Below are 56,143 nucleotides of genomic sequence, written 5' to 3' on the forward strand. Positions count from 1 at the left end.
CCGGACCAGATCCGGGCCGTACAGTACAGGAGAGCGGACGACGGGATTCGAACCCGCGACATCCACCTTGGCAAGGTGGTGCTCTAGCCAGCTGAGCTACGTCCGCAAATGAGAGTTCCATACTCTGCAATTTCACAAACTACGTGAATTCACAAAGCCAAAACTTCGTGCGCGATACTGGGATCGAACCAGTGACCTCTTCCGTGTCAGGGAAGCGCGCTACCGCTGCGCCAATCGCGCCCATAAAATGGGTTGTGCATGTAACCGTGGAGGTGGGGACGGGATTCGAACCCGCGTATACGGCTTTGCAGGCCGCTGCCTCGCCTCTCGGCCACCCCACCGTGACCGGCTTTTGAAGACCAGCTTACAGTGACTTGCGAGCGGACGACGGGATTCGAACCCGCGACATCCACCTTGGCAAGGTGGTGCTCTAGCCAGCTGAGCTACGTCCGCATGTTGGTGTTTCCGCGGCGAACTCCCGCTTTCCAACGAAGAAAAACTCTATAGGACGTTTCGAGGTTCGTCCAATCGGGACCATTTCACGATGGGGACCTAATCCGGTTTTGATCAGGCCCGATTGTGGGCTAGCATCTTTAGACGTTGCAGCAGTTCGAAAGCAACTCCCGCAAGGGCGATTGGCGCAGTGGTAGCGCGCTTCGTTCACACCGAAGAGGTCACTGGTTCGAACCCAGTATCGCCCACAGAATGGCCCCTTGATCCACTAGGCATGGATCAAGGGGCCATTTTTTGTTTAACCGCGAAATCGATGAACCGACGCTAGCGTTTGCCCCGCCCGGATGGGCAGTGATAGGCCGGGATTGAACAGATATGGACCAAGGTCGAGGAGGTTTCGGCATGCGCCGAGTAACTCAGGCAGCAGTAATCGCAGCAGTCATCGCACTGACAGGGTGTACGAATACCGGCCAGCAGCAACAGGACGAGCAGTCGCCCCAGCCAGCGGAGACGTCCTCATCCAGCAGTTCGCCGGATGCCAGCAGCTCAGCAGCGCCGGCCCCGGGAAGCAGCGCTATCTCCCTTGATGAGGCGGGCAGGGTCGTCACCGACCAATACGGCGGCGAGGTCATCGGCGTCGAGGACGACGACTACCGCGGCACACCGGCATGGGAAGTCGAGGTCAAAAACAGTAATGAAGGCCGGATCGAGGTCAAGGTGGACAAAACGAGCGGGGAGATCCTGGACGTAGAGCGTGACTAGGCCGAAGGGTGTGCCTGCACCCCTGGGCACCCGCGCGCCGTTCTGTGGCGCGCATGGTCAGAGGCAGATGACAGACTGGGTTTATGACTGATCCAGCCCTGGCACACGCAACAGAGTTCGGGCGCATGTACTCGCGCTCCCTGACTGAACCCCCGGCGGTCCCTTCGATTACGACGGTTATTGCCCAGGGAAGCACCTCGCTGGCCGGCTGGCACGGCTATATGGCGGCCAGCGCCGTCGTTAAGCATCCGGCCCTTCCGGGTGCCGTGGGTAACGCCGGGCAGCTGCGCTCCATCGTGAAGGAGGCCTCCAGGGCCTCGGAGGTCTACCGGGACCAGGCCGCCGAGCGCGGAACGCGCGTGCACCACTACTGCGAGCAGGTGGCGCTGCGTGCCCTGGACCAGCCGCATCAGCTCACCGAGGCCCGTGCAGCCCTGGCAGAACACGGCGAACACCAGTTCGCCGACCGGTTCGACGAGTGGTGGCAGCAGTACCAGGTGCAGCCGGTCGCTGCGGAGATTACCGTCTGGAACCATGAGCTGGGCTACGCCGGAACCCTGGACCTGGTCGCCAGGATTGGCGGACGGCTCTGCCTGATCGACTACAAAACCAAGAACACCGACCGTGACGGCCAGGTAAAGCAGCTCGATGACAAGGTGGTTATGCAGCTGGTTGCCGGTATGAAGGCGGAGGAATCGCTGGTCGACGCCGGCCGCGGAGAGTGGGAGCCGTGGCAGTACGGGCAGGATCCGCTGCTGCTTGGCGTTGCTGTCGGGCAGACCGAGGTGCGCCCCATGCGCGCCAACCCTGAGGTCCTCCCGCAGCACTGGTACAAATTCTGTGCCCTGCGCCGGGTCTGGCAGACCAGCCACGACGCCCTTGCCGCAGGGCAGGCGCTGCTGCCGATCGCCCCTCCGCCGGTACAGCCTGCCGGGGCCCATGCGGCCGCAGCAGGGCAGCCCGCGTCCAACTAGACTGGTATGCGGGCAGTCCGCCCCGTTTGCACAGCGCATTACACCGCGCACGACGCAGTACATCGCAACAGTAAGGAACACATTCCAGATGGCAATCCTGACGATTCGGATCATCGGCGACCCCGTCCTGCGGACCCGTGCCGAGGAAGTGACGGAGTTCGGTCCGGAACTCGCCAAGCTTGTTGCGGACATGGAAGAGACCATGGAGGACGTCGAGGGTGCCGGTCTGGCAGCACCCCAGGTCGGAGTGAGCCTGCGCGTCTTCACCTACCGGATCGACGGCCAGGCGGGACACATCGTGAACCCGGTCCTGGAACTGAGCGAAGACCTCCAGGAGGACGAGGTGGAAGGCTGCCTCTCCATTCCCGGCATCGGCTACCCGGTTCCGCGCTACCGCTGGACCCGCGTCACCGGCCAGGACAAAAACGGCAACCCCGTCAGCATTGAAGGCGAAGGGATGCTCGCGCGCTGCTTCCAACACGAGACCGACCACCTGGACGGCGTTCTCTACATTGACCGGCTCGAAGGTGAGAACCGCAAGGCCGCTCTCCGCGCCATCCGCATGGCCGACTACGACTCGGTCGCCGAGCGCACCGCCGCCCAGCGCGCCCAGACCGTCGGCTCCAGTTTCGGAACCTTCGGTACCCCCAGCGCAGGAGTCTGACCGCCGTGGCAATGCGCGTACTCTTCGCGGGGACACCGGCAGTGGCTGTCCCGTCCCTGAACGCCCTGCTGGACGCCGGGTTCGACGTCGTCGGCGTCCTGACCCGGCCCGACGCACCGCTGGGGCGCAAGCGCGTCCTCACGCCGTCGCCGGTTGCGGCCCGCGCGGCGGAACTCGGCCTTCCGGTCATCAAGGCAGGCAAAATTGACGACGACGCCGTGGCGGCGATCGCGGGCCTGGAACCGGATGCCGCGGCCATTGTGGCGTACGGTGCGCTGATCCCCGAACGTGCGCTCACGGTCCCCACACACGGGTGGATCAACCTGCACTTTTCGCTGCTGCCGGCTTGGCGCGGGGCGGCACCGGTGCAGCACTCCGTGATCGCCGGTGATGAAATCACCGGGGCCAGCACGTTCCTGCTGGAAAAGGGCCTGGACACCGGTCCTGTCTTCGGGCAGCTCACCGAAACCGTGGATCCTTCACTGACCAGCGGTGAACTGCTGGAACGCCTCTCGCACAGCGGCGCCGTCCTGCTGGCGCAGACGCTGGCTGCGATCGACGCTGGCCGGGCCGTGCCCGTGCCGCAGTCCGGCGAGGTGACTCTGGCACCCAAACTGACCATCGAAGACGGACGGCTGGACTGGAACCAGCCTGCGCTGGCGATCCGGCGGCGCATCAACGGCGTCACTCCGGAACCCGGGGCGTGGACCACCTTGGACGGTGCCCGCTTCAAGATCGGCGCTGCCGTTCCGCGGCCCGAGGTCACGGACCTGGCGCCCGGACAGGTGCGCCTCGGCTCGGGCGCCGGAGCATCGGCACTGGTTGGCACTGGAAGCACGGCACTGGAACTGCAACTGGTCCAGCCTGCCGGTAAGAAGATGATGCCCGGCCCCGACTGGGCCCGGGGACTAGGCCAGCGTGAGGACGTGGTTTTTGAATGAGCACCCCCAACAGCGGTTCCCCGGGGGAGCGCCGCCGCAGTTCCGGAAGTAACACCAACCGCAGCGCCAAGGGCCGTGAACGCAGCCGCCCGGCTACCCGCAGCCGCACCGAGGCCGCGCCGTCGCAGCGGACCCGGGCCGCCGACCCGGCCCGGCTGGTGGCCTTCGAGGTCCTCCGTGCCGTTTCCGGTGAGGACGCGTACGCCAACCTGGTGCTGCCCAAGAGCATCCGCAAGCACCGGCTGGACAAGCGCGACGCCGGTTTTGCCACCGAACTGGCCTACGGTGCGCTGCGCGGCCAGGGCATCTATGACGCGATCCTGGCCCGCTGCGTTGACCGGCCCCTGGACAAGCTGGATCCGGCCGTCCTGGACGCGCTGCGGATCGGCGTGCATCAACTGGTGGCTATGCGGGTTCCCGCCCACGCTGCCCTGGACCAGACGGTTGGCCTGGCCCGCGCCGTGATCGGCGCCGGCCCGTCCGCCCTGATCAACGCGGTGCTGCGTAAGGTCGCGGCCCGGGACCTGACCGAATGGACAGCGCTGCTGACCGAAGGTGAACCGGACGCGGTGAAGCGTTCGGCCATCGAATTCAGTCATCCCGAATGGATCGTCCGGGCACTGCGCCAGTCCCTGGTGGCCCACGGGCGGAGCGTCGAGGAAATCACCGACCTGCTCCGCGCCGACAACGATGCGCCCATCGTCAACCTCGTCGCCCTGCCTGGCCTCGGTGACCTTGATGAAGCGCGGGCAGCCGGTGCCATCGACGGTGAACTCGTGCAGGATTCTGCGCTGTTCTCCGCCGGCGACGTTGGCCGCCTGGATTCCGTGCGCGCCGGCACAACCCGCGTGCAGGACGCCGGTTCGCAGCTGGTGGCCCGTGCACTGGCCGAACTGACACTGGATGACACTGCCGTTGATGACGACGGCGTGGAGAAGTGGCTGGACATGTGCGCCGGCCCCGGCGGCAAGGCTGCGCTCCTGGCTGCCCTGGCCCACCAAAAGGGCGCCGTGCTCCTGGCGAACGAACCCGCGCCGCACCGCGCGCAGCTGGTCCGTCAGGCACTGGAAGCGGTGCCGGGGGAGACCTGGAACGTGCGCACGGGCGACGGCCGCACCGTGGCCGAGGACTACCCGGAAACCTTTGACCGCATCCTCGTGGACGCACCCTGCACCGGACTTGGTGCGCTGCGCCGCCGCCCGGAATCGCGCTGGCGCCGTAAACCCACTGACGTCGGCGAACTCGGGATCCTGCAGCGCGAGCTGCTCACCACCGCCGTCGACGCCGTGAAGCCCGGCGGCGTGGTCGCCTACGTGACCTGCTCACCGCATCCGGCGGAGACCACCGCAGTGGTGGCGGACGTGCTGCGCAAGCGCAATGACCTGGAACTGCTCGACGCCGGTGCCGCCCTGGATGCGGTGAGCCTGACCGGCTCACTGAGTGCCGGCCATGAGTCCACCGCGCAGCTGTGGCCGCACATCCATCAGACCGACGCCATGTTCCTTGCCCTCATTCGCCGCAAGATCTAGGAGCTTCCCCTTGACCCAGTGCTGCATCAACCCGAGCATCCTGTCCGCTGACTTTGTGAACCTCGAAGCCGAACTCGAGCGGATCAGCGGTGCCGACGCCGTGCATGTGGACGTGATGGACAACCACTTCGTGCCGAACCTGACGATCGGGCTGCCGGTGGTGCAGCGGATCCAGGCAGTCAGCAAACTGCCGCTGGATGCGCACCTGATGATCTCCGACGCCGACCGCTGGGCTCCCGCGTACGCCGAGGCAGGGCTCGCATCGGTCACGTTCCATGTGGAAGCGGCTGCCGCGCCGATCCGGCTGGCACGCGAGCTGCGGGACCGCGGCGCGAAGGCCGGGATGGCGCTGAAACCGGCGACCCCGGTGGAACCGTACCTGGACATGCTCTCCGAGCTGGACATGCTGCTGATCATGACGGTGGAGCCCGGCTTCGGCGGGCAGAAGTTCCTGGACGTCACGCTGCCCAAGATCCGCCGGGCCGCTGAGGCCGTGCGGGGTTCAGGCCTTCAGCTCGCTATCCAGGTGGACGGCGGAATCGCTCCGGACACCATTGAACGTGCCGCGGAGGCAGGGGCCAACGTATTCGTGGCCGGGTCCGCCGTGTACGGCACGCCCGATCCGAACGAGGCGATCTCCAAGCTGCGGGCCCAAGCCAGTGCCGTGGCGGGCCCGGCCAGCTGACCGGTCACTCCACCGGCCGGACTGTCATTTCACCCGCTGGACTGTTTGACTCGCTGAACCATCACCTTGCCGGTCTTCTCCCAGGCGGGGTCCATGACTTCGGGCCACTGCGCGGTGAGCATAAAGAGCAGTCCGCCGTCCTCGCCGCCGGCCACGCAGGAGAAGCAGGCGTCATTGAGCTGAACGGTGTCCAGCACGGCGCCGCCGCGCTGGATATGGACACACCGCTCGCCCGGAACTTCGGCGAACCAGATACCGCCGGTGCCGTCCCAGCTGATCCCGTCCGGGGCGCTGCCCTCCAGGGTGGCCCAGTTTCCGGCAGGGTCCAGGCTGCCGTCGTCCCGGATTGTAAAGGAGGCCAGGCGTCCGGCATTGGACTCTGCGACCACCAGGGTGCCGCCGTCCGCGGAAACCAGCATTCCGTTGGGGAAGGCCAGACCCCCGGCCACCTCCTCCAGGGAACCGTCCGGCCGGAGCAGGGCGATGAGTCCGTTCGCCTCGGGTTCCGCCGCATAGTCCTGGCCGATGCCGTTGATGTAAATGTTGCCCGACGGATGGACGGCAATCTCATTCCAGGGATAGGGCGAGAGCCCGCGGAGGTCAGCCAGCGGCACCAGTCCCGCGTGCGGCACCTCGACCAGCACGCTGCCGTCAGTGCCGGAGACCACCGCCATCCGACCGTCCGGCAGCCAGTCGAAGGTGATGGGGAAGGAGGGGACACCGGCCACCCTGCGGATCGAACCTGCCTCATCCAGGGCGGAAATAGTTCCGGCGGTCCAATCGGCGTAGAAGAACTCACCGTCGTGCCATCGGGCGGATTCTCCCATCCCGAGTCCTGACACCAAGGTTGTGGCTTCCACCATCGGGGCCCCTTTGCGAGCGTACGGATTGTCTTGTCCGGCCTGGCAGGCCGTGGCAACAGTATGCGGCGGCGGAGCTGGCGGGAACAGGGTCCGTCCTGTGGACCGATAAGATGAGTGGCTTGCTGATCTCCCGAGAGGACCCCGAATGAGCCTGATCAGGCTGCAGGACGTCAATGTTGGTTTCGAGAAGACGCAGATCCTGCGTGAGGCGTTTTTCCGCCTGGAACCGAAGGACCGGGTGGGGCTGATCGGGAAGAACGGTTCGGGGAAGTCCACGCTGCTGAAGCTCATCCTGGAGCAGGTGGAACCGGACTCCGGCACGGTCACCGTGGAGCAGGGCGTGAACATCGGCTACTTTTCCCAGTTCTCTGAACTCAACGGTGAAGCGACCATTACAGAGGTCCTTGACGCGCTGTTCGTCGAAATCAAGGCCGTCGAAGCGGAACTCGCCTCCATCGACGAGACGCTGGGCGCTGACCCGGAACCCAAGGTCATGGACCGGCTGATCCGCCGCCAGGCCGAACTTTTCGAGGCGATGGACCGGCTGGACGGCTGGGATTACCCCCGCCGCATCGACGCCGCGCTCACCACGCTGGGTTTCAGCGAGGCGCACCGCACCTGCCCCATCGATGCCCTCTCCGGCGGGTGGCGGAACCGGGCGGCCCTGGCCAAGATCCTGCTCCAGGCCCCGGATGTGCTGCTGCTTGATGAGCCCACGAACTACCTCGACGTCGCCGGTGTGGAGTGGCTGGAAGGCTGGTTCCGCGACTTCCGCGGCGCCGCCGTCGTGGTTTCCCACGACCGGAAGTTCCTGGATGCCGTGGTGACCCGCATCATCGAGGTGGAGAACTACCACCTGCATGAATACGCCGGGAACTTCGCCGAGTACGTGGTCCAGAAGCAGTTCCGGCTCAAGGCGCTGCAGTCCCAGTTCGTCCACGAGTCCGAGCTGCTCGCCTTTGAAGCCGAAGGCATCGCCGACCGGCGCGAGGCCGCCAAGGCTGGAGGCGGTGCCTTGGGCAGCCGGCTGGCCAAGATCAAGAAGGCCCGCGCACCGCGTCCGGTGGACCAGATTATTACGGAGATTTACGCCGGGCTGCATGTTAAGGACAACCTCTGCCGGGCGGAGTCGCTCGAGAAGTCCTACGGTGCCAGGATGCTGTTCAGCGGGCTGGGATTTGAAATCCGGCGCGGGGACCGGCTGGTGGTGCTCGGGGCCAACGGCAGCGGTAAAACCACGCTGCTGCGGGTCCTGACCGGTGAGGAGAAGCCCGACGCCGGCAAGGTTACCTGGGCGAACGGCGCGAAGATGGTCTCCTACAACCAGGTGCTGGCAGAGCTCGACGACGAGGACACCGTCACCCACGCGGTCAATGCCATGCCGGACAGCCTGGCACTGACCGCAACCAAGAAGTCCGTGAACCGTTTCCTGACCATGTTCCAGTTCTCCGAGGCAGACCTGAAGCAGAAAATCGGCAACCTCTCCGGCGGGCAGAAGGCCCGGGTTGCGATGGCACAGTGCCTGCTGTCCGGTGCATCGGTGCTGCTGCTCGATGAGCCCACCAACCACCTGGACCTCTCCAGCACCCAGGTGATGGAACGCGCGCTTCTGCACTTCCCGGGGGCCGTGGTGGTGGTCAGCCACGACCGGTTCTTCACGGAGAAGATCGCCAACCGGCATCTGGTTTTCGGAGCCGGCGGATCCGCGCCCGGCGAGGTTGACCTCCGCGTGGCGTAACACAGGCGGGGTGCAACCCACCCGCTTGTGCAAGAATGTTCTTAACAAACGTGCTCCGGGGTCGGTGTAATTCCGAACCGGCGGTTATAGTCCGCGACCCGCACGTCCAGCCGGAACCCCCGGCAGGACGGACGGTTGAACTGGTGAAATTCCAGTACCGACAGTTAAAGTCTGGATGGGAGAAGCACGTACAGTTTGTTGGACCGACGCTCGGCGTACCCCTGTGGGTGCCCCGTTCCGTTGATGCACCGTACTGTCGTACCCCCGGAGCCGCCGCTACGGGATAAGGAACGACATGGATTTTTTGCGGTGGCTCTTTGACGCGCAGATCCCCGTAGGGAACTCTTCCCTGCTGGTGCGCGAACTGCTTGGCAACATCTTCGGGCTGCTCAGCGCCCTCGGCGGTATGCGCCGCAAAGTCTGGGCCTGGCCGGTGGGGATCATCGGCAACGCACTCCTGCTGACAGTTTTCCTTGGTTCGATTTTCGGCGACGCGGACACCGCCAACCTCCTGGGCCAGGCTGGAAGGCAGATCATGTTCATTGCCGTGTCCATCTACGGCTGGCGCCGCTGGCAGACCAGCAAAAACTCCGGTGCAGATGCCGTCACCCCGCAGTGGGCCTCCGGCCGCACCCGGATCATTCTGGTGGCGTCCCTGATCCTCGGAACCGCCGCGCTGACACCGGTTTTCGGCATGCTGGGCTCCTACGAACCGGTCTGGGCCGATGCCTGGACCTTCGTTGGCTCGCTGCTGGCCACCTACGGCATGGCCAAGGGCTGGGTCGAATTCTGGCTGATCTGGGTGGCCGTGGACATTGTGGGTGTTCCGCTACTGTTCAGTGCCGGTTACTACGCGACGGCGTTTATGTACCTCTTCTACGGTGGCTTCACACTGGTGGGCTTCTTCGTCTGGTGGCGGGCCAAAGCCCATGAAAAACCGCAGGTCCAGGTGGACATGCCGGACCCTACGGTGCGGTAGCCATGACGCTTAGAGCGGACCTGGCCTTCACCGCAGCGGAGAACGCTGCCATGGCCCAGGCACTCGACCTGGCCCGCCGGGGTGTGCGCGGCGCGAACCCGCTGGTGGGGGCAGTAATCCTGAACAGCGGCGGCGTGGCGCTGGCGACCGGCTGGCACCGCGGTGCGGGAACTCCGCATGCCGAAGCGGACGCGCTGGCCAACGCCGCTGCGGCGGGACTCGACGTGCGGGGAGCCACTATGGTGGTCACGTTGGAACCGTGCAATCACACCGGACGGACCGGTCCCTGCTCGCAGGCCATCAATGGCGCCGGGATCGGGCGGGTGGTCTACGCCGCCGCGGACACAACTGATGACGCCGCCGGGGGAGCAGCTGCCCTGGCCGCCGCGGGTGTGGACACGGCCGGCGGACTGATGGCCGAAGCCTCCCGGGAACTGAACCACCGCTGGTCTGCCGCGATTCGGGAAAATCGTCCCTTCGTCACGGTCAAAACCGCCCAAAGCCTGGATGGGCACACCGCGGCCGCCGACGGCACCAGCCAATGGATCACCTCACCGGAGGCACGGGAAGATGCTCAGGAACTGCGCCGCCGGTGCGATGCCATCGTTGCCGGAACCGGCACGGTTCAGGCCGACAACCCGCGCCTGACCGCCCGGGGCACCACGCCCGGTGATGAGGGCGCCGGCGCGCTTCCCCAACCGCTGCCGCAGCCGCTGCGGGTGGTGATGGGGTTCACGGAGGTTCCAGCCGACGCCGCCGTCCGGGGAACCGACGGGCGGTTCCTGCAGAGCCGCACCCATGATCCCGCCGTCGTGCTGTCCGAGCTGCATGCCCGTGGCGTGCGGCACGTGTTGGTGGAAGGCGGCGCCACCGTGGCCAGCGCGTTCCTCCGCGCCGGGCTTGCAGATGAGCTGGTGGTCTACACCGCGCCGAAGCTGCTGGGGGCGGGCACACCGTCCTTCTTCGGACTGGGCGTAAGCACCCTGGCGGAGGCCCAGAGCTGGCGGTTCGATGCTGCCGGCGGCGCTTTCCGCCTCACCGGCCCTGACCTGCGGCTCCAGCTGGAACCGACCCCTTCGAACAACGAACCGACGATAGGACACTGACGTGTTTACCGGCATTGTCGCTGAACAGGGCAGCGTAATTTCCCTGACACCCGATGCGTCCGGCGGGGGCAAGATACTGGTCATCGAAGCCCCGGGCACCTCTGCCGGGCTGGAGCTGGGCGGGTCGATCGCGGTCAACGGTGTCTGCCTCACCGCTACAGCTGTCGACGGCGGGCGGATCTCGCTGGACGTCATCGGCGAAACTCTGGACCGGACCACCACGGGTTCCCTGACCCCCGGCCGGAGGGTCAATCTGGAACGCTGTGTCCCGGCCGGCGGACGGCTGGACGGGCATGTGGTGCAGGGGCACGTTGACGGCGTGGGGGTCCTGCTGGAGGGGGAGCACCTGGGCAACTGGGACCGGCTCCGGTTTGGGGTGCCGCAGCCGCTGGCGCGGTACATCGCGGAGAAGGGGTCCATCGCCGTTGACGGTGTCTCACTGACCGTGACAGCGGTCAGCGAACCGCAGGAGCCGGCGCCCTGGTTCGAGGTCGGGCTGATCCCGACGACGCTGGCCGAAACCGGTCTCGGCGCACTGAACCCCGGCGGCCGGGTGAACCTGGAAGTGGATGTGCTCGCGAAATACGCCGAACGGCTGCTGGCCTTCGCTGCTGTTCCCGCGTCAACCATTCCGGGCGGGGAGGCAGCATGAGCATCCGCCTGGATTCGATCGCCGCCGCGGCGGACGCCATCGCCGCGGGCCGCGCCGTCGTCGTCGTGGATGACGAGGACCGCGAAAACGAAGGTGACATTGTGTTTGCGGCGCAGCACGCCACCGCGGAGCTGATGGGATTCACCGTCCGGTATACGTCCGGCGTGGTGTGCGTGCCGCTGCCGGGCAGCTATGCCGACCGGCTGAACCTGCCGCCGATGACCGCGGTCAACGAGGACGCCAAAGGGACCGCATACACCGTGTCCTGCGACGCAGCGGCGGGAACCAGCACCGGGATCAGTGCCGCTGACCGGGCGCTGACCTCGCGCGTGCTGGCCGATCCGGCCTCCGAGCCTGCTGACTTGAACAGGCCCGGGCACATCTTCCCGCTCCGGGCGGACGACGGCGGCGTCCGCGCCCGCCGCGGCCATACGGAAGCCGCCGTCGAACTGGCACGTCTGGCCGGCTGCACCCCGGTGGGGGTCATCGCGGAACTGGTGCATGACGACGGGACCATGATGCGGCTGCCCGCGCTCCGGGAGTTCGCCGACGAACATGGCCTGGTCCTGGTGTCCATCGAGGACCTGGTGGCGTTTGTGGAAGCCGCGGCACCGGCGGCCGGAGGCGTGCGGTGACTGCCCCGGAGTCTGGTGCCGTTGTTCCGGGGCCGGAGGTCCGCTTGCCGACGGCGTTCGGGGACTTTGCGGCCCGGGTATGGGCCGATGCCCGCACCGGTGCCGAGCACCTGAGCATTTCGGCGCTGGGCGCCGGTGCGGCTGCTGATCCCGATGCCGTGCCGCTGGTCCGGCTGCACTCCGAGTGCCTGACCGGCGACGTCTTTGCGTCCTACCGCTGCGACTGCGGGGAGCAGCTGGAGCAGGCCCTTGGGCTGATCAGCCTGCACGGCGGGACCGTGCTCTATCTGCGGGGGCACGAAGGACGGGGGATCGGACTGGCGAACAAGCTGCGGGCCTACGCGCTGCAGGACGAGGGCGCTGACACGGTGGAGGCGAACGAACAGCTCGGCCTGCCGGTCGACGCCCGTGACTACCAGGCGGCTGCGGAGATCCTGCTGGAGATGGGCCTGGCCCGGATCCGGCTGCTCACCAACAACCCCGCGAAACGGGACCGGCTGGAGGCGTTTGGAGTCACCGTTGACGCGATGGTGCCCTCCGAAGTCCCGGTCCGGGCCGAGAACGAGCGGTACCTGCAGACCAAGCGGGACCGGATGAACCACCACCTCAACCTGCTGCGGGCAAATCCCGTCCAGCAGGGCTAACTTCTTCCACCGATTCAAAGGACAACAACCATGAGCGGACACGGCGCACCCGATAATGACGTCAGCAGCATCAAGGCACAGGGCCTGGATTTCAAGGTGGCCATCGTCGCCGCCAGCTGGCACACCGAAGTAATGGACGGATTGCTCGACGGCGCGCTGCGGGCAGCAGCGGATGCCGGCCTTGGACCCCGGGTGGTCCGGGTGCCGGGAACATTCGAGCTTTCGGTGGCTGCCGCGCGGCTGGCACCGCACGTTGACGCCGTCGTCGCCCTCGGCGTCGTCATCCGCGGCGGAACTCCGCACTTCGACTACGTGTGTTCCTCGGCGACCCAGGGGCTGACTTCCGTGTCCGTGCAGACCGGTACGCCGGTTGGGTTCGGGGTGCTGACCTGCGACACGGAGCAGCAGGCGCTGGACCGCGCGGGGCTCGAGGGGTCGTCGGAGGATAAGGGTTACGAGGCGTTCGCGGCCGCCGTGAACACCGTGGCTGCGCTGCGCGGGGCCGGGGTTTGAGCGTTCCCTTGAACAAGAAATCACTCCAGGCGGACGGATTTACCGGTTTCCGCCCCATCGCGGACCTGGAGACCAATCGGATTCCGCAGCGGCAGGGGATTTTCGCGGTGCTGCGGCCAGCTGGGTTCGAGCCGGTGTTCCTCGCCGAAAGCACCGCCGGGACGTTCAAGCGGAAGAATCCCTCCGTGTCCCGGGCAGTACTTGCGGAAGAGTGGGTTCAGGGTGCGGACGTCCTGTTCATTGGGAAGGCTGGCCCCGGGAGCAAAGGCAACCGGGGGCTCCGCCGCCAGATTCAGGAGTATCTGGACTTCGGCCAGGGCAAGCCGCCGGGACACTGGGACGGCCGGCTGATCTGGCAGCTCGCTGGTGCCGGGACGCTTTTGATGGCCTGGAAGGAGCTCCCTCCGGAGGAGCTCAACGCTGCCCAGGCGGCCTATCACGAGCAGTTCCGCCAGCTCCACGGCAGGCTGCCGTTCGCCAACCTGGTTCAGGCGCGCGCCTAGATTCTCGCCGCGCTAGGCTCGGGGCATGGAGAAGTCAGCTGCCGACGTCGGCGCCTACCTCGAGGCAGTGGTCCCGGCCGTGCGCCGGCGGGATGCGGCCACCCTGCTTGAGTTGATGACGCGGGTTACCGGGGAGTCGCCGGCGATGTGGGGGCCATCCATCATCGGATTCGGTGCGTACCACTACAAATACGCCAGCGGCCGGGAGGGCGACGCTCCCGCCGCCGGGTTTTCGCCGCGCAAGGCCGCGACGACGGTCTACCTCGCCGACGGAACCGAGGCCTATGCGGAGCAGCTTGAACAGCTCGGCGCGCACACCACGGGCGTTGTCTGCCTGTATCTCAAGGACCTGTCAAAGGTGGATCTGGGCGTGCTGGAGGAAATTGTCCGGGAATCCTATGAGCGTGCCAGCCGTGACGGATTTGGCATTCAGTGAGCGGGCTTACTCCGCCGGTTTGGGCGTCCGGATCCCGATCAGGGCGATAATTCCGGCGAGGAAAAACAGGACGGCCGTTGCCAGCGCCGTCTGCTGGAAGCCGGGGTAGTCCAGGGCGCCGCCGGAAATCGTGCCGATCAGCGCGACGGCGACTAGTCCGGCCACGCGGGAGACGGCGTTGTTGACGGCCGAGCCGATGCCGGCCTCTTCTTCGCGCAGTGCGCCCAGAACCGCAGCCGTCAGCGGCGCGACCATCACCGCCAGACCAAAGCTGAAGAGCAGCAGGCCCGGCAGCAGCTGGGTAAAGAAATTCAGCGGGGGGCTGACCGTAAGCATCAGCAGGAACCCGGCGCCCATGATGGCCGGGCCCGCCGTCATGAAGATGCGCGGACCGTACTTGCCGGCCAGGTTTCCAAAATACGTGGAGAGCAGGAGCATGGCGATGGGCAGGGGCAGTGCCGCGAAACCGGCCTGCGTCGCGGAGAAACCGCCCGCCTCCTGCACAAACACGGTGACGGCGAAGGTCCCCAGGGAAAGCGCGGCATAGGCGGCAGCGGTGACCAGGTTGCCGTAACGGAAGTTTCGCGCCCGGAACAGGGACAGCGGCATCATCGGGTACTCGGTGCGGGCTTCACGGATCACGAAAAGCACGAGCGCAGCCAGACCGAGGAGCAGGGGAATAAGGACGGCGGGATGCGTCCAGCCGAGCCGCTCCTGCTCGATCAGGGCGTACACCGAACCGGTGAGCCCGGCCACCGCGAGGAGCGCTCCGGGAATGTCCAGGGCGGCCCTGCGCCGGGGGCTGTCCTGCAGGCCGATCATCAGCAGCAGCGTCACGGCTACCGGCAGCACATTGACTCCGAAGATCAGCCGCCAGCTGGCCCAGTCAACGAGGACACCGCCCAGCAGCGGCCCGATGATAGCGGCAGTACCGGTCCAGGCCGTCCACTGTCCGATGGCCCGTGCACGCTCCCGGCCCTGGTACGTCGTCGTAATCAGGGCCAGGCTGCTCGGGACCAGCAGGGCAGCGGCCATGCCCTGGATGGCCCGGGCCAGGATGAGGAACTCCGGATTCCAGGCCAGGGCGCAGGCCAGGGACGCGACGCCGAATCCGATGATTCCCAGCCTCAGGATCAGCAGCCGGCCGTACGAATCTGAGAGTGAGCCCGCCAGGAGGATCAGTGCCCCGAGCGTGAGCAGGTACGCGTTGACCGTCCACTGCTGGGTGGGCAGTCCGCCGCCGAGCTCTGCGCTGATGGCAGGCAGCGCCACCGTGACGATGGTGCCGTCGAGGAAGGACACAAAGGACGCCAGAATGGCGACGACGAGCAGGCGCCCGCGGTGTGGCGGAATGTTGGGGGCTTCTGCCATCGTGCGGGGTCCTTCCGACGCCGGGGGATGCCTACATGCTGGCATCCGAAACAGTGATTGGACAGGTGCCTGCCTGGGAGTGGACCGGCGGGCGGAGGCGGTTAGACCAGTTCCAACCCGTCCGCCACCACCTGGCCGCGGTGAAGAACGGTGCGGCCCGGCAGCCTGTCCATGACGGCAGCGGTCACGGTTTCGCCCTCGACCAGTACCAGCTCGGCAGGATCACCCACGCTAAGGCCCGGGCGGTCGGTGACGGAGGACAGCCGTTGTGCCTGCGGGTTGATGACGCTGGCTCCGCCGATGGTGGCCACGGCGACGCAGTGTTCTATGAGCTCGTCGGCCCGGAACCTGCTGGTGAAGGCCAGCTGCCAGGTCCGGTCCAGCATGTCCGCGTTCCCGTAGGGGGACCAGTAGTCACGCTGGCCGTCCTGGCCCAACCCAACCCGTACCCCGGCCGCTGCGAGCTGCTGCAGCGGAAGCGGCTGGCCGGCCGGAGCGATGGTGGCCAGGGAGATGTCCAATGCGGCGAACTCTTCGATGAGTTCCTGCAGCTGACCGGCGGGCAGGTCCGCCAGCCCGTAGCCGTGGGAAATGGTCACCAGTCCCTGCATGCCCAGTGCCTTGGTGCGTTCCAGGATCAGCTGGGCACTGAACAGGCCCAGCTGATCGGGCTCGTGCAGGTGAATGTCCACGGGCACGCTGTACTTCTCGGCGAGCCCGAAAACGATGTCCAGATGCCGCACAGGATCCCGGTCAAGGGAGCACGGATCGATGCCGCCAACGACGTCGGCGCCCAGTTTGAGGGCTTGCTCCAGCACCTCGGCGCTGCCTGCTTCACGGAGCAGCCCCGCCTGCGGAAACGCGATGACCTCGACGTCGGCCCGGTTCCGGTGCGTTTCGCGGGCGGCGAGGACACCTTCGAACCGCTCCAGGCCGGCGTCGACGTCCACCTGGGCGTAGGTCCGGACCCGGGTGGTGCCGCGTTCAATCATTGCCCCAAGGCAGGCCGTGGCCCGGTCGGCAACGGAAGCCTCGGCGTCGCGCCAGTTCTGCCGGTCGTTCAGCATCATGCCCCACACCCCAGGGGCCCCGGTGTGCGGGCGGAACGGCAGGCCGATCCGGTTGGAGTCCAGGTGTACGTGCACGTCGGAGAAGGAGGGCAGCAGGATCCGGCCGTTGCCTTCGACGACGCCGGCGCCCGGAGGGGCTTGATCCGCGACTGCGGTGTCCGCACTGACGGGCCTGACTGAGGCGATCACACCGTCCTCGAGTGTCACATCGGAGGCTGCTTCGCCCCAGGGTCGTACGTTGCGAAGAAAAACGGTCACTGGTTCAGTCCTGTCGACGAAAAGTCAGAGCGTGCGCTGCATTCTCCCATCAAAGGGCTGCTTGCTGCGAAAGGACCGCCCCCCCGTAACCTCGACTCCTACGACGATGCCTCCCGGGTAGTCCGTGCGGCGGAATTCAGGCGCGCTGCTTGGCGGATCAGCCAGCCCAGCTGATCCAGCGGCGGACGAGCACAGCGATCACCTGCGGGGTGAGCGTGCGGACCTGGCTTTCCTCCACTGGCGGTTTACTCCGAGATGGTGATGGGGGAACCCATAAAGGGGCGCAGCTCGATCCATTCGCGCAGCGGCTTGCCGCCGGCGGCCGGGGCGGCCGAGAGGTCACCGGCCAGTTCGACGGCACGGTCATAACTGTCGACGTCGATCACCATCCAGCCGGCAATCAGGTCCTTGGTTTCCGCGAACGGGCCGTCGGTCACCGGGGGCCGCCCCTCGCCGTCGTACCGAACAAAGGTCCCTTCAGGGGACACCGCCTGTCCGTCGATGTACTCACCGCTGGCCTGCAGCCTGTCTGCGAAATCCTGCATGAACTGCATGTGGGCGGACACTTCCTCCGGTGTCCACTGATCCATCGGCACATCGTTCAGGGGTGCCGGGGCGCCGCGGTAGTGCTTGAGCAACAGATACTTAGCCATAATGCTCTCCTTGTGTGGTTCAACACTGGGTCTCCTGCAACACAGCCATTGTGGCCGCATTCACTTCTAAGACGCAGCCGTGGGCCGAATCTCGACATCGGGGATCCGCCGGGCAGTCTTGCTACGCTAAGGCACCGACTGAGGGGAGCTGGGGGCATTGAAGCGGATGCGTTGGCGAGGAGGGGCGGTGGGGGGCAGCACCTCAGCTGCGGCGGTTCTGCTGCTGATGTGCGTTTTGGCCGGGTGTGGGCAGCAGCTCGGAAACCCTGCAGGGCCCCGGCCCGTGGCCGAGCTTGCCGATGCGGTCGACTGCACCAGCATGGAGCACATCTTCGATTCAGAGGCCCAGCCGACGACGCCGGCGGCAGCACCGCCGCCGGCCGCCGGATCGGTGCCCGAGGGCTTTGTGCCGGTCGAAGTCATCCGCTGTGGTGCCGCGCTGGAAACCATCGAGGATCAGGACGGGCTGTGGCGTGCGGTCACGCAGGAGCGTCTCGCCGGAGACCTGGACGCACTGGTTGCGGCCCTGACAGAACCCAGCGACGGACCCGGATGGAATCAGGTCTGCACCGCCGACATGGAACTGGTCCCCGATCTCTGGCTGCTGGCGGCAGATGGAAAGGCCATGCGCGCTGCCTGGCCCACGGACTCCTGCGGCAAGACCAAACCCGGCGTGCACGGCGTCCTGGCAGAGATGGACGTGGTCGAGGTGAGCCAGCACAAGACGGCGTTGATCCAGTCCAGGGCCGCCCTGGACGCCGGCTGCCCCGAGGAGTGGAGTTTGAGCACATGGCCAGGGGCAACGGCCCTCGCACCGATCATGACGGACGTCGAGGATGCAGCTAAGAGTGGCGGCGAGACCGTGCCTGCCTCACCGGGGGTCCTGCCCAGCGCTGAGGACATCGATACCTTGCGGATCTGCCACTACCGGACGGCACCCGCGCCGAGCACGCAGCCAAGACCGGGCACCTCGGCTGGGCTTCCCGGCAGTCCGCAGCCGGAACAGCCCTTTGACCTTATTGAGAGCGTTTCGGGAACCTTCTCCGGAGGAGGAAACCTCACGGGCCCGTCCAAGGACGCTCTTTTGCAGACGGCGGCCGCTGAGCCGTCGGGTGCTGAATGCGGCGAGCCGGCGACCGGGTTTGCGGCGCTTTGGCCGGTGGCCCAGGGCCGCGGCGCCGGCGCACCGCTGACGCTCGAGCTCGACGGCTGCCGCCGGCTTGTGGGCTTCGACGGTTCCGCCCGGACTGTTCCGGCGGAGCTGATCACCGCCGTCGTCACGGCACTAGGGGTAGCTGAGACACCACGTTAGTTACACGTGAATTGGGCGAAGGCCTCTTTGATTTGGTGGTTTCTTCACACACCTGACCCCAAAGAGGTCTTCATGCCCACCGAAGTGCCCGTCTGGAGCTGGCCGGAAGAACGATCCTGACCCAAGGCGATATCTCCGGTCCGCCGGTAGCCCACATGGACGTAGTCGAAAACCACCATGACGTGCCCGTGTGCGGTCGGCGACGGAGGACAGCAGTGCTCTCGGCCCGGAACCTGCTGGTGAAAGCCAGCTGCCAGGTCCGGTCCAGCATGTCCGCGTTCCCGTAGGGGGACCAGTAGTCACGCTGGCCGTCCTGGCCCAACCCAACCCGTACCCCGGCCGCTGCGAGCTGCTGCAGCGGAAGCGGCTGGCCGGCCGGAGCGATGGTGGCCAGGGAGATGTCCAATGCGGCGAACTCTTCGATGAGTTCCTGCAGCTGACCGGCGGGCAGGTCCGCCAGCCCGTAGCCGTGGGAAATGGTCACCAGTCCCTGCATGCCCAGTGCCTTGGTGCGTTCCAGGATCAGCTGGGCACTGAACAGGCCCAGCTGATCGGGCTCATGCAGGTGGATGTCCACGGGAACGCTGTACTTCTCGGCGAGGCCAAAAACGATGTCCAGGTGCCGCACAGGATCCCGGTCAAGGGAGCACGGGTCGATGCCGCCAACGACGTCGGCGCCCAGCTTCAGGGCCTCCTCCAGCACCTCGGCGCTGCCGGCTTCACGGAGCAGCCCCGCCTGCGGAAACGCGATGACCTCGACGTCGGCCCGGTTCCGGTGCGCTTCGCGGGCGGCGAGGACACCCTCGAACCGCTCCAGGCCGGCGTCGACGTCCACCTGCGCGTAGGTCCGGACCCGGGTGGTGCCGCGTTCAATCATGGCCCCGAGGCAGGCCGTGGCCCGGTCGGCAACGGAAGCCTCGGCGTTGCGCCAGTTCTGCCTGTCATTCAGCATCATGCCCCACACCCCAGGGGCCCCCGTGTGCGGGCGGAACGGCAGGCCGATCCGGTTGGAGTCCAGGTGCACGTGCACGTCGGAGAAAGAGGGCAGCAGGATCCGGCCGTTGCCTTCGACGACGCCGGCGCCTGCTGGTGTGGCTTCACCAGGGATTACGGCGTCCGATGTGGCGGGCGTCAGGGCAGCGATCACCCCATCCTCAAGCGTCACATTTGATGCTGCTTCGCCCCAGGGGCGGACGTTGGGGAGAATAACGGTCACTGGTTCAGTACCGTCGCGGAAAAGTTGTGGGCCTATCGGCAGCGAGACCTCGCACTAGCCAACTGCCGCTACGGTCGAGGTCTGCTCGGCGGCAAGATAGCGTTCCACCTGTTGGCGAGTCGGAGAGTCCCAATAAATCCATCACGTGGGGAAACAAAAAAATTGGGCCCGGACATTATTTACGGCAAAACGGGGCCCTACGATAGACGGCTATAGGTGAAAGCAAAACCATCCTGTGTCATTTCAAGCCCGGGTACACTGGGTGGCTCACCAGTCGTGAACAGAACCAACTCCCGTAAGGAAGGCCCCGCGAAGAGTGTTTCTATAGTCGGGATTATCGAGATTTCCCCTCTTCGTGGGACCGGAGACACCCACCTAAAGGTGTGAAGTGAGGACAACGATTCGATCCATTCAATCAGCGGACCCCCTAGTTCTTCTTGAACGTCAAGTGTTTCAATCGCCGCACCGCCAGAGATCATCTTCAAACCGGAACAAGCTTCTGCGTCGAGCCTGAGATGTTCGAGCGAGGCCGGGAGGGCAAGTCTTTCTACATCATCACTATGTGCATACAATCCAAGATATCTCAGCTCGCTAGACGCTTTTATGCCCGAAAGATCGTACAAGGCCGGTGCAAAGTTTACTAGCAAAATCTCCGTTTGAACCGGGAATCGAATACGTGTCAATCCTCCGAATCCCACTAGGTTGACCCTTTTGAGAGATTCTCTCCTGTCCAAACTGTCCAAACTGGACAATGGGCTTCCGATGATGTCTAACACCTTCAAGTTTGTCAGTGAGTTCGTTGCAGATATATCCTTAAGATGCTCAGCTTGAGTTATCGCCAAAGCCAGAAGTTGCTTGTAGCGCTCTACACCTTCTAAGTTCGACATGGTTCCTCTATGCAAGCGGAGACGACGAAGGTTGGGAATATCGGGGATTTGTCTGACGGAGCCTAGAGAGGGCTGCGATAATTCAAGTGTGTGTATCCCGGGGTGGCCAGATGGAATATCTAATAAGTTTGGCATTCCATTCGCCAGTTGAATCGAAACACTAGAAGCGTGCTTTAGTGTAGGCAATTGTGCTATTTGGTCGGGATCGTTAATTACTATTTCGCCGTTGACTAGCGGGGATTCACGCAGCACTTGTTCGGCGTACTTGTCCGCTTCGAATGCTGACCATCCCCGAATCAGTTGACGTGTGACCGTTATTCTCGAGTCCTTGCCATAGGTGGCCAGCATGGCAAGTGCCTCATCACCTCCTATGTGGGTAAGAGCACGTACGCATGCTGCCGCTGTGGTGGCATGCTGCTTGGTGGATCTCAACATGTTTACGGCTAGAGTCCCTGCCGATGCTACGGCGGCAGCCTCAGTCATGTTCGTCGGGGGAAGTACGGCGGCCAAAGCAGTCTGCAAACGGTCTACTAGGTCTGCCGGCAGATCGGGTGAGGTCTCCATGCAGGCAACCGCAAGCATATAGAGGCGTGGTCTCAGCTCCTGTTCGCTGTCTCCTCTACTTAGGAGGCCGTTTAGAAGTTCAATTCTTTGTTGCGAATTTGCGTGACCAGCGGCCATTATGATGACTTCACGCCAGTGGTCTTCATCTGCCGCTAGCACCAATCGGTCAACTGAATCGTCGTCAATGATGGCCGCAGCGGCTAGATACTCTAGAAATGTTCTGTGGACAAAGTCTACTCGCCCAGGAACCGGCTCACGGAGTACACCGCTCCTCTCAAGCAGGTAGCGGCCAACTTCGTTACTCTCGGCTTTGACCCGGTATAGGGCTCGTAGCTGCTTTTCAATTTTACGGTAATAATCTTCAGTAGTTGTGTCAGATGCACCGTTCTCGTGCATCCAAAGAGCGAATGAGCGTAACAAGATTTCGCGCTCTCGATAACCTAATTCAGCGTCATTTATGTGATCTACTTTGCGATCCGTATCTCGACGTATCACCAACATTTCTAGGGCTGTTTTATAAACATCCATTCGGTTGTTGGGAAGATTGGATCCGCTCTCAAGGTGGAGCGCGCAGACTAGAGCGCACAAAAGCGGTGAGGTGCAGAGCGACTGAATCGCTGGACGATCTCTAACGATAGACAGTAAGGACTTTCGAGCAGCTTCAATATCTCCGGAGGTGGCTGCGAAGGAGGCCGATGACGCAGCGTCGTGCCAGTGGTGAATGAATGACCGAATATCGGGCAGTTCCATCGGTGCAAGGTTCGCCTTGCGGAACCGGTGTGCCTCGCTCCAACCCCGAGTGATAGCCGTGGTGCGGGAAGTTACCAGAACCTTGGAAGCGGGGAAAGTGTCAATCAGGCTGAGAACCCACTCGCGAACTTCGTCCCGGCGCTCGACCGGAAGCTCATCCAGTCCGTCTATCAACAGCATTCCCCGCCCGGATGCCAAAACTCGGTGTACCCAGGACTGAGGCATAGCTCCTGTCAAAAGGGGTGCAATTGTGCCGACGAAATCCTGTGGGTTAGGGAGAGGGTCAGCAACGTAGCGCCTTAGTGGAATAATGAAGGGGATGCGGCCTCGCCAGTCGGGTTTGTCGGGATTCGGACTTGAGTTGCCTTCAATAGCTGACGATGCAAGCCACTGCACAAGCGTTGTCTTGCCACTCCCAGCATTGCCGGTCAATAGCAGATAATCAGTCCCCTGCAAAAGAGCATCAATTCTGAGACTGCCACCAGCATTATCAGAAATGCTAGCGTCGACCCCCCACTCCTCGTCGTCATTCTTCACTGTCGTCTGCGGCGACTCGGAACTAGGACTGACATCGACAGACAAGGAAATATAGGCCACGGATAGGGGGTAGCGTGACTTGGCAGTCATTGAGGTGACGCCATAAAGTTGCAGGTGTGTACTGAATTCGGCAACAGCTTTTCGGTATTTGTTGCTAAAGCGCTGATCCTCAGAGCCTGGTCCCCATTCGGCCGGTACGGCGGATGAGGGGAGTCTGTCAAGGATTTGGTTAGTGATGTCGATGAGGGCCGAAGTTCGGTTAAGTATCGCCTTGGCTTCAGCCGTTTTGTAACCTGGTAGTTGTTGTCGGATCGAGACGATATAGCTAGTGCACTCGGTAATTAGGGTGTCATATAGTTGCGCGCCAGCCTCGCCTAGCCCCGCACGTTCGACGGCTTTAGGGTCAGCCAGCCGGACGTGTTTGGAGAGCAGGGCAGCATCTAGATTGCTGCCGATTAGCACGTCTCCATTCATCGCTTGGGCCTGTTCCAAGCTTCGCTGAGCGGCGATTGTGGCAGCTTCACGCTCGCCTGAGTCTATGCCTCGGATTTCAGCGGACACAAAGGGTTCAAGTCGTCCAGCGATGTTGTCGCTCATGGCTTCCAGCTGGCGCCGCAGGGCACGTTGCTGTAGTGCCGGTGCTATGTGTCCCCCAAGTATATTGAGAGCATCGTCTGCGACACCTTCAGCGACCGTATCGCCAGTCCAGAGTCGTGCGATCCAACGCACCGCTACACTGCCTAGGCCGATAGTAAGTGGTTCCATTCTTCCCCCCATACAAAATGTCCGGCAAGTCTAAGTCGCGGGACTTGGGGGCACCGCATTGCTCATGGCATGTTACGTGGTCGAAGATTTTCACAGCATGAGTACAGCAAATCAGGCTGAGGGATGGGGCGCCGTTGCAAACTAGGCCGAGTGCCATTTTGCTTGTCACACCCACACCCAATTCCGCGCCGACCCGCGCCAGAGCGTACCCTTGATCTGTGAAAACCTTCGAAGAGCTATTTGCCGAACTCAGTGAGAAGGCGGCGACCCGGCCTGCCGGGTCTCGCACCGTCGCCGAACTGGAGTCCGGCGTGCACGGCATCGGCAAGAAGGTTGTCGAAGAAGCCGCCGAAGTCTGGATGGCCGCCGAGTACGAGTCGGATGAAGCCGCCGCTGAGGAAATCTCGCAGCTGCTCTACCACCTGCAGGTGCTGATGCTGGCCAAAGGCCTCACCCTGCAGGACATTTACAAGCATCTCTAGCCACGTGCTGCCCTGAGTTCCGCTCAGGCAGCGTGTGGCCCGCCGGCAGGCCCAGCTCCCATCTGACTTCCAGCGAAAGAAACAATTAAATGCTCCGTGTAGCCGTGCCCAACAAGGGTGCCCTGTCCGAATCCGCTTCCGCCATGCTCTCCGAAGCCGGATACCGCCAGCGCCGCGACAGCCGCGAACTGGTGATGGTTGATCCCGACAATGACATCGAGTTCTTCTTCCTCCGCCCCCGCGACATTGCGGTTTATGTCGGCTCCGGAACGCTCGACGTCGGACTCACCGGCCGCGACCTGTTCCTGGACGCCCAGGTGGACGCCGAAGAGCTGATGAGCCTCGGCTTCGGCGCCTCAACCTTCCGCTTCGCCGGGCCGGTTGGGGACTTCTCCTCGATGGCCGAACTGAATGGCAAGCGCGTCGCCACCAGCTACGACGGCCTGCTGCGCGACTACCTCGCCGGACACGGCGTGGATGCGTCCGTGGTCCGCCTCGACGGTGCCGTCGAATCCTCCGTGCGCCTTGGCGTCGCTGACGCGATTGCCGACGTCGTCGAAACCGGAACCACTCTCCGCGCCGCCGGCATGGAGATCTTCGGGGAACCGATCCTGAAGTCCGAGGCTGTGATGATCGGCCGCAAAGGCGCCAACCCGGCCGGGCTCGACGTGCTCAAGCGCCGGCTCAAGGGTGTCCTGGTGGCCCGCCAGTACGTGATGATGGACTACGACGTCCGCAAGGAACTGGTCGAAGCAGCCGCCGGGCTGACTCCTGGCCTGGAATCCCCGACCGTCTCCCCGCTGCGGGACTCGGACTGGGTGGCTGTGCGCTCCATGATCAAGAAGTCCGACACCAACCGCATCATGGATGAGCTGTACGATCTCGGCGCCCGCGCCATCCTGGTCAGCACCATCCACGCCTGCCGGATCTAGGGAAGAGCTGACATGAGTGTTGCCATTCGCGTCATCCCCTGCTTGGACGTTGACGCCGGCCGCGTGGTCAAAGGCATCAACTTCGAAGGCCTGCGGGACGCCGGTGATCCAGTCGAACTGGCCCACCGCTACGACCGGGCTGGAGCCGATGAACTCACGTTCCTCGATGTCACCGCGTCCTCCGGTGCCCGCGAAACCGTGTTCGACGTCGTCTCCCGTACCGCGGAGGAAGTCTTCATCCCGCTGACCGTGGGCGGCGGTGTCCGCACCATTGAGGACGTCGACCGGCTGCTGCGCTCCGGCGCGGACAAAGCCTCGATCAACTCCGCCGCCGTCGCCCGCCCGGACGTCATTGATGAAATCACCCGGCATTTCGGATCCCAGGTGCTGGTGCTCTCCGTGGATGCCCGGCGCATCCACGACGGATCCACGCCGTCGGGCTTCGAAATCACCACCCACGGCGGCCGCAAGGGCACCGGGATCGACGCCGTTGAATGGGCAAAAGAAGCCGCTGACCGGGGTGTGGGGGAGATCCTGCTGAACTCGATCGACGCCGACGGCACCCGTGACGGGTTCGACCTGGAAATGATCCGCGCCGTCCGCGCCGCGGTGCACGTGCCGCTGATCGCCTCCGGGGGAGCCGGCGTGCCGGAGCACTTCCCGCCGGCCATCGCTGCCGGTGCGGACGCCGTCCTGGCCGCGTCGATCTTCCACTTCGGGCCGGACAACGCCATCGCTGACGTCAAGAAGGCCATCGCAGACGCGGGCTACCCGGTCCGTTAGGGGCGCCGTGGAGGGACAGGAGCTGCAGGACGCTGCACGCGAGGCGGCCGAGGAATTCCCGGCACCCACGACGCCGACAACCAAGGCAAGAGCGGCGGCGAGCCTGTGGACAGCGAGACCCTGGATGGGGACATGGTCCGGGAGCTGGTCATGGAGTCGTACCGGCTGGTTGTGGCGGGACTGCCGCGCGCGGAGCGGCCCGTCGACCCTGACAGCTTCGGTAAACCACGGACGGAGACTGCGTGAGGCTGGACGGTGAACAGCTGCAGCGGACCGCCCGGAGAGCGGCAGACTCTCTGCCCCTGGTGTCGAACGGGCGCCCCTTCACAAAGGCCCTGGACGTGTACAAGGTCGGCAGCAAAGTGTTCCTGATCGTCACCGACGATCCGGACGAGCTAATCATCACCGTTAAGGCCGAACCCGACCGCGGGCACTCCCTGCGGCGCGAGTACGCGTCGATCACCCGTGGCCGTTATCTGGACAAGGAGCACTGGGTGAGCGTCGGCGCCGGCGAGGGGATCACCCAGGACCTGGTCAAGGATCTGGTGGAAGGTTCCTATCAGTTGGTCCGGGAAACGCTCCCCAAAAACGAGCAACGCGACGCTCAGTGAAGTGAAGCCCAGGGAAGTGAAGCCCAGGGACGTGAAGCCCAGGGAAGTGAAGCCCAGGGAAGTGAAGCCCGTGAAGTGCTGCCGGGTTAGCCCTGGGGTACAGCCGCCGGCACTGATGCAGACAGGCGCTGCAGTGCCTCAGCGGAAGGGCTGCCCGGTTCGGCGGTGTAGATAAACATCGCCAGGGCCGGGTTGCCCTGCACGGACAGGGTCTCATAAATCAGGTCCATGTCCCCGACGTCGTGATGGTGGACCTTTTTCACCCCGGACTGATGCTCGTGCAGGTTGTGCTTGGCCCACCGCACCCGGAAGTCCTCGGACTGGGTGGCGAGCTCGCCGATCAGGTTGGACAGTTCCCGGTCGTACGGATTGCGTCCGGCCGAGACGTGCAGCATGGCCGCACTGTAGTCAGCTATCTCGTTCCAGTCGCGGTAGAACTGCTGGGATCCCGGATCCAGATGAATGTATCGGGCATGGTTCCAGGGCCCGCCGGTGCCGTTGATCAGCCCGGCGTACAGCGCCCGCGCAGGATCATTCAGGGCGAGGATGTCGGTGCGGTCATTCTGGATGACCGCCGGCAGCGTGGTCATCTGGTCCAGGACCAGCTGGAGCGTGCTCCGGACGGCGGGGGAGGACTGCCGCCGCCGCGCAGGCTTCGGCGCACCGCCGTTCGAACCTCGGCTCAGGTCGTAGAGATGCCGGCGCTCGACGTCGTCGAGCTTGAGGGTGCGGGCGATCGCGTTCAGGACCGCGTCGGAGGCGCCGACGGCGTCCCCGCGCTCGAGACGGATGTACCAGCTCACGCTGACACCTGCCAGGGCAGCAAGTTCCTCACGGCGCAGACCGGGAACGCGGCGGTTGGTGCCTACCGGCAGGCCAACATCCCCCGGCCGGATTTTCGCCCGGCGGGACGCAAGGAACTCGCGCATCTCGGTTCGGTTGTTCATGCATCCGACTGTACGCGGCGCTGATGGGGTCATTACTAATGACCCCATCAAGCGGGCACTCCCGGGAGCACTGACATTGCCTCGGCGAAGGGGACCGGACCCAGTAGCGTCTACTACGGAAGTTGTTACACAGACCCCACAGTTTCGGAGAATTCATGACCACCGCACGCGCCTACGCTGCCACCTCCGCCACGGACCCCCTGGTCCCCACCACCATTGAACGCCGCGCCGTCGGCCCGCACGACGTGCTCATCGACATCGCCTACGCCGGTGTCTGCCACTCTGACATCCACACCGTCCGCGGTGAGTGGGGCCCGATTGCCTACCCGCAGGTGGTTGGCCACGAAATCGTGGGCACCGTGGCTGAAGTCGGCCCTGAAGTCACCGCCCATAAGGTGGGGGACCGGGTGGGTGTTGGCTGCATGGTGAACTCCTGCCGCGAGTGTGTGAACTGCCTCGCCGGCATGGAGAATTACTGCCTCAAGGGCAACACCGGCACCTACGCCGCCAAGGATCTGGACGGCACGATCACGCAGGGCGGCTACTCCACCTCCGTGGTGGTGAACGATGACTTTGTCCTCCGGGTTCCGGAGAGCATCCCCTACGAAGCCGCCGCTCCGCTGCTGTGCGCCGGCATCACCACCTACTCGCCCCTGGCCCACTGGAAGGCGGGCCCCGGCAAGCAGGTCGCCGTCGTGGGTATGGGCGGACTCGGCCACATGGCCGTCAAGATCGCCGCGGCCATGGGTGCTGAAGTGACCGTCCTGTCCCAGACGCTGAACAAGGAGGAGGACGGCCTGCGTTTCGGTGCCGAGCACTACTACGCCACCAGCGACGCTGCCACCTTCGAGAAGCTGGCCAACAGCTTCGACCTGATCATCAACACCGTCAGCGCTCCGGTGGACCTGCAGTCCTACCTGAACCTGCTCCGTCTCGACGGCACCATGGTCAACGTGGGTGCACCGCCCGAGGCGCTGCCTGTTTCTGTCTTCGGCCTGATGCGCAACCGCCGCTCCTTCGCGGCGTCGGGCATCGGCAGCATTGGCGAGACCCAGGAAATGCTGGACTTCTGCGCCGAGCACAATATTGCACCGGAGATCGAACTGATCGACGCTAAGGAAATCAACACAGCCTACGAGCGTGTCCTGAAGTCTGACGTGCGCTACCGCTTCGTGATCGATACGGCGACTATCTAGCCGCCGTGCAGTACTGAAGGCCTACAGCCCGATGTCGGCGCTCTCCAGCAGGGCGACGGCGTCGGGCTGGCCTTCGAACATCACCAGCGCCTGCTGCGTGCGGCCGTGGGCGTGCAGGAGGAGTTCGCCAGGCTCACCAACGATTGCCACGGACACCGCAGCACGCTTGGCCACGTGCCGGGGACCGTCGGGACGGACCAGGATGATGCCGACGTCGACGCCGCGGTACAGGATGGCTGCGCGCTTCAGCAGGTCCGACCACAGGGCGTCGGAGTACTCGGAATCCAGCGCGCGGGGCGCCCACCGGTCACCGGCGCGGCGGATGTCCTCGGTATGGACGAAATATTCGGTAAGGTTCGCGCTGTTATCCACGGATTTGAGGTGCATGGGGGAGAGCGCCGGAGGGCCCGCCCGGAAGGCCTTCACGAGCTTGGCGTAGCCTTCGGTGGTTGATGCCCTCTCCACCATGGCGTCCATGGCCTTGGCGGTCTTGCCGGCGAACGGCTTCATGAAAAAACCCAGCGCGGCGGCGGGCCGGTGCTCGCGGAGGTATAGGTGCGCGGCCAGATGCCGGGTGTCCCACCCCTCGCAGAGCGTAGGCGCGTGGGGACCGGCCGCAAGCAGTGTTTCGGCCAGGACTTCACGGGAAGGTTCAACGAATTGCATCACTGCTGAAACTAGCATGGAACCCCCGGCTTTGCCCGTGGGACGCGGCCATTCGGCCCCGCCGGAGGTAAACCCACTAGAATCGGTAGTGATGGCAACAGATACCACCCCCCAGACACCCCGCCCGGCATCCGCATTGGACCCCGGTATTGCAGCGACCCTGAAGCGGGATGAGGCCGGCCTTGTTGCCGCGGTCATCCAGCAGCACGACACGGGCGAGGTGCTGATGCTCGGCTGGATGGACGATGAAGCCCTCCACCGTACGCTCACCACCGGCCGCGTGACCTTCTGGTCCCGGTCGCGGCAGGAATACTGGCGCAAAGGCGACACCTCCGGCCACGTGCAGCACGTTAAGTCAGTGGCGCTGGACTGCGACGGCGATGCCCTCCTGGTCCGCGTCGACCAGGTCGGAGCAGCCTGCCACACCGGCACCCGGACCTGCTTCGAGGGCCGCAGCCTGGCCGTGTCTGCCTAAGTCTTCAGACCCCTTCTAACCCGAAAGCCCCAACACCATGCAGGATCTAGGCGTTATCAGTCCCACCCTGGAGGAGTTCCGGGCCCTGGCCGCGGACCGCCGCGTTGTTCCCGTCCGGCTGAAGGTCCTGGCCGACGCGCATACGCCCATCGGTATTTACCGCAAACTCGCCGCAGGCGAGCCCGGTACGTTCCTGATGGAATCAGCGGCCTCCGGCGGCGTCTGGTCCCGCTATTCCTTTATCGGGGCGCGTTCCCGAGCCACGCTGACCACCCGGGACGGCCAGGCCTTCTGGCTGGGCGAACCGCCGAAGGGTGTTCCGCTGAACGGGAACCCCGTCGACGCGATGGCCGCCACCCTGCAGCTGCTGGCGACCGACCGGTTCGACGGGCTGCCGCCCTTCACCTCCGGGCTGGTCGGATTCGTCGGCTGGGAATCGGTGCGGCACTGGGAGAAACTGCCGTCCCCGCCGGTTGATGACCTGGACCTGCCCGAAATTGCCATGAACCTGGTCTCAGACATGGCCATCCATGACAACTCCGACGGCACTGTGATGCTGGTGGCGAACGCCATTAACTTTGACGGTTCCGATGAGCGGGTCGATGACGCCTGGCAGGATGCCGTAGCCCGGCTGCACGCCATGCTGGACCGGCTCGCCGCGCATACCCCGCAGCAGGCCGTCACAGTGCTCGACGGCGGAACGGTGGACGTCGCCGCGCTCACCGCAGGTGTCAAGGAAAGCTGGCCGAAACCCGACTACCTGTTGGCCGTGGAGCGCGGCAAGGAAGCCATTGTTGACGGTGAAGTCTTCCAGGTGGTGATTTCCCGCCGCTTCGAGATGGAGTGCCGGGCGGACGCCCTGGACGTGTACCGCGTGCTGCGCAACACCAACCCCAGCCCGTACATGTACCTCTTCAACTTCGAAGACGCCCGCGGCAACCCCTTCGCCGTCGTCGGATCTTCTCCCGAAGCCCTGGTGAAGGTGACCGGCAGCGAAGTGATCACCCACCCGATCGCAGGTTCCCGGCCGCGCGGCAGGACCCAGGAACTGGACCGCACCTTGGCCGAGGAACTACTGGTGGATGAGAAGGAACGCGCCGAGCACCTGATGCTGGTGGATCTGGCCCGTAACGACCTGTCCAAGGTCTGCCGTCCCGGCAGCGTCGACGTCACTCAGTTCATGGAGGTGGAGCGTTTCAGCCACATCATGCACTTGGTCTCCACCGTGGTGGGCGAGCTTTCGCCGCAGAGTTCAGCGTACGACGTCCTCTCCGCCACGTTCCCGGCCGGCACACTGTCCGGCGCCCCGAAGCCGCGGGCCCTGAGCCTGCTGGATGAACTGGAGCCGCACCGCCGCGGGATTTACGGCGGTGTGGTTGGCTACCTCGATTTCGCCGGGGACATGGACATGGCCATTGCCATCCGTTCGGCCCTGCTGCGCGACGGCAAAGCCTACGTGCAGGCCGGCGGCGGAATCGTGGCCGACTCGGACCTGGAAGCAGAAGCCCAGGAAACCGTCAACAAGGCGGCGGCCCCCCTGCGGGCAGCACTGATCGCCGACGGCCTGACACCGGTCACCCCCACGGTGACAGAACAGATTTTCAACAGGCAGGAAACCTCCAAGTGAGCACTAAACCCGTTCCGTCCGCGCCGCGCTGGCGCCGCAAGTCGACGGTCGTGTTCGGCACCGTGCTGCTCGGCGCCGCGGCTTTCGGCACCACGACCAGGACCTGGCTCGACGTCGTCCTGCCGCAGGCAGCCGTTAACACTCCGGACATTGCCGTTGCCGGCAGCGAAGCGGCCACCGCGGTGACCGCTTTCGCCGTCGTCGCCGTGGCCGCCGCCCTGGCCGGTTCAATTGCCGGAAAGGTAGCGCGGTGGATCATTGCCGTTGTCCTTGCGGTTGCCGGAATCGGTGTTGCCTACGCCAGCTGGGCTGTGGTGCAGGATCCCGCGCAGGGCGCCGCCGGTGCCGTCGGCAAGGCGATCGGAGTGAGCGGAGCAGCAGGCGCAGAGGTCAGCCTGACCCCCATGCCGTTCCTCGCTGCCGCCGCCGGTGTGCTGATTGTGCTGGCCGCCGCCTGGTTCGCCGCAGCATCGCGCAGCTGGCCGGTTTCACGGCGCTACGCCGCTCAGCCGGCTACCGGTGCCGCCGCAAAGGAAGAATCCACCCAGCCGCCCATCGACGAAATTGACAGCTGGGACCGCCTGACCAAGGGCGAAGATCCCACCAACTACCGCTGACCAGCGCCGGGCCCGGCAACGTGCCGCGCAACATGTAAGAGAGTTTCCGCCTGCTAATGGCAGAATGGTAACCAGATTCGTTCACGAGGAGATTCACCATGAGCACAAACGCCATCGACCAGCACGAGACCAAGCCCGAAAACGAGGCCGAGGCCCACGCCAGCATCCACGACGAGACGATTGGCCACGGGAACACCCCCGCCGCCTGGACGTGCGTGCTGATCATGATCGTTGGAGGCCTGGTTTCCAGCATCGGCTTCGTCATGGCCAGCTGGGTCGTTTTCGGCAGCGGACTCGGCCTCATGGTCGTGGGCCTGATCGTCGGCTGGGCCATGCGCAAGGCCGGCTACGGCGTTGGCGGTTCCAAGCTCTCAGGCAACGGGCACTAATGAGCGTTCTTGACGACATCATTGCCGGCGTCCGCGAGGACCTGGCCCAGCGGCAGCAGGACATGCCGCTGGAAAAGGTGCAGGAGCGCGCCGCAGCGGCCGCTCCTGCCCTTGATGCCTTCGCCGCCCTTGGCGGCAACGACTCACCCCGCGCCACCCTCCGGGTGATCTCAGAGGTCAAGCGCAGCAGCCCCTCCAAGGGCGAACTGGCCGACATCACCGACCCGGCTGCCCTGGCGGTGCGCTACGAAAACGGCGGCGCGGCCGTCATCAGCGTCCTCACGGAGCAGCGGCGCTTCAAGGGATCACTGGCAGATTTCGACGCCGTCCGGGCGGCAGTGCGGATTCCGCTGCTGCGCAAGGACTTCACCGTCGAGCCGTACCAGATCTGGGAAGCGCGCGCCCACGGCGCGGACCTGGTGCTCCTGATCGTCGCGGCGCTGGACGACGCACAGCTGCGCTCCTTCCTGGACCTGACCCACGAACTGGGCATGAATGCCCTCGTGGAAGCGCACACCGCGGAGGAAATCCGGCGGGCAGTGGCCGTCGGCGCCCGGATCATCGGAGTCAACGTCCGCAACCTCAAGACCCTCGAAGTCGACCGCTCGGTCTTCGCCGCACTCTCGGCTTCGATCCCTGCCGAAGCAGTTGTGGTTGCCGAATCGGGTGTCCGGGACTCCGCCGACGTCGCACATTACGCCGAACACGGCGCGAACGCCGTGCTGGTGGGCGAGGCACTGGTCAAACACAATGACCCGTCCGCCACGATCGCCGAATTCATGCAGGCTGGGGCGGGCGCAATCGCAGCCCGGCTGCACGCAAGCAGCCAGGGATAACTAACGACATACCTATTTCCGGACTTGCCGCAGCGAATCCGGACCAGAGCAGGACAGGACAGGCTCCATGACCGGGACCCCGGAAAACAGCACCTCCGCCAGTACGCCCAGCACAGGGGGGAACAGCGTGTCGGAGCAGGTGACGGAATCCTTCCTGGCCGGCGAAGCCTCGCTGCGCCACGCGGCCGGACCCTACTTCGGGGAATACGGCGGCCGGTGGATGCCCGAATCGCTGATTGCCGCCATGGATGAACTGACCGATACCTTCGAAAAGGCCAAGGCCGACCCGGAGTTCCGCGCCCAAATTGCGGACCTGAACAAGAACTACTCCGGCCGTCCGTCGCTGCTCACGGAAGCCAGGCGCTTTGCCGAGCACGCCGGGGGAGTGCGGATCTTCCTCAAGCGCGAGGATCTGAACCACACCGGCTCGCACAAAATCAACAACGTCCTGGGGCAGGCGTTACTGGCCAAGCGCATGGGCAAGACCCGCATCATCGCTGAAACCGGTGCCGGCCAGCACGGGGTGGCCAGCGCCACCGCAGCCGCCCTGATGGGCCTGGAATGCGTGGTCTACATGGGTGCGGAGGACTGCCGCCGGCAGGCCCTGAACGTGGCCCGGATGGAATTGCTCGGCGCCACAGTCATTCCGGTCAGCCACGGCTCGGCGACACTTAAGGACGCCATCAATGAGGCCCTGCGGGACTGGGTGGCCAACGTGGGCAACACGCACTACCTGCTCGGCACCGCGGCCGGCGGGCATCCCTTCCCCGCGATGGTCCGCTACTTCCACGAAGTCATCGGCGAGGAGGCCCGCGCGCAGATCCTGGAGCAGACCGGCCGCCTGCCCGACGCCGTGTGCGCCTGCATTGGTGGCGGCTCCAACGCCATCGGCATCTTCCACGGCTTCCTGGACGACCCTGAGGTGAAGATTTACGGCTTCGAGGCCGGCGGGGACGGCGTGGACACTCCCCGCCACGCCGCCACCATCACCCTGGGCCGGCCCGGCGTGCTGCATGGCGCCCGGTCCTACCTGATGCAGGACGAAGACGGACAGACCATCGAGTCGCACTCCATCTCCGCCGGCCTGGACTACCCCGGCGTCGGCCCGGAGCACGCGCACCTGGCTGACATTGGCCGCGTCACCTACGAACCGATCACCGACGCCGAAGCCATGGACGCCTTCCAGCTGCTCTGCCGCACCGAAGGCATCATCCCGGCCATCGAGTCCTCCCATGCCCTGGCCGGAGCCATCAAGGTTGGCCAGCGGCTCGCTGCTGCCGGTGGTGATGCCTCGGAGAAGATCGTGATGGTCAACCTCTCCGGGCGCGGCGACAAGGACGTGGCGACCGCCGCCGAATGGTTCAACCTGCTGGACGAGAAGTCAGCTGAAGCCGAGATCGGCAAAGAAGGAGAGCAGCTGTGAGCGTCTCAACCCTGAGTAAGTCCGCCGCAGCAATCGACAGGGCACGGGCTGACGGCCGCGCTGCCCTGATAGGTTACCTGCCCGCCGGCTTCCCCTCCGTGAAGGAGACCATCGACGCCGGCATCGCGCTGGCCCGCAACGGTGCGGACCTGATCGAAATCGGCATTCCGTACTCTGATCCGGTCATGGACGGTTCCGTGATCCAGGCTGCAACCGGCCAGGCACTGGAAAACGGTTTCCATGTTCACGAAGTCTTCGACGTCGTCGCCGGCATTACCGCCGCCACCGACGCCGCCGTCCTGGTGATGACCTACTGGAACCCCGTGATGCGGATGGGCGTGGACGAATTCTCCCGCCGCCTGGCCGAAGCCGGGGGAGCAGGACTGATCACACCCGACCTCATCCCGGACGAAGCCGCCGAATGGATGGCTGCCTCGGACAAGTACGGACTGGACCGCGTTTTCCTCGTGGCACCGTCCTCCACCCCCGAGCGCATGAAGGCCACCGTCGAGGCCAGCCGCGGCTTCGTCTACGCCGTGTCCATCATGGGCGTCACCGGAACCCGGAACCAGGTCTCCGATGCCGCTGAGGGCGTGGTCACGGCAGCGCGTTCCGCCGGAGCCGAACGGGTGTGCGTGGGTCTGGGCGTTTCAACCGCCGGCCATGTACGCGAAATCGGCGCCTACGCCGACGGTGTGATCGTGGGGACCGCCCTGGTGGCCGCCCTGCGCGACGGCGGCCCTGACGCCGTCGGCACCCTGACCAGTGAACTCAGCACCGGAACCCGAAAGAGCTGACCATGCCGATGTCCCTGGCGGTTCCGGCCGCAATCCCCAGCCCGCCAGCCGACTTCAGCAGCATCTCGCTGGGGCCGCTGACCATCCACGCGTACGCGCTGTGCATCCTCGCCGGGATTGTCCTGGCCCTATGGATGACATCTGTGCGCTGGAAGCGCCGCGGGCTGCCCGCCGACGCCGTCTGGGACATCGCCATCTGGGCCATCCCGTTCGGCATCATCGGCGGACGCCTGTACCACGTGGTGTCTTCCCCTGCTGCGTACTTCGGACCGGACGGGGACCTGGCGCTTATTCCGCAGATCTGGCGAGGCGGGCTGGGAATCTGGGGCGCGATCGCGCTCGGCGCGGTGGGTGCCTGGATCGGCTGCCGCCGCGCGAACATCAAACTTTCCACCTTCGCAGATGTCGCTGCACCCGGGGTGCTGCTGGCCCAGGCGGTAGGCCGCTGGGGCAACTGGTTCAATCAGGAGCTCTTCGGCGGCCCCACCGATCTTCCCTGGGGCCTGGAAATCGACCCCAATAACAACAACTTCCCCGACGGCACCGCGCCCGGCACGCTCTTCCATCCCACGTTCCTGTACGAATCACTCTGGAACCTGGCCGGCGTGGCCCTGCTGCTCGCACTGGATAAACGCTTCCGGCTGCGCGGCGGGCGGCTTTTCTGGCTGTACGCGGCGATCTACACGCTGGGACGCACCTGGATCGAAATGCTCCGGATCGATGACGCCGAAATGATCACGTTCTTCGGCGTCACCCAGCGCCTGAACGTGTGGACCAGCCTGGTGATGCTGCTGGTCTCCATCGGTATGTTCATCTACCTTTCCGTCCGGGCCCGGAGGACGCCCGGGTCGTCGCTTTACCTCGACGGACGGAAGGGCGGGGAGAGCGAACCCGCAGACCGCAGTAACAATTCACCGGTTGATAACAAGAACGAAACAGATTCCGGCAGCGTGAAATCTGCGTCACAAATCCGTGAACAGCGTGCTAGTCTCGCAGAGACAAAAAATGAGGCATCCAAGCCTCAGCGGCCCGACGAGTCGGGCCCAGCCACTTAGGACCTGTTCCGGGTTACCTCCCGGAACCAGTCCCGAGGCCACATCGAGGTGGCGGCAACGGTGACCGTACCCGGGGACAACCCCGGCAGGCAACCGCACGGATCACGTTTTCCAGAGCCAGCCCCCATCCCGCATGCAGGGTCCTCCCGGGTTCGCGACCGTAAAATCATTCTCTGACCCACCGGCAGCACATGCCGCCGGTGTGGGGCCAATGTCGTCCCCTCCCAACGCACAACAGGGGGAAGGACTTACCCTATGACTGATTCATTGTCCCCTCAGTCCGCACAGGTGGTGTCGCCGTTCAAACGGTTCGCGGCCTATCCGGAGGATTCAGGGCTGTACCGCGCCGAGAACGAGAAGGACGCCTGCGGCCTGGCGGTTATCGCCACGCTCCGCGGAGTTCCCGGCCATGACATCGTCGACGCAGCGCTGACCGCCCTGCGCAACCTTGAACACCGCGGTGCCGTTGGCGCCGACGAAGGCACCGGCGACGGCGCTGGCATCCTCACCCAGGTTCCGGACGAGTTCTTCCGGGCCGTCACCGGCTTTCCGCTGCCCGCTCCCGGGAGCTACGCCGTCGGCACCGCTTTCCTGCCCACCGAGGAACGGGAACAGGAGACGGCGAAGGCCGGGGTGGAAGCGATCGCCGAGTCCGAGGGACTGACTGTCCTGGGCTGGCGCGAAGTTCCGGTCGCTGCCGATATTGTCGGCGCCATGTCCCGGGCCTGCATGCCGCACTTCGTGCAGGTGTTCCTGGCCCCCGCCGATTCCGGCTGCACGGACCTGGACGCCCGTGCCTTCCGGGTGCGGAAGCGCACCCAAAACAAATTCGGCGTGTACTTCCCCTCGCTGTCCTCCAAGACCATGGTCTACAAGGGCATGGTGACCACCGCCCAGCTGGAACCGTTCTTCCCGGATCTTTCCGACCCCCGGTTCAAGACCAAGCTCGGCATTGTCCACTCCCGCTTCTCCACGAACACGTTCCCGTCCTGGCCGCTGGCCCAGCCGTTCCGCACCATTGCCCACAACGGGGAAATCAACACCGTCAAAGGCAACCGCAACTGGATGCGCGCCCGGCAGTCCCAGCTCAAGAGCCCGCTGCTGGGGGAGACCCCGGAGGAACTGTTCCCCATCTGCACCCCGGGCGCCTCGGACTCGGCCTCCTTCGACGAGGTTGCCGAGCTGCTGATGCTCTCCGGCCGGCCGATCACCCACGCAGTGATGATGATGATCCCGGAAGCCTGGGAAAACCACGCGACCATGGACCCGGCCCGGCGCGCCTTCTACCAGTACCACTCCATGCTGATGGAGCCGTGGGACGGCCCGGCAGCTGTGTCCTTTACCGACGGGGACCAGGTGGGTGCGGTCCTGGACCGTAATGGCCTGCGTCCGGCACGCTACTGGATTACCGAAGACGGCCTGGTGGTCCTGGCTTCCGAGGTTGGCGTGGTGGACCTGGACCCGGCGAAGATCGTCCGTAAGGGACGGGTATCCCCGGGCAAAATGTTCCTGGTGGACACCGCCGAGGGCCGGCTCATCGAGGACTCGGAAATTAAGGACGAGATCGCGGCCGCCAACCCGTGGGCGGAATGGGTCCGCGAGAACCAGGTTTCGCTCGAGGAACTGCCCGAGCGTGAGCATGTGCTGCACACCAAGGCCTCGATCAACCGCCGCCAGCGCACCTTCGGCTACACCCAGGAGGAACTGCGGATCCTGCTCGGCCCGATGGCCCGCACCGGCGCCGAGCCCTTGGGCGCCATGGGTTCGGACACGCCGATTGCCGTGCTGTCCCAGCGCCCCCGGCTGCTCTTCGACTACTTTGTGCAGTCCTTCGCGCAGGTAACCAACCCGCCGCTGGACGCCATCCGTGAAGAGCTGGTCACCTCCATGCAGAGCTCGATCGGCCCGAACGGCAACATCCTGGCCCTGGGCCAGGTCAAAACCAGCCAGGTCGCGCTGAAATTCCCGGTCATCAACAATGATGAACTCGCGAAGATCGCGAACCTGACCAACGACGACGGCGAGAAGGTCGCCCTGAAGGTCCGCGGCCTCTACCGGCCCGACGGCGGCGAATCGGAGCTCCGCGCACGGATCAGTGAGATCTGCGAAAAGGTCTCCGGCGCCGTCAACCGCGGCGTGCAGTATGTGGTGCTCTCCGACCGTGACTCGAACGCCCAGTGGGCGCCGATTCCGTCGCTGCTGCTGCTCTCCGCCGTGCACCACCACCTGCTCAAGAGTGCCAACCGGACCAAGATTTCGCTGCTGGTCGAGGCCGGCGATGTGCGCGAAGTCCACCACGTCGCTGTGCTCATCGGCTACGGCGCCTCTGCCGTGAACCCGTACCTGGCGATGGAAAGCTGCGAGGAGCTGGTCCGGAACGGCGACATCACCGGTGTCAGCCGGGAGCAGGCCGTGACCAATCTGATCAAGGGACTGGGCAAGGGCGTCCTGAAGATCATGTCCAAGATGGGCATCTCCACCGTCGCCTCCTACTGCGGCGCGCAGACCTTCGAAGCGATCGGCCTGGGCCAGGAGCTGGTGGACGAGTTCTTCCACGGCACCCAGACCCAGCTCGGCGGCGTCGGCCTGGACGTCATCGCCGCGGAGGCCGCGGCCCGGCACACCAGCGCCTACCCGGCGGACGAAATCGAGGAACCGCACCGCCGGCTGGAAAACGGCGGCGAGTACCAGTGGCGCCGCGAAGGCCCGCCGCACCTGTTCAATCCGGAGACCGTGTTCCGGCTGCAGCATGCCACCCGGGAACGCCGCTACGACGTGTTCAAGGCCTACACCACCGGCGTGGATGATCAGTCGAAGAACCTGATGACCCTCCGCGGGCTGCTGGACTTCCGCACCGGGGGACGCCCGGCCGTGCCGCTGGAGGAAGTGGAACCGGTCTCCTCGATCGTCAAGCGCTTCTCCACCGGGGCCATGAGCTACGGCTCCATTTCCCAGGAAGCCCACGAAACCCTGGCCATCGCCATGAACCGGCTGGGCGCCAAGTCCAACACCGGTGAAGGCGGCGAAGACGTCGACCGGCTCCTGGATCCGGAGCGCCGCTCCGCCATCAAACAGGTGGCTTCCGGACGGTTCGGCGTCACCAGCCTGTACCTGACCAACGCCGAAGACCTGCAGATCAAAATGGCCCAGGGCGCCAAACCGGGTGAGGGCGGGCAGCTGATGGCGCAGAAGGTCTACCCGTGGGTAGCCAGCACCCGGCACTCCACCCCAGGCGTGGGCCTGATCTCACCGCCGCCGCACCACGACATCTACTCGATCGAGGACCTGGCCCAGCTGATCTACGACCTCAAGCGCGCTAATCCCAGCGCCCGGGTCCACGTGAAGCTGGTCTCCGAAGCCGGGATCGGCACCGTGGCAGCGGGCGTGACCAAGGCCAAGGCCGACGTCGTCCTCGTCTCCGGGCACGACGGCGGCACCGGCGCGTCGCCGCTGAACTCGCTGAAGCACGCGGGGGCTCCGTGGGAACTCGGCCTGGCCGAGACCCAGCAGACCCTGATGCTCAACGGCCTGCGCGACCGCGTGGTGGTGCAGGTGGACGGGCAGCTCAAGACCGGCCGCGACGTTGTGATTGCAGCGCTGCTGGGCGGAGAGGAATTCGGTTTTGCGACCGCCCCGCTGGTGGTTTCCGGCTGCATCATGATGCGGGTCTGCCACCTGGACACCTGCCCGGTGGGCGTCGCGACGCAGAACCCCGAACTGCGCAGCCGCTTCACCGGCAAGCCCGAATTCGTGGTGAACTTCTTTGAGTTCCTGGCTGAGGAAGTGCGCGAACTGCTCGCCGAACTTGGTTTCCGCAGTCTCGAGGAAGCCATCGGCCACAGCGAAATGCTGGACACCAGGGCCGCCGTCGACCATTGGAAGGCCGACGGCCTGGATCTGGAACCGATCCTCCGCGGACACGACATGGAACCCGGCGCCCCGCTGCGCAACCTGTACCGCCAGAACCACGAGCTGGACGCGCACTTCGATAACAAGCTGATCGAAATGAGCGCGGACGCGCTGCAGAACCGCCAGCCCGTCCGGATTACCCTGGACGTGGTCAACACCGACCGGTCCGTCGGCACGATGCTCGGCCACACGGTCACCAAAACGTTCAGCACCGACGTGCTGGCCACGGACACCATCGACGTGACGCTGACCGGACAGGCCGGCCAGTCACTGGGCGCGTTCCTGCCGGCCGGCATCACCCTGCGGCTGTTCGGAGACTCCAACGACTACGTGGGCAAGGGACTGTCCGGCGGGCGGATCATCGTCCGCCCGGACCGGAACAACGTGTTCCCCGCGGAGCGGAACGTTATTGCCGGGAACGTGATCGGCTACGGCGCCACCAGCGGAGAAATGTTCCTGCGCGGCCTGGTTGGCGAACGCTTTATGGTCCGCAACTCCGGGGCGACCGCCGTCGTGGAAGGCATTGGCGACCACGGCTGCGAGTACATGACCGGCGGCCAGACACTGATCCTGGGAACCACCGGGCGGAACTTCGGCGCCGGTATGTCCGGCGGCACCGCGTTTGTGGTGGACCTGGTCCGGGCCCGGGTCAACAAGGACGCCCTGGACAAGGGTGAGCTGCTGCTGCTGGAACCCGACGCAGAGGACGTGGACATCATCCGCGGCCTGCTGGTCAAACACGCTGAGGAAACCGAATCGACGCTGGCCGCGGAACTGCTGGCCGACTTTACCGGCACGGTTTCCCGCATCACCAAGGTACTGCCGCGGGATTACGCGGCAGTACTGGACGCCCGCGCCTCCGCGGCCGAAGCGGGGCTGGACCCCGACGGCGCCGAAGCATGGACCAAAATTCTGGAGGTAACCGGTGGCTGACCCACGTGGATTCTTGAAAGTGCGCGAACGCGAAACACAGCCGCGCCGGCCCGTACCCGTCCGCATCATGGACTTCAAGGAAGTCTACGAACGGCAGGAGAAGGGCGTGCTTAAGGAGCAGGCCGGACGCTGCATGGACTGCGGTATTCCGTTCTGCCACCAGGGCTGCCCGCTCGGCAACCTCATTCCGGAATGGAACGATCTGACCTGGCGGGACAAGGGACAGGAGGCGATCGAACGGCTCCACGCCACGAACAACTTCCCGGAGTTCACCGGGCGGCTCTGCCCGGCGCCGTGCGAAGCCTCCTGTGTGCTGGGCATCAACCAGCCCGCTGTGACGATCAAGCAGGTCGAGGTCTCCATCATCGACCAGGCCTTCGACGAGAACTGGGTTGTTCCGCACGCCCCGGAGCGGCTCACGGACAAAACCATCGCCGTCGTCGGTTCCGGCCCCGCCGGTCTGGCGGTTGCCCAGCAGCTCACCCGGGCCGGCCACACCGTGGCCGTGTACGAGCGGGATGACAAGATCGGCGGCCTGCTGCGCTACGGCATTCCGGACTTCAAGATGGAAAAACTGCAGGTGGACCGCCGGCTGGACCAGATGCGGGCGGAAGGCACCCGCTTCCGCACCGGCGTCGAGGTCGGCAAGGACATCTCCTGGGAGCAGCTGCGCCGCCGATATGACGCCGTCGTGATCGCGACCGGTGCCACCGTGCCGCGGGACCTGCCCATCCCGGGCCGTGAACTCACCGGCGTGCACTTCGCCATGGAATACCTGGTGCAGTCCAACCGGGCGGTGGCGGGGGAGAAGGTCAAGAACCAGATCCACGCCGAGGGCAAGCACGTGGTGATCCTGGGCGGCGGCGACACCGGCGCGGACTGCATCGGCACCGCCCACCGGCACCAGGCCGCCTCGGTGACCACGCTGGCGATCGGCAAGCAGCCGCCCACAGAGCGTGCAGCACATCAGCCCTGGCCGATGTACCCGACCCTGTTCGAGGTGGCCAGCGCCCACGAAGAAGGCGGTGAGCGCACCTACCTGGCGTCCACCGTTGAGTTCGTTGGCGAGAACGGGAAACTGACCGGCGTTAAGGTCGCCGAGACCGAGTACGTGGACGGCAGGAGACTGCCGAAGGCCGGCACCGAGCGGATCATTCCGGCGGACCTGGTGTTCCTGTCGCTGGGCTTCACCGGCCCGGAACCGGCTGGCCTGGCCGATCAGGTGCACACCGAGTTCGATGAGCGGTCCAATGTGCTGCGCGACGGCTACTACATGACGAACACGCCGGGTGTCTTCGCTGCCGGTGACGCGGGCCGCGGACAGTCACTGATCGTCTGGGCCATCGCCGAGGGGCGGGCCTGCGCTGCCGCCGTCGACAAGTGGCTGGAAGGCTCCACCCGCCTGCCGGCGCCGGTGGCACCCAGCGACCGGGCCATAGCCCCGCTGTAGCCCAACGCGGAGATTCAGCGGCAAGGGGCGCGGCGCAGCCCGCCCGCCCCTTGCCGGGTTTGAGGATTCCACCCCGGAGGATGAGCCCCCGGGCTTAGGTGCAGGACCAACAGGAGACTAGGCTAGAGATTATGAGACGCGCAAAGATTGTTGCCACTTTTGGCCCTGCCATCGCCAGTTACGAAAACACCGTAGCCGTGCTGCGTGCCGGCGTTGACGTTGCACGCATGAACATGAGCCACGGTGACCATTCGGTCCACAACAACACGTACGAGAACGTGCGCCGGGCTTCCGCCGAGCTCGGCAAGCCGGTTGGCATTTTCGCGGACCTCCAGGGTCCCAAGATTCGTCTGGGCCGGTTCACCGATGGACCGCATTTCCTGAACCGGGGCGACACCTTCACGATCACGATCGAGGATGTTCCCGGCACGGCGGAGATCTGCTCCACGACCTACAAGGGCCTTCCGGGCGACGTCAACGTGGGCGATTCGCTGCTGATCGACGACGGCAAGGTCGCCCTCCGGGCCACCGCCGTGGACGACACCAAGGTAGTCACCGAGGTCACCGTCCCCGGGCCCGTCTCCAACAACAAGGGCATCAACCTTCCCGGCGTGGCCGTGAACGTGCCCGCCATGAGCGAAAAGGACGAGGAAGACCTCCGCTGGGCCATCCGCCGCGGCGTGGATATGGTTGCCCTTTCGTTCGTCCGCAACGCCGAAGACGTCAGCCGTGTCCACGAAATCATGGATGAGGAAGGCCGCCGCGTCCCGGTCATCGCCAAGATCGAGAAGCCGCAGGCCGTGGCTGCGATCGAGGAAATCATCGACGCCTTCGATGCGATCATGGTGGCCCGCGGCGACCTCGGCGTGGAACTGCCCCTCGAAGACGTGCCCCTGGTGCAGAAGAACGCGATTGAGCTGGCCCGCCGCTGGGCCAAGCCCGTAATCGTGGCCACCCAGGTCCTGGAATCCATGATCGAAAGCCCGCGCCCCACCCGCGCCGAGGCTTCGGACTGCGCCAACGCCGTGCTCGACGGCGCCGATGCCGTGATGCTCTCCGGTGAAACCTCCGTGGGCAAGTACCCGATCGACACGGTCAAGACCATGGCCCGGATCATCGAGTCCACCGAAGAGCACGGCCTGAACCGCGTCCCCCCGCTGGGCAGCAAGCCGCGGACCCGCGGAGGCGCGATCACCCGTGCCGCCGTCGAAATCGCGGATCAGCTGGACACAGCCTGCATCTGTACGTTCACCCAGTCCGGTGACTCGGCCCGCCGCCTGTCCCGGCTGCGCCCGAAGAAGCCTGTGTTTGCCTTCACCCCGGTGGAATCAACGCTGAACTACATGTCCCTGTTCTGGGGCATCCAGCCGATGCTGGTGGAGTTCGCGGAGCATACTGACAAGATGACCGCCCAGGTGGACCGCATCCTGGTTGAGCGCGGCATCGTCGACGAAGGTGCCATGGTGGTCATCGCAGCGGGTTCGCCTCCCGGACAGGCCGGTTCGACCAACCTGATCAAGGTGCACCGTGTCGGCGACGCCGCAGACGCCGGCGAAGACGGCCGCCTCGAGAAGGAAAAGGTTGGCCCCTGGCCGGTCAAGGAATCCAACAAGGGCAAAGCCAAGCCGATCTAATCTGCTGATGGTGTGAGTCCACGCGCAGAACTGCCCGGCCGGGGTGCTCCGGCCGGGCAGTTCTGCGTTCAGCTTCAGTTGAGGAGAGCTGCTCAGGTCAGCAGCCGGGCCTTAGCCGCCGCGAACTCTTCATCAGTGAGCACTCCGGTTGAGTGCAGGTCCGCCAGCCGGGTCAGCTGATCCGTGAGCTGGTTGCCGCCGGCGGCGGCCGGAGGGGCCGGCTGCGGGGAGCCGGGGGCGGCGGCGGGGCCTGTTCCGGGACGTTTGCCGCAGCGTATTCACGTTCGCTGCGGGCGCGCGCCCGGCGGTTGACCGCGTTGGACGTGGCCTGGGCTGTTCCCGAGATAACCGCGGTGCGCGCTATGGTTCCCAGCAGGCCGGGCCTGCCGCCTCTGTCGAATGGCATGTTCTTCCTCCGTGTCGGCTCAACCTGCTGCTGCACTGGCCTCCAGCGCAGCGTCTACTGTTTCGCGGGGAATCCGGACGTGCAGGGCTGTGGTTCCGCCGGCACGCCGTACCTCCGCGGAGAGGGGCTGCGCCCATTTGTGTTCGAACGCCGCAACGACGGCGGTTTCATTGGGACCCACCGACTCGGCCGCGATTTCGAGGTCCGACTCGCTCAGCAGGGTCAGCGGGCGGGAATCAACAAGCACATCGGCCCAGGCTTCGGGGAGGTCGTCCTCGATATCGCGGACGTGGACCCTGCCGTCCCCATCCTTGGTGACGAGCACCAGATCGATGAGGTTTACGGCACCGCCGCGGACTGTGTCGCCGAGCGTGGCGATCACGCCGGCGTCGACTTCCGTCCGGGGGAAGGTGAGGATCACTACTTCTACGGGGCCGATGTCCATGTGCTGCTCCTGATCCAGTCCTGATTCCGGGAAGCATTGGCTCACAGCGGAGCCGGTGTGGTCTCAATTGTTCACCGGGCCGGTCAGGAGCGGAAGCATGGGAATGGATTTCGCGTCTGTGGATCAGCGTGCCGGCTGGGCAACTTGGGCCGCTGACAGCAGAACGGCCGCCGTCACCCGAAAATTCGAGGTGATGCGGCGGCCGTTCAGAGGTGCCCGTCAGAGGTGACGGGCAGGCAGGTCAGTTGACCTGGTTGATGATGGTCTCAGCGACCTCGCGCATGCTCAGCCGGCGGTCCATGGAAGTCTTCTGGATCCAGCGGAAGGCCTCCGGCTCGGTCAGCCCCATCTTGGTGGTGAGCAGGCTCTTGGCCCGCTCCACGAGCTTACGGGTGGCGAACTGTTCCTTGAGGTCTGAGACCTCGTTCTCCAGCGCCTTGATTTCCTCATGCCGCGACAGGGCGATTTCGATGGCCGGAATCAGGTCCGCAGGGGTGAAGGGCTTCACCACGTAGGCCATGGCTCCGGCTTCCCGGGCTCGCTCAACGAGTTCCTTTTGGCTGAATGCAGTCAGCAGCACCACGGGAGCGATGCGGGCCTTCACGATGGCCTCTGCTGCGCTGATGCCGTCCATGACCGGCATCTTCACGTCCATCAGCACCAAATCGGGCTTCAATTCGTTCGCCATTTGCACGGCTTTTTCTCCGTTGTCGGCTTCGCCAACGACGTCGTATCCTTCGCCGGTGAGGATTTCCACGATGTCCAGGCGGATCAGCGTCTCATCCTCCGCAACGAGGACGCGCCGCGCGGGAGTGTTGGACGGTACGGGCTCGGTTGACTCAGACACAGATGCTCCTCAAAAGACGACAGCACCACCGGTGGTGACCGGTAGTTCACGGAAACAGCCTATCTGCATGTAGAGTAGTTTCGCGCCCAACACGAGGGATCAATCTGGTTGATCAACGTCACAGGGCCTGCCCGAATGGCGGAATCGGTAGACGCGCTGCACTCAAAATGCAGTATCGAAAGGTGTGTGGGTTCGAGTCCCACTTCGGGCACTTTGACTCTGTTCCGATGCCCCCGCACCCCGGCTTTTTAGACCGGGGTGTTTTCTTTTGCCGGGGGACGCAGCCCCTGCAGCATGGTCCAGGCGATCACCACCGCCACCAGCAAAACGGCGGAGTAACCCAGGCCGGAGTAGCCAGCCGCAGCTAATATCAGCCCTGCCGAGGCACCGCCGAGGGCCCCGGCAGCGTTCATGCCCAGATCGGAAACCCCCTGGATGGCCGGCCGCTCAGGAACCGTGACCGCTTCGGAAACCAGTGCCGACGCCGACACCACGGAGGCAGACCAGCCAAGGCCCAGCAGCACCAGGCTCACCGTCACGGCAACCGCGGACTGGGCGGCCAGCCCGGCGACCATCAGCGCGGCCAGCAGGAACCCCTGGCCCAGCAGCACCACGGACTTGCGCCCGATCCGGTCCGACAGCCAGCCGAACACCGGCGAGAGGGCATACATCCCGGCGATGTGCAGGCTGATCGTGAAACCGACAACGGTGATGCTGGCACCGTGGCTGGTCAGGTGCACCGGGGTCATCGACATCAGAGCCACCATCACCGCATGGCTGAGCGCGATCACGGCCACCGCGTAGCGTGCGGCCGGATTGGTCCGCAGGATGGCCAGGCCGGAACTCCGCGGAAGCGGCGCCCCGCCGTCGTTCCCGGCGTTCCGCAGCCGCCGGGCCGCCAGCAGCGGGTCCGGCCGGAGCCCGGTCAGATAGACGGCGGCAGCCGCCACCTGGGCGGTCAGGGAGAAAACAAAGGCACCGGTGAGCGGTGGAAGGCCCAGTGCGGCTCCGACGACCTCGCCGGGACCGAACAGATTGGGCCCGAGGACCGCGCCTATGGTGGTGGACCACAGCACCACGGACAGGTCCCGGCCCCGGGTCTGAGGCTCAGCCAGATCCGCTGCCGCGAACCTGGCCTGCAGGCTGACGGCGCTGCCCGAGCCCAGGAGCACCAGCCCCAACAGGAGGGCGGGGAAAAACCCGGCAACCGCGGATCCGACCGCTGTGACGGCCCCCAGGGCGGCGATCAACGAGCCGGTGGAAAGCGACACCCGGCGCCCGGATGCCTCGGCGAGCCTGGCCAGCGGCACGGCCGACGCTGCCGCCCCCAGGGTGCTCATGGTGGCCGCCATCCCGGACCACGCTGCGGACCCGGAGAGCTCCGCGGCGAGCAGCGCTCCCAGGGAGAGTGTGGCACCCATGCCGATTCCACCCAGGATCTGGCCCGCCACCAGGACCGAGAGCACGCGCCGCTGGGAGGGAACAGCCTCCAGCTCCGGGCCGGTGTGCCCGGCTCCCCGCGGTGTCCCCATTGCTGCCCCGTTCACGATTGTGTGCTGTCCCGGCAGGATATCCCGGGGCAGGCCGGGAGAGGTGCATCACAGGGCGTGGTGTTGCCGCTCTCCCTGCGCTCCCGGCGGAAGCGGTTCAGGAGTAGGCTCAAAATATATGTGATCGCATGAATGAACATGCGTGCATATATCGGGAAATAGAGAAGGAGATGCCCCATGAAGGCATGGCAGTTTACCGGTACCAACAATCCCCTGGAACTCAACGAAGTTCCCGAGCCTAAGGCCGGCCCGGGCCAGGTTGTCGTCGAGGTGAAAGCCGCAGGAGTCTGCCACTCCGATGTGACGGCGCTGGATGATCCGGGATGGATGCCGCTCTTCCCGGTCCTGCCGCGGACCATGGGCCATGAGAATGCCGGTGTGATCGTGGAGGTCGGCGAGGGCATGGACCATTGGAAGGTCGGGGACCGCGTCGGTCTCGCCCCTGTGATGAGCGACGGCGACGCGCTCGGCTATGGCAAGTGGGACGGCGGCTTCGGACCGAAGCTCCTCGCCACCGATGACAACCTGGTTAAGCTCCCCGATGAGGTGCCTTTCGACCTCGCAGCCATGGCCACCGACGCTGGCCTGACCGCTTACCACGCCATCATGGCGGTCGGCGGGGCGAAGGCCGGCATGAAGGTTGGAGTGATCGGCCTCGGCGGGCTCGGGTACATCGGTGCCCGGGTGGCCGTGCTGTCCGGCGCGGAGGTCTACGGTGCCGAGATCAATCCGGAAACGCAGAAGCTGGCGGATGAGATCGGCCTTGCAGGTGTGGCTGCCTCAATCGACGAGTTCAAGGACAAGGGACTGGACCTGATCGTGGACTACGCCGGCTTCGGCACCACCACGGCCGCAGCCCTGGAAACCCTGGCCGAGTTCGGCACGCTGGTGCAGGTGGGGATGGGACGCCTCGAGTCCACCATCAACACCTACCCGCTGATCATCAACCAGCTCAGCATCAAGGGCTCGAAGTCCGGCACCAAGGAGGACCTCGAAGCCCTCTATGAGCTGATGAAGTCCGGCAAGCTGAACCCGCCGATGAACATCATCACCCAGGCCGAGATCCCGGAGGCTATCGACAAGCTCCGGGCCGGCGGTGTGATCGGCCGGTTCATCGCGAAGTACTAGGACCGGCGCCGGGCCGCCGAGTCCAGGGCCTCCAGCAGCCGGCGCACGGAACCGCCGAGGTTCCACTCATCGGCCAGCTGTTCCAGCCTGGCCCGGCTTTCCCCCTCAACCGGGTGGAGCCGGGCCCCGGCCCCGTCCAGCGACGGCAGCTCGAGGCCGCGCACGATCCGCACCACGGACGGCGCGGCCTCGAGATAACCGGCCGCAGCAGTGAGCTTGGCCCGCATCGCCGAAGAGAGTCCGCTGCCGCGGTCCTCGACGGCGGCAAGCAGGGATTCCAGCGTGCCGAACTCGGCGAGCAGCGACGCGGCCGTTTTCTCCCCGATTCCGGCCACGCCAGGCAGTCCGTCTGAGCTGTCGCCGCGGAGCGTCGCATAGTCGGCATACTGCTCCGGCAGGACCCGGTATTTGGCGACCATCGCGGCGTCGTCCATCACTTTCAAGTTCTTCATCCCGCCGGCCGTGTAGATCACCCTCACCCCGCTGCGGTCGTTAATGAGCTGAAACAGGTCGCGGTCTCCGGTCACCACATCGACCGGGCCTTCCGCCTGCGCGGCATAGCTGCCGATGACGTCATCCGCCTCGTAGCCGGGCCTGCCGACGACGGCGATGCCCGCCAATGCGAGCACCTTCCGGATCATCGGAATCTGGGCTTCGAGGGCATCCGGCACGACCTCAACGTCCGATCCACCGCGGACAATTTCGGCGACCCGGTGCTCCTTGTAGGAGGGGATGAGGTCCACGCGCCACTGCGGCCGCCAGTCATCGTCCCAGCACGCTATGAGGTGCGTGGGTTCGAATTCGGTGGACAGCCGGGCAATCATGTCCAGCAGGCCGCGCACGGCGTTGACCGGGGTGCCATCCGCACGGCGGATAGTGTCCGGCAGTCCGTAGAAGGCACGGAAGTACAGGGATGCGGTGTCGAGGAGCATCAAACGGTCAGCCATACGCCGATCCTTGCACGGATGCAGTGCCGCCGGGGAGGAAAAAGCCTGGGTGAGTGGCCGCAGGGAGGGCGGGCAGCTGCGGGCTCACGCTTTCGCCGGTTCCGGCGGGAGCCGGTACGCGGCGCTGCTGGGGCCGTAGGCAGCACCGGGCGCCGGGGACATCACCGCCGACGACGCCTGCGCGAACTGACGAAGCGCGGTCGGCAGAAACTGCAGGGGCGGCATGCCGCAAGCCTTCAAGGCGCCGCGGTGATCCCAGGCGACAACACCGGCTGCTCCGATGGCAACAGCCCACCATGCCGTGTGGACCAGCCGACGCAGCAGCTTCGAGGTTCCACGGAAACCGTCGGCCAGGCGGTGGATCTGGAACCGGACATGCTCCTGTTCATCCATCAGGACCCGGGCACCGGCCAGGCGGATTGCCGGGTCCGGAGCGCCGTCGCGCAGTGCGCGGAAGTACTCCAGTGCAACGGTCTCGGCGACAAGAAACAGCATCAGTTCAGTCCGCAGGCCCAGTGCCCTGCGGAGCAGAACAAAAGCCCGGTCCGACCAGTGCGCCTCCAGGGGAGGGCAGGACAGATATTGCAGCGCGCGCAGGAAAAGGGCGGAGTGCTTCTGCTCTTCGGCAACAAACAGTTTCAGTGCCTCGGTGTAGACAGGATCCCCGGCCCGGACGGCATTGGCGAGCAGCAGCTTCCCGTCGCCGCCTTCGCCCAGCTCAAAGCGCTGGAGGGAGCGCGCAATAGCCCGAGTCTGGCCCGGGGTCATGGGCGACTCCGCGTTCCAGTCAATGGCTGAGTCGAAAAACCGGTGGCGCTCGGGATTCCGCTGGAAGTACGTGAGCCAGGGTTCGTAAGTCATGACGGGCAATCTACCCGCCTTGCGCCGCCGGAGCAGTGAACCCGGCCGTTGCCGTTTCAGTCAGCGTCTGAGCAGGCGCAGCGTCAGAGCAGGCTCACGGGGGAGGGGGACCTGATGAAGTTCCCCGGATGGGTCGCCGGGGCGGCCAGCATTCCGGCACAGGCATCAATGAGGAAGTAGCCGACACCGGTCCAGTTGGGCGTTTCCACGCCGTCCTGTACTCGTGCCTCGTATTCCGAGCACACACTGAGCACCATGTTGCCCAGAATCCAGGACCGGCCGTACAGGGTTGCCGGATCCATGCTTCCGGCGGAGGTCTCCACCCGCCGGTTCAGCTCTTCGGTCAACGGATTGGGCGCGGCAGCACCGGCCAGCACCTCCTGCATGGACGGGGTGGTCCGGATCTGCTGCACAAAACGAGCCCGCCAGCTTGGCACGGGCAGTGATCCCAGGTGCTCCACCCAGGGAAGGATCAGGCAGGACAATACGTCAGGCAGGCCGGCGTCCGGGTCCAACCTGGCCGCCAGTCCGGCCCGGCGCCGGTTGGTGTCCTCCGCGTGCCTGGTGATGAGGGTGCGGACGAGCTCATCCCGGCCGCCGAAGTGGTACGCGACGGCGGAATGGTTTGCCGTTCCGGCGTGTTCAGCGATCCGGCGGTTGGACACCGCATCGATGCCGTGGCGGGCAAAAAGCTCCTCAGCCGCGTCCAGAAGGGCTTCGCGTGCCTTGTCGCCGTGTTGTCCCATGTCGTGTGCCCTTTTCTCCAGCTGCCCAACAAGGGTCTCTGCTGTGGTTGCCGAGTCGATTACCAATTTTACGCCACGTGGCGTAATTTTGACGAGTTGGTCTCACCGACCGCGTAGTGACCGTCTGGTCCACACGCCTCTCGCACCATCCATCGAATCACAGCACAGGAGCACGGCCTTGACCCACACTTCCCCTACGCCCTCCCCGCCGGACACGGTGGATACGGCGGCGAGCGAGGCCCCGGACCCGGATAGCCAGCACCTCGATGCTGCGGCGCTTAAGCGCGCCAAGGCAGAGAAAATCGGGCGCTATGTTGCCATGTTCCTCATGCCGCTGCTGATGGTCTCCATGCTGGTCTGGGGCTACCTCGCGGCCATGCATGCTCCCGAACCCCACAACATGCCGGTCGCCGTCGCCGGTTCCGCCCAGCAGGCCGGCCAGTTTGCTGCCGCCCTTGAGTCCGGCCATGCCGATGCCGTTGATGTCCGGGTGGTGGATTCCGCCGACACCGCACGCCAGCTGGTGCTGGACCGCGAAGTTGCCGGCGCTGTGTCACTGGCCGACGGCGGTGCAACCGTCTATACCGCAGGTGCGGCCGGTGCTTCGCAGTCAAGCACGGTCACCGCGCTGCTGGCTCCGCAGGTGCTGGCCGAGGGGCTGGCTCTCCAGACCGAGGACCTGGCACCGCTGCCGTCCAATGACATGGCAGGCCTGGGCGCCATGTTCATGACCACCGCACTCATGCTCGCGGGCTACATGCCGTTGAGCCTGATCCTCTCCAACTCACCGGAGCTGCTCCGCTTCCGCCGCTTCGTACCCCTCCTCGCCGGCTGGGCCGCCCTGATTGCCGCCCTGGTGTGGACCGTCGTCGGACCGGTCATGGGAGTCATCCAAGGGCATACCGCCGCCGTCCTGGGAATCTGCTGGCTTGCCGTTTTTGCGGTGGGAAGCGTCCAGCTTTTCCTCACCCGCATCCTCGGCCCCATGGCCGTACTCGCCGGCATGCTGTTCCTGATGGTGCTCGGAGTACCCGCGTCCAACATGAGCATGTCGGTGCATACGATGCCCGGGCTCTATCCGCTGCTGCACAGCTTCCTGCCCGCTGCCGCCACCGGTGAATCGCTGCGCGCGGTGCTCTACTTTGGCGGGGACGGGGCCGGTTCCCATCTGCTGGTCCTGGTTGTCGGGGCAGCCGCTGCCCTGCTGCTGACACTCGGAATCGATGCCCGGCGGCGCCACCGCACGCCGGACGCTGCACCTCCGGCGGTTCAGGTGGCGTCGCTGCACGGCGGGCCGCGCCCGAAGAGCCGCACCTGGCGCTACCTCACCCTGGGCTTCTTCCCACTGGCCATGGTGGCGATGATGCTCTCGATGATGCTGGGCGCCATGTACCAGCCCACCCCGCGGGACATGCCCGTCGCCGTCGTCGGCAGCACCGTAGAACAGGCGGAAGATGCCGTTGCCGGACTGGAGGAGAACCTGTCCGGACTGTTCGACCTGCGTGCCCTGGATTCCGCCGGGCAGGCACGGGAACAGGTAAGGGACCGCGAGGTTACCGCTGCCTTTGTGCTGCCGACGGCGGAGGATCCCACAGCTGTCCTGATCACCAATCAGGCTGCGGGAATGAGTGCACAGCAGGTGGTGGACCGGGTGTTCACGCAGGTGGCGGCCGGTCAGCAGATGGAACTGGCCACTGAGGACGTTGCCCCGCTGGCTGCCGAAGACTCCATGGGCATGGCCACGATGTACCTGGCCATGGGCTGGATCATGGCCGGATTCATGATCATCGTTGTGGGTGCGACGGCCGCCCCGGCAAGCCGTCCGCTGCGCAAGCTGCTGCCGGTTGTGGCCGGCTGGGCGGCGGGCTTCTCCGCCGTCCTCTGGGTGATCGTTGACGTTTTTGTCGGTGCCATCAACGGCCATTTCTGGGCGCTGTGGGCGGTGGGAGCCGTGGCGATCTTCTGCATGGCCATGTTCACCGCCGTTTTTGACCGGTTCATGGGGATGCTCGCCATCCTTCCGGTCATCGCCATCCTGATGTTCCTCGGAATCCCGGCATCCGGTGCCGCCATGTCGATTTACATGGAACCGGACCTCTTCCGCTTCCTGCACGAGGTCCTTCCGATGCCCGCGGCAGTGGAGTCCATCCGTTCCATCCTGTACTTCGGCGGCGACACGGTGGGAACCCATCTGCTTACGCTTGGCATCTGGGGTGCTGTGTCCTTGGCGGTACTGGCCATCATTGACCGGATCAAGCCGCCGCGCACGGAGGCCTGGCCGGTGGAGGCCGCACCGGCAGCGTCACCGCGTCACAGCCTGTCTGATGACCCCAGCCAGTCTGATAGCCCCAGTTCGTCTGAAGGTCACGGTCCGTCTGAAGGTCCAAGCCGGTCTGAAAGTCACGGTCAGCCCGCCCTTAACAGTTAGGGCAGGCCCACGCGCCGTGCCACGATGTGGGGATGTCTCCCAACACCGTTCGTCCAGCCCCTCACCTTGTCCAGTCCTCCGAAGAGCGCAGCGCACGGGTTGCGGTGACCGTCTTCCCCCTGCTGATCCTGGCCGGGGGAGCGCTGGCGCTGCTGTTTCCGGAACCGTTTACGGGGCTGTCCCCGCTGATCAACCCGGGGCTGATGCTGATTATGTTCGGCATGGGACTGACGCTGACGCTGCCGGACTTCGCCCTGGTGATCCGGCAGCCGCTGCCGGTCCTCCTAGGCGTTGTGGCACAGTTCGTGATTATGCCGCTGCTGGGCCTGGGCATCGCCTGGGCCCTGCAGCTGCCTCCCGAGCTGGCAGCCGGCGTCATTCTGGTGGGGTGCGCCCCGGGTGGAACCGCGTCCAACGTCGTGACCTATCTGGCCAGGGGCAACGTGGCGCTGTCCGTGGCCATGACCTCGGTTTCGACCCTGCTGGCACCGATCTTCACACCGCTGCTGGCCCTCTGGCTTGCCGGCCGGTACATGGCGGTCGACGCCGGAGCCATGGCCCTCTCGATTGTCCAGATCGTGCTGATTCCCGTGCTCCTGGGCCTGGTCATCCGGTATCTGGCACCCCGGCTGGTGGACCGGGTCCTGCCGGTCCTGCCATGGGTCTCCGTCATCGCCATCACCTTCGTGGTGGTGGCCGTTGTATCGGGCAGTGCTGCCGCCATCCTCACGGCTGGCTGGCTGATTCTGCTTGCAGTGATCCTGCACAACGGGCTGGGCCTGGCCCTTGGCTACGGCGCCGCGAAACTCTTCCGCCAGCCTGTCGCTGCCCGGCGCACCATGGCCATCGAGGTGGGGATGCAGAATTCCGGTCTGGCCGCCGGGCTGGCCAGGGACTACTTCACCCCTGAGGCTGCTCTGCCGGCGGCAGTCTTCTCGGTCTGGCACAACGTTTCCGGCGCCTTGATGGCGGCGTTCTGGCGGCGCCGCCCCACCGCCTGAGCCTCCCTTACCCCAGACCAGCCGCAGCTAGCCGGGCCGCTTCGCCACCGGACGGGCGCGGAGATGGGCCTTTTCACCCTGCGGGCCGAAAAGAGCCAGGAATTCCACCCCGCCGGCAGCGGCGGCTCCCATCCAATGCGGCAGCGTGGTGTCGAACTCGGCGGCCTCACCGGACTGAAGAATGAGCTCCTGCGTTCCCAGCACCAGCCGCAGCGATCCGCTGAGCACATACAACCATTCGTAGCCCTCATGGGTCCGCGGCTCCGGAGTCTCCGGCTGCTTCCGGGCCGGCACGATGTACTTGTAGGCCCGGATGCCGCCGGCCTTTTCGGTGAGCGGAATAATCGTGGCGCCGTGCCGCCGGATCGGACGCATATGCACCCGCGGGTCGCCGGTGGGCGGCGCTCCCACCAGTTCGTCGATGCTCACCCGGTAGATGCTGGCGAGCGGCATCAGCAGTTCCAGGGTGGGGCGGCGGCCGCCCGACTCCAGCCGGGAAAGCGTGCTGACGGAGATCCCGGTGTGCTCGGATACGTCGGACAGTGTCAACTGCCGGTCGGTGCGGAGTGAGCGGAGCCGCGCTCCGATGCCGCTGAGGGTGTCCTGGAAGGTTTCGGCCATGATCTGCATCTTGCCATACCGGCAAAAAAGATTGCTCCATACGGAGGTACACGCCAAGACTGGAACCAGAGAAGCGGTGACCAGCCGCTCAGGCAGGAGAACGAGCAACGATGAACACTGAAACAGGCACACAAGATACCCAGGCCAAGCCAGCACTGGCCGGCGAGACCTACGACGTGGTTGTGGTGGGAGGCGGGGCAGCGGGCCTGAGTGGTGCCCTGGCACTGTCGCGCGCACGCCGTTCGGTCCTGGTGGTCGACGGCGGCGATCCCCGCAACGCGCCCGCGGGCCACGTCCACAACTATCTGGGACGTGAAGGAACGCCTCCGGCCGAGCTCTACGCCATCGGCCGGGAGGAAATCGAAGGTTATGGGGCAGCCATTGCCGAGGGGTTCGTGGCCGGCATCACACGCGAAGACGGCGGCCTGTTTGCTGTTGAGCTGACGGAGGGAAGACTGGTCCGGGCGCGGCGGATCCTGGCCGCCACCGGCGTCACAGATGTGCTCCCGGAGATCACGGGGCTGAAGGAGCACTGGGGGACCGGAGTGCTGCATTGCCCGTACTGCCATGGCTGGGAAGTGAGAGACCAGGCGATTGGCGTCCTGGCCACCGACCTTCCGACCGCCGTGCACCAGGCATTGATGTGGCGGCAGTGGAGTGCCGACGTCGTGCTTTTCCTGAACACCAGCGGCGAACCGGATGCGGTCCAGGCGGAGCAGCTGGCCGCACGGGGCATCCGCGTGGTGCCCGGGGAAGTGGCAGGGGTGGAAGGGCAGGACCGGCTTACCGGTGTGCGCCTGGCCAGTGGCGAACTCGAAGCCCGGGACGCCGTCGTGGTTTTCACCCGGCTGATTGCGCGGGCCGGGTATCTGGCGGGCCTGGGGGTCATTCCTACAGAGCAGTTCGCTGGGGAAACTCCCATCGGCACCGCCCTCACCGTA

General features: G+C 65.4%; 54 protein-coding genes, 6 tRNA genes and 1 riboswitch (1 of these 61 cut by a window edge). Of the genes, 39 read left to right on the forward strand and 21 right to left on the reverse strand.

Annotated elements, in window-relative coordinates:
* Window positions 1–32: 32 nt before the first annotated feature.
* From ArtHe_RS05045 to ArtHe_RS05060, 4 genes are all read right to left on the reverse strand, one after another.
* Window positions 33–106: transfer RNA gene (locus tag ArtHe_RS05045), tRNA-Gly, on the reverse strand.
* Window positions 107–168: 62 nt separating this feature from the next.
* Window positions 169–240 (reverse strand) — tRNA-Val (locus ArtHe_RS05050).
* Between the two features lie 27 nt (window positions 241–267).
* Window positions 268–341: transfer RNA gene (locus ArtHe_RS05055), tRNA-Cys, on the reverse strand.
* A 38-nt stretch (window positions 342–379) separates the two neighbouring features.
* Window positions 380–453: transfer RNA gene (locus ArtHe_RS05060), tRNA-Gly, on the reverse strand.
* Between the two features lie 176 nt (window positions 454–629).
* On the opposite strand from ArtHe_RS05060, the gene ArtHe_RS05065 reads away from it, so the two are divergent.
* The 7 genes from ArtHe_RS05065 to rpe all read left to right on the forward strand — a co-directional run bounded on the left by ArtHe_RS05065 (window position 630) and on the right by rpe (window position 6,008).
* Window positions 630–701: transfer RNA gene (locus tag ArtHe_RS05065), tRNA-Val, on the forward strand.
* A 154-nt stretch (window positions 702–855) separates the two neighbouring features.
* On the forward strand, window positions 856–1,215 hold the full coding sequence (locus ArtHe_RS05070; protein WP_248319032.1) for a PepSY domain-containing protein: 360 nt from the start codon (window positions 856–858) through the stop codon (window positions 1,213–1,215).
* A gap of 83 nt (window positions 1,216–1,298) precedes the next feature.
* Window positions 1,299–2,189 carry a PD-(D/E)XK nuclease family protein gene (locus ArtHe_RS05075; protein ID WP_248319033.1) on the forward strand — a complete coding sequence of 297 codons (891 nt, stop codon included), beginning with the start codon at window positions 1,299–1,301 and terminating at the stop codon, window positions 2,187–2,189.
* 88 nt (window positions 2,190–2,277) lie between these two features.
* On the forward strand, window positions 2,278–2,853 hold the full coding sequence (gene def / locus ArtHe_RS05080; protein WP_248319034.1) for a peptide deformylase: 576 nt from the start codon (window positions 2,278–2,280) through the stop codon (window positions 2,851–2,853).
* Between the two features lie 11 nt (window positions 2,854–2,864).
* Window positions 2,865–3,794: a methionyl-tRNA formyltransferase gene (gene fmt / locus ArtHe_RS05085; protein ID WP_248319674.1), complete on the forward strand. Its 930-nt coding sequence runs from the start codon at window positions 2,865–2,867 to the stop codon at window positions 3,792–3,794.
* Complete coding sequence (locus tag ArtHe_RS05090) at window positions 3,791–5,323, forward strand: transcription antitermination factor NusB (RefSeq protein ID WP_248319035.1); 1,533 nt, start codon at window positions 3,791–3,793, stop codon at window positions 5,321–5,323. Before fmt ends, ArtHe_RS05090 begins: the two co-directional genes overlap by 4 nt.
* A gap of 10 nt (window positions 5,324–5,333) precedes the next feature.
* On the forward strand, window positions 5,334–6,008 hold the full coding sequence (gene rpe / locus ArtHe_RS05095; RefSeq protein WP_248319036.1) for a ribulose-phosphate 3-epimerase: 675 nt from the start codon (window positions 5,334–5,336) through the stop codon (window positions 6,006–6,008).
* Window positions 6,009–6,037: 29 nt separating this feature from the next.
* Here the strand turns inward: rpe and ArtHe_RS05100 are convergent, their stop codons facing one another.
* On the reverse strand, window positions 6,038–6,835 hold the full coding sequence (locus tag ArtHe_RS05100) for an SMP-30/gluconolactonase/LRE family protein (protein ID WP_248319037.1): 798 nt from the start codon (window positions 6,833–6,835) through the stop codon (window positions 6,038–6,040).
* Between the two features lie 181 nt (window positions 6,836–7,016).
* On the opposite strand from ArtHe_RS05100, the gene ArtHe_RS05105 reads away from it, so the two are divergent.
* The 9 genes from ArtHe_RS05105 (at window position 7,017) to ArtHe_RS05145 (ending at window position 14,077) form a co-directional block, all read left to right on the forward strand.
* Window positions 7,017–8,609, forward strand: a complete 1,593-nt coding sequence (locus ArtHe_RS05105; protein WP_248319038.1) for an ABC-F family ATP-binding cassette domain-containing protein — start codon at window positions 7,017–7,019, stop codon at window positions 8,607–8,609.
* Between the two features lie 46 nt (window positions 8,610–8,655).
* A riboswitch (FMN riboswitch) is annotated at window positions 8,656–8,801 on the forward strand.
* 103 nt (window positions 8,802–8,904) lie between these two features.
* Window positions 8,905–9,588 carry a nicotinamide riboside transporter PnuC gene (gene pnuC / locus ArtHe_RS05110; RefSeq protein ID WP_066298315.1) on the forward strand — a complete coding sequence of 228 codons (684 nt, stop codon included), beginning with the start codon at window positions 8,905–8,907 and terminating at the stop codon, window positions 9,586–9,588.
* Between the two features lie 2 nt (window positions 9,589–9,590).
* A complete protein-coding gene (gene ribD / locus ArtHe_RS05115; RefSeq protein ID WP_248319039.1) occupies window positions 9,591–10,694 on the forward strand; it encodes a bifunctional diaminohydroxyphosphoribosylaminopyrimidine deaminase/5-amino-6-(5-phosphoribosylamino)uracil reductase RibD in 1,104 nt (367 codons plus the stop codon).
* A 1-nt stretch (window position 10,695) separates the two neighbouring features.
* Entirely contained in the window at window positions 10,696–11,346 is a 651-nt protein-coding gene (locus ArtHe_RS05120) for a riboflavin synthase (protein ID WP_248319040.1), read from the forward strand.
* Window positions 11,343–11,981: a 3,4-dihydroxy-2-butanone-4-phosphate synthase gene (ribB, locus tag ArtHe_RS05125; protein WP_248319041.1), complete on the forward strand. Its 639-nt coding sequence runs from the start codon at window positions 11,343–11,345 to the stop codon at window positions 11,979–11,981. Before ArtHe_RS05120 ends, ribB begins: the two co-directional genes overlap by 4 nt.
* Window positions 11,978–12,625: a GTP cyclohydrolase II gene (gene ribA, locus ArtHe_RS05130; RefSeq protein ID WP_248319042.1), complete on the forward strand. Its 648-nt coding sequence runs from the start codon at window positions 11,978–11,980 to the stop codon at window positions 12,623–12,625. Before ribB ends, ribA begins: the two co-directional genes overlap by 4 nt.
* A gap of 30 nt (window positions 12,626–12,655) precedes the next feature.
* Window positions 12,656–13,138, forward strand: coding sequence for a 6,7-dimethyl-8-ribityllumazine synthase (gene ribH, locus ArtHe_RS05135; protein ID WP_248319043.1), 483 nt, complete (start codon window positions 12,656–12,658; stop codon window positions 13,136–13,138).
* An 8-nt stretch (window positions 13,139–13,146) separates the two neighbouring features.
* On the forward strand, window positions 13,147–13,641 hold the full coding sequence (locus tag ArtHe_RS05140; protein WP_248319044.1) for a hypothetical protein: 495 nt from the start codon (window positions 13,147–13,149) through the stop codon (window positions 13,639–13,641).
* Between the two features lie 25 nt (window positions 13,642–13,666).
* Window positions 13,667–14,077 carry a DUF1801 domain-containing protein gene (locus tag ArtHe_RS05145; RefSeq protein WP_248319045.1) on the forward strand — a complete coding sequence of 137 codons (411 nt, stop codon included), beginning with the start codon at window positions 13,667–13,669 and terminating at the stop codon, window positions 14,075–14,077.
* Between the two features lie 6 nt (window positions 14,078–14,083).
* On the opposite strand, the gene ArtHe_RS05150 is transcribed toward ArtHe_RS05145, so the two are convergent.
* The 3 genes from ArtHe_RS05150 to ArtHe_RS05160 all read right to left on the reverse strand — a co-directional run bounded on the left by ArtHe_RS05150 (window position 14,084) and on the right by ArtHe_RS05160 (window position 17,429).
* Window positions 14,084–15,448 (reverse strand): MFS transporter, encoded by a 1,365-nt coding sequence (locus tag ArtHe_RS05150; protein ID WP_248319046.1) that lies wholly within the window; start codon window positions 15,446–15,448, stop codon window positions 14,084–14,086.
* 101 nt (window positions 15,449–15,549) lie between these two features.
* On the reverse strand, window positions 15,550–16,776 hold the full coding sequence (locus ArtHe_RS05155) for an amidohydrolase family protein (RefSeq protein WP_248319047.1): 1,227 nt from the start codon (window positions 16,774–16,776) through the stop codon (window positions 15,550–15,552).
* Between the two features lie 245 nt (window positions 16,777–17,021).
* Window positions 17,022–17,429: a YciI family protein gene (locus ArtHe_RS05160; protein ID WP_248319048.1), complete on the reverse strand. Its 408-nt coding sequence runs from the start codon at window positions 17,427–17,429 to the stop codon at window positions 17,022–17,024.
* Between the two features lie 283 nt (window positions 17,430–17,712).
* Between ArtHe_RS05160 and ArtHe_RS05165 the strand changes: the two genes are divergently transcribed.
* Window positions 17,713–18,741 (forward strand): hypothetical protein, encoded by a 1,029-nt coding sequence (locus tag ArtHe_RS05165; RefSeq protein ID WP_248319049.1) that lies wholly within the window; start codon window positions 17,713–17,715, stop codon window positions 18,739–18,741.
* A gap of 70 nt (window positions 18,742–18,811) precedes the next feature.
* Here ArtHe_RS05165 and ArtHe_RS05170 read toward each other — a convergent pair whose 3' ends face one another.
* Together ArtHe_RS05170 and ArtHe_RS05175 are read right to left on the reverse strand one after the other, a co-directional pair.
* Complete coding sequence (locus tag ArtHe_RS05170) at window positions 18,812–19,957, reverse strand: amidohydrolase family protein (protein WP_248319050.1); 1,146 nt, start codon at window positions 19,955–19,957, stop codon at window positions 18,812–18,814.
* A 197-nt stretch (window positions 19,958–20,154) separates the two neighbouring features.
* On the reverse strand, window positions 20,155–23,292 hold the full coding sequence (locus ArtHe_RS05175; RefSeq protein ID WP_248319051.1) for an NACHT domain-containing protein: 3,138 nt from the start codon (window positions 23,290–23,292) through the stop codon (window positions 20,155–20,157).
* Between the two features lie 386 nt (window positions 23,293–23,678).
* Here ArtHe_RS05175 and ArtHe_RS05180 point away from each other — a divergent pair, with 386 nt between their 5' ends.
* From ArtHe_RS05180 to ArtHe_RS05200, 5 genes are all read left to right on the forward strand, one after another.
* The gene (locus tag ArtHe_RS05180; protein WP_066298286.1) at window positions 23,679–23,942 is read left to right on the forward strand and encodes a phosphoribosyl-ATP diphosphatase; all 264 of its coding nucleotides are present in this window, start codon (window positions 23,679–23,681) and stop codon (window positions 23,940–23,942) included.
* An 89-nt stretch (window positions 23,943–24,031) separates the two neighbouring features.
* On the forward strand, window positions 24,032–24,874 hold the full coding sequence (hisG, locus tag ArtHe_RS05185; protein ID WP_248319052.1) for an ATP phosphoribosyltransferase: 843 nt from the start codon (window positions 24,032–24,034) through the stop codon (window positions 24,872–24,874).
* Between the two features lie 12 nt (window positions 24,875–24,886).
* A complete protein-coding gene (hisF, locus tag ArtHe_RS05190; RefSeq protein ID WP_248319053.1) occupies window positions 24,887–25,657 on the forward strand; it encodes an imidazole glycerol phosphate synthase subunit HisF in 771 nt (256 codons plus the stop codon).
* Between the two features lie 105 nt (window positions 25,658–25,762).
* Window positions 25,763–25,903, forward strand: a complete 141-nt coding sequence (locus ArtHe_RS05195) for a hypothetical protein (protein ID WP_248319054.1) — start codon at window positions 25,763–25,765, stop codon at window positions 25,901–25,903.
* The gene (locus ArtHe_RS05200) at window positions 25,900–26,268 is read left to right on the forward strand and encodes an MmcQ/YjbR family DNA-binding protein (RefSeq protein WP_248319055.1); all 369 of its coding nucleotides are present in this window, start codon (window positions 25,900–25,902) and stop codon (window positions 26,266–26,268) included. The genes ArtHe_RS05195 and ArtHe_RS05200 overlap by 4 nt, the downstream gene beginning before the upstream one ends.
* 86 nt (window positions 26,269–26,354) lie before the next feature.
* Here the strand turns inward: ArtHe_RS05200 and ArtHe_RS05205 are convergent, their stop codons facing one another.
* Window positions 26,355–27,215, reverse strand: coding sequence for a helix-turn-helix transcriptional regulator (locus tag ArtHe_RS05205; protein WP_248319056.1), 861 nt, complete (start codon window positions 27,213–27,215; stop codon window positions 26,355–26,357).
* A 155-nt stretch (window positions 27,216–27,370) separates the two neighbouring features.
* On the opposite strand from ArtHe_RS05205, the gene ArtHe_RS05210 reads away from it, so the two are divergent.
* Window positions 27,371–28,411, forward strand: coding sequence for an NAD(P)-dependent alcohol dehydrogenase (locus tag ArtHe_RS05210; RefSeq protein WP_066298278.1), 1,041 nt, complete (start codon window positions 27,371–27,373; stop codon window positions 28,409–28,411).
* 21 nt (window positions 28,412–28,432) lie between these two features.
* Here the strand turns inward: ArtHe_RS05210 and ArtHe_RS05215 are convergent, their stop codons facing one another.
* On the reverse strand, window positions 28,433–29,077 hold the full coding sequence (locus ArtHe_RS05215; RefSeq protein ID WP_248319675.1) for a TIGR03085 family metal-binding protein: 645 nt from the start codon (window positions 29,075–29,077) through the stop codon (window positions 28,433–28,435).
* Between the two features lie 91 nt (window positions 29,078–29,168).
* Here ArtHe_RS05215 and hisI point away from each other — a divergent pair, with 91 nt between their 5' ends.
* The 11 genes from hisI to pyk all read left to right on the forward strand — a co-directional run bounded on the left by hisI (window position 29,169) and on the right by pyk (window position 44,222).
* Window positions 29,169–29,552 (forward strand): phosphoribosyl-AMP cyclohydrolase, encoded by a 384-nt coding sequence (gene hisI, locus ArtHe_RS05220; protein ID WP_066298274.1) that lies wholly within the window; start codon window positions 29,169–29,171, stop codon window positions 29,550–29,552.
* 37 nt (window positions 29,553–29,589) lie between these two features.
* Entirely contained in the window at window positions 29,590–31,179 is a 1,590-nt protein-coding gene (locus ArtHe_RS05225; protein WP_248319057.1) for an anthranilate synthase component I, read from the forward strand.
* On the forward strand, window positions 31,176–31,796 hold the full coding sequence (locus tag ArtHe_RS05230; protein ID WP_248319058.1) for a Trp biosynthesis-associated membrane protein: 621 nt from the start codon (window positions 31,176–31,178) through the stop codon (window positions 31,794–31,796). The genes ArtHe_RS05225 and ArtHe_RS05230 overlap by 4 nt, the downstream gene beginning before the upstream one ends.
* Window positions 31,797–31,894: 98 nt before the next feature.
* Complete coding sequence (locus tag ArtHe_RS05235; RefSeq protein WP_248319059.1) at window positions 31,895–32,185, forward strand: HGxxPAAW family protein; 291 nt, start codon at window positions 31,895–31,897, stop codon at window positions 32,183–32,185.
* Window positions 32,185–33,021, forward strand: a complete 837-nt coding sequence (gene trpC, locus ArtHe_RS05240) for an indole-3-glycerol phosphate synthase TrpC (protein ID WP_248319060.1) — start codon at window positions 32,185–32,187, stop codon at window positions 33,019–33,021. Before ArtHe_RS05235 ends, trpC begins: the two co-directional genes overlap by 1 nt.
* A gap of 67 nt (window positions 33,022–33,088) precedes the next feature.
* The gene (gene trpB / locus ArtHe_RS05245) at window positions 33,089–34,444 is read left to right on the forward strand and encodes a tryptophan synthase subunit beta (RefSeq protein WP_248319061.1); all 1,356 of its coding nucleotides are present in this window, start codon (window positions 33,089–33,091) and stop codon (window positions 34,442–34,444) included.
* On the forward strand, window positions 34,441–35,241 hold the full coding sequence (gene trpA / locus ArtHe_RS05250; RefSeq protein WP_248319062.1) for a tryptophan synthase subunit alpha: 801 nt from the start codon (window positions 34,441–34,443) through the stop codon (window positions 35,239–35,241). Before trpB ends, trpA begins: the two co-directional genes overlap by 4 nt.
* A 2-nt stretch (window positions 35,242–35,243) precedes the next feature.
* Entirely contained in the window at window positions 35,244–36,296 is a 1,053-nt protein-coding gene (gene lgt / locus ArtHe_RS05255) for a prolipoprotein diacylglyceryl transferase (protein WP_248319063.1), read from the forward strand.
* Between the two features lie 255 nt (window positions 36,297–36,551).
* Window positions 36,552–41,138, forward strand: a complete 4,587-nt coding sequence (gene gltB, locus ArtHe_RS05260) for a glutamate synthase large subunit (protein WP_248319064.1) — start codon at window positions 36,552–36,554, stop codon at window positions 41,136–41,138.
* Window positions 41,131–42,588: a glutamate synthase subunit beta gene (locus ArtHe_RS05265; RefSeq protein ID WP_248319065.1), complete on the forward strand. Its 1,458-nt coding sequence runs from the start codon at window positions 41,131–41,133 to the stop codon at window positions 42,586–42,588. The genes gltB and ArtHe_RS05265 overlap by 8 nt, the downstream gene beginning before the upstream one ends.
* Window positions 42,589–42,719: 131 nt before the next feature.
* On the forward strand, window positions 42,720–44,222 hold the full coding sequence (gene pyk, locus ArtHe_RS05270; protein WP_248319066.1) for a pyruvate kinase: 1,503 nt from the start codon (window positions 42,720–42,722) through the stop codon (window positions 44,220–44,222).
* 92 nt (window positions 44,223–44,314) lie between these two features.
* On the opposite strand, the gene ArtHe_RS05275 is transcribed toward pyk, so the two are convergent.
* From ArtHe_RS05275 to ArtHe_RS05290, 4 genes are all read right to left on the reverse strand, one after another.
* Window positions 44,315–44,365 carry a hypothetical protein gene (locus ArtHe_RS05275; RefSeq protein ID WP_248319676.1) on the reverse strand — a complete coding sequence of 17 codons (51 nt, stop codon included), beginning with the start codon at window positions 44,363–44,365 and terminating at the stop codon, window positions 44,315–44,317.
* A 29-nt stretch (window positions 44,366–44,394) separates the two neighbouring features.
* Window positions 44,395–44,628 (reverse strand): hypothetical protein, encoded by a 234-nt coding sequence (locus ArtHe_RS05280; protein ID WP_248319067.1) that lies wholly within the window; start codon window positions 44,626–44,628, stop codon window positions 44,395–44,397.
* A gap of 19 nt (window positions 44,629–44,647) precedes the next feature.
* Window positions 44,648–45,073, reverse strand: a complete 426-nt coding sequence (locus ArtHe_RS05285; RefSeq protein ID WP_248319068.1) for a DUF6325 family protein — start codon at window positions 45,071–45,073, stop codon at window positions 44,648–44,650.
* 241 nt (window positions 45,074–45,314) lie between these two features.
* Window positions 45,315–45,920: a response regulator gene (locus tag ArtHe_RS05290; RefSeq protein WP_066298250.1), complete on the reverse strand. Its 606-nt coding sequence runs from the start codon at window positions 45,918–45,920 to the stop codon at window positions 45,315–45,317.
* Window positions 45,921–46,049: 129 nt separating this feature from the next.
* Here ArtHe_RS05290 and ArtHe_RS05295 point away from each other — a divergent pair.
* Window positions 46,050–46,131: transfer RNA gene (locus ArtHe_RS05295), tRNA-Leu, on the forward strand.
* A 37-nt stretch (window positions 46,132–46,168) separates the two neighbouring features.
* On the opposite strand, the gene ArtHe_RS05300 is transcribed toward ArtHe_RS05295, so the two are convergent.
* Window positions 46,169–47,452, reverse strand: coding sequence for an MFS transporter (locus ArtHe_RS05300; protein WP_248319677.1), 1,284 nt, complete (start codon window positions 47,450–47,452; stop codon window positions 46,169–46,171).
* Between the two features lie 195 nt (window positions 47,453–47,647).
* Here ArtHe_RS05300 and ArtHe_RS05305 point away from each other — a divergent pair, with 195 nt between their 5' ends.
* The gene (locus ArtHe_RS05305; RefSeq protein WP_248319069.1) at window positions 47,648–48,598 is read left to right on the forward strand and encodes a zinc-binding dehydrogenase; all 951 of its coding nucleotides are present in this window, start codon (window positions 47,648–47,650) and stop codon (window positions 48,596–48,598) included.
* Here the strand turns inward: ArtHe_RS05305 and ArtHe_RS05310 are convergent.
* From ArtHe_RS05310 to ArtHe_RS05320, 3 genes are all read right to left on the reverse strand, one after another.
* Entirely contained in the window at window positions 48,595–49,545 is a 951-nt protein-coding gene (locus ArtHe_RS05310; RefSeq protein WP_248319070.1) for a 5'-3' exonuclease, read from the reverse strand. The genes ArtHe_RS05305 and ArtHe_RS05310 overlap by 4 nt on opposite strands.
* A gap of 84 nt (window positions 49,546–49,629) precedes the next feature.
* Entirely contained in the window at window positions 49,630–50,406 is a 777-nt protein-coding gene (locus tag ArtHe_RS05315) for a ferritin-like domain-containing protein (RefSeq protein WP_248319071.1), read from the reverse strand.
* An 83-nt stretch (window positions 50,407–50,489) separates the two neighbouring features.
* On the reverse strand, window positions 50,490–51,152 hold the full coding sequence (locus ArtHe_RS05320; protein ID WP_248319072.1) for a TetR family transcriptional regulator: 663 nt from the start codon (window positions 51,150–51,152) through the stop codon (window positions 50,490–50,492).
* Between the two features lie 178 nt (window positions 51,153–51,330).
* Here ArtHe_RS05320 and ArtHe_RS05325 point away from each other — a divergent pair, with 178 nt between their 5' ends.
* Both ArtHe_RS05325 and ArtHe_RS05330 read left to right on the forward strand, forming a co-directional pair.
* Complete coding sequence (locus tag ArtHe_RS05325) at window positions 51,331–53,580, forward strand: ABC transporter permease (RefSeq protein WP_248319073.1); 2,250 nt, start codon at window positions 51,331–51,333, stop codon at window positions 53,578–53,580.
* Between the two features lie 32 nt (window positions 53,581–53,612).
* A complete protein-coding gene (locus tag ArtHe_RS05330) occupies window positions 53,613–54,581 on the forward strand; it encodes a bile acid:sodium symporter family protein (protein ID WP_248319074.1) in 969 nt (322 codons plus the stop codon).
* Window positions 54,582–54,608: 27 nt separating this feature from the next.
* On the opposite strand, the gene ArtHe_RS05335 is transcribed toward ArtHe_RS05330, so the two are convergent.
* Entirely contained in the window at window positions 54,609–55,202 is a 594-nt protein-coding gene (locus ArtHe_RS05335; RefSeq protein ID WP_248319075.1) for an XRE family transcriptional regulator, read from the reverse strand.
* Between the two features lie 110 nt (window positions 55,203–55,312).
* Here ArtHe_RS05335 and ArtHe_RS05340 point away from each other — a divergent pair, with 110 nt between their 5' ends.
* Window positions 55,313–56,143: the 5' portion of an NAD(P)/FAD-dependent oxidoreductase gene (locus tag ArtHe_RS05340; protein ID WP_248319076.1), read on the forward strand. It continues 177 nt past the right edge of the window; 831 of the gene's 1,008 nt are visible here — the first part of the coding sequence; its start codon is at window positions 55,313–55,315; the stop codon falls past the right edge of the window.

Source organism: Arthrobacter sp. Helios, assembly GCF_023167125.1.
GTDB classification, from domain to species: domain Bacteria; phylum Actinomycetota; class Actinomycetes; order Actinomycetales; family Micrococcaceae; genus Arthrobacter_B; species Arthrobacter_B luteolus.

Excerpts from the sequence above, each read along its gene's own strand:
- ArtHe_RS05160 (WP_248319048.1), bottom strand. The coding sequence starts at position 17,429 with ATGGCTAAGTATCTGTTGCTCAAGCACTACCGCGGCGCCCCGGCACCC.
- ArtHe_RS05305 (WP_248319069.1), top strand. The coding sequence starts at position 47,648 with ATGAAGGCATGGCAGTTTACCGGTACCAACAATCCCCTGGAACTCAAC.
- ArtHe_RS05300 (WP_248319677.1), bottom strand. The coding sequence starts at position 47,452 with ATGGGGACACCGCGGGGAGCCGGGCACACCGGCCCGGAGCTGGAGGCT.
- hisF (WP_248319053.1), top strand. The coding sequence starts at position 24,887 with ATGAGTGTTGCCATTCGCGTCATCCCCTGCTTGGACGTTGACGCCGGC.
- gltB (WP_248319064.1), top strand. The coding sequence starts at position 36,552 with ATGACTGATTCATTGTCCCCTCAGTCCGCACAGGTGGTGTCGCCGTTC.
- fmt (WP_248319674.1), top strand. The coding sequence starts at position 2,865 with ATGCGCGTACTCTTCGCGGGGACACCGGCAGTGGCTGTCCCGTCCCTG.
- ribB (WP_248319041.1), top strand. The coding sequence starts at position 11,343 with ATGAGCATCCGCCTGGATTCGATCGCCGCCGCGGCGGACGCCATCGCC.
- ArtHe_RS05310 (WP_248319070.1), bottom strand. The coding sequence starts at position 49,545 with ATGGCTGACCGTTTGATGCTCCTCGACACCGCATCCCTGTACTTCCGT.
- ArtHe_RS05090 (WP_248319035.1), top strand. The coding sequence starts at position 3,791 with ATGAGCACCCCCAACAGCGGTTCCCCGGGGGAGCGCCGCCGCAGTTCC.
- ArtHe_RS05315 (WP_248319071.1), bottom strand. The coding sequence starts at position 50,406 with ATGACTTACGAACCCTGGCTCACGTACTTCCAGCGGAATCCCGAGCGC.
- ArtHe_RS05280 (WP_248319067.1), bottom strand. The coding sequence starts at position 44,628 with ATGCCATTCGACAGAGGCGGCAGGCCCGGCCTGCTGGGAACCATAGCG.
- trpC (WP_248319060.1), top strand. The coding sequence starts at position 32,185 with ATGAGCGTTCTTGACGACATCATTGCCGGCGTCCGCGAGGACCTGGCC.
- ribD (WP_248319039.1), top strand. The coding sequence starts at position 9,591 with ATGACGCTTAGAGCGGACCTGGCCTTCACCGCAGCGGAGAACGCTGCC.
- lgt (WP_248319063.1), top strand. The coding sequence starts at position 35,244 with ATGCCGATGTCCCTGGCGGTTCCGGCCGCAATCCCCAGCCCGCCAGCC.
- ArtHe_RS05330 (WP_248319074.1), top strand. The coding sequence starts at position 53,613 with ATGTCTCCCAACACCGTTCGTCCAGCCCCTCACCTTGTCCAGTCCTCC.
- ArtHe_RS05335 (WP_248319075.1), bottom strand. The coding sequence starts at position 55,202 with ATGGCCGAAACCTTCCAGGACACCCTCAGCGGCATCGGAGCGCGGCTC.
- ArtHe_RS05175 (WP_248319051.1), bottom strand. The coding sequence starts at position 23,292 with ATGAGCGACAACATCGCTGGACGACTTGAACCCTTTGTGTCCGCTGAA.
- ArtHe_RS05070 (WP_248319032.1), top strand. The coding sequence starts at position 856 with ATGCGCCGAGTAACTCAGGCAGCAGTAATCGCAGCAGTCATCGCACTG.
- ribH (WP_248319043.1), top strand. The coding sequence starts at position 12,656 with ATGAGCGGACACGGCGCACCCGATAATGACGTCAGCAGCATCAAGGCA.
- ArtHe_RS05105 (WP_248319038.1), top strand. The coding sequence starts at position 7,017 with ATGAGCCTGATCAGGCTGCAGGACGTCAATGTTGGTTTCGAGAAGACG.
- ArtHe_RS05145 (WP_248319045.1), top strand. The coding sequence starts at position 13,667 with ATGGAGAAGTCAGCTGCCGACGTCGGCGCCTACCTCGAGGCAGTGGTC.
- ArtHe_RS05075 (WP_248319033.1), top strand. The coding sequence starts at position 1,299 with ATGACTGATCCAGCCCTGGCACACGCAACAGAGTTCGGGCGCATGTAC.
- hisI (WP_066298274.1), top strand. The coding sequence starts at position 29,169 with ATGGCAACAGATACCACCCCCCAGACACCCCGCCCGGCATCCGCATTG.
- ArtHe_RS05235 (WP_248319059.1), top strand. The coding sequence starts at position 31,895 with ATGAGCACAAACGCCATCGACCAGCACGAGACCAAGCCCGAAAACGAG.
- ArtHe_RS05100 (WP_248319037.1), bottom strand. The coding sequence starts at position 6,835 with ATGGGAGAATCCGCCCGATGGCACGACGGTGAGTTCTTCTACGCCGAT.
- pyk (WP_248319066.1), top strand. The coding sequence starts at position 42,720 with ATGAGACGCGCAAAGATTGTTGCCACTTTTGGCCCTGCCATCGCCAGT.
- ArtHe_RS05150 (WP_248319046.1), bottom strand. The coding sequence starts at position 15,448 with ATGGCAGAAGCCCCCAACATTCCGCCACACCGCGGGCGCCTGCTCGTC.
- ArtHe_RS05205 (WP_248319056.1), bottom strand. The coding sequence starts at position 27,215 with ATGAACAACCGAACCGAGATGCGCGAGTTCCTTGCGTCCCGCCGGGCG.
- def (WP_248319034.1), top strand. The coding sequence starts at position 2,278 with ATGGCAATCCTGACGATTCGGATCATCGGCGACCCCGTCCTGCGGACC.
- pnuC (WP_066298315.1), top strand. The coding sequence starts at position 8,905 with ATGGATTTTTTGCGGTGGCTCTTTGACGCGCAGATCCCCGTAGGGAAC.
- ArtHe_RS05210 (WP_066298278.1), top strand. The coding sequence starts at position 27,371 with ATGACCACCGCACGCGCCTACGCTGCCACCTCCGCCACGGACCCCCTG.
- ArtHe_RS05225 (WP_248319057.1), top strand. The coding sequence starts at position 29,590 with ATGCAGGATCTAGGCGTTATCAGTCCCACCCTGGAGGAGTTCCGGGCC.
- trpB (WP_248319061.1), top strand. The coding sequence starts at position 33,089 with ATGACCGGGACCCCGGAAAACAGCACCTCCGCCAGTACGCCCAGCACA.
- ArtHe_RS05285 (WP_248319068.1), bottom strand. The coding sequence starts at position 45,073 with ATGGACATCGGCCCCGTAGAAGTAGTGATCCTCACCTTCCCCCGGACG.
- ArtHe_RS05320 (WP_248319072.1), bottom strand. The coding sequence starts at position 51,152 with ATGGGACAACACGGCGACAAGGCACGCGAAGCCCTTCTGGACGCGGCT.
- ArtHe_RS05215 (WP_248319675.1), bottom strand. The coding sequence starts at position 29,077 with ATGCAATTCGTTGAACCTTCCCGTGAAGTCCTGGCCGAAACACTGCTT.
- hisG (WP_248319052.1), top strand. The coding sequence starts at position 24,032 with ATGCTCCGTGTAGCCGTGCCCAACAAGGGTGCCCTGTCCGAATCCGCT.